This window comes from Streptomyces sp. HNM0574 (genome assembly GCF_012726235.1).
Lineage (GTDB): Bacteria > Actinomycetota > Actinomycetes > Streptomycetales > Streptomycetaceae > Streptomyces.
This window is the reverse complement of the sequence record NZ_JAASAH010000011.1, coordinates 1-57,044: the sequence shown is the minus strand read 5'-3', so window position 1 is coordinate 57,044 and position 57,044 is coordinate 1. Positions and strand designations below refer to the sequence as shown.

The window sequence follows — 57,044 nt, the reverse complement described above, 5'->3', positions numbered from 1 at the left end:
CGGCGGAGCCGCGGGACGGCGGCTACGTGCTGGACAACGGGCTGCTGCGAGTCACCGTCGACGCGCGCGGACTGGTCGTCTCCGCGTACGACCTGCGGGCCGGACGTGAGACCGTACCGGCCGGAGCCGCGGCCAACCTGCTCCAACTCCACCCGGACTTCCCCAACATGTGGGATGCCTGGGACGTCGACGCCTTCTACCGCAACACCGTCACCGACCTCACCCAGGCCGAGGAACTCACCCTCGACACCGGCACCCCCGGCACCGCCACCGTCCGCGTCGTCCGCGGCTTCGGCGACTCCCACGCCGTGGAGCGGCTGAGCCTGACCGCCGGTTCCGCGCGGCTCGACATCGACACCGAGATCGACTGGCACGAGACGGAGAAGTTCCTCAAGGCGGCCTTCCCCCTGGACCTGCACACCGACCGGTACGCGGCGGAGACCCAGTTCGGGCACTTCCACCGGCCCACCCACACCAACACCAGCTGGGACGCGGCCAAGTTCGAGGCGTGCAACCACCGCTTCGTGCACCTGGCGGAGCCCGGCTGGGGCGTCGCCCTCGTCACCGACTCCACCTACGGGCACGACGTCACCCGCGCGCCCGCAGGGCAGGGCACGACCACCACCGTCCGGCTGTCCCTGCTCCGGGCGCCGCGCTTCCCCGACCCGCACACCGACCAGGGCACCCACTGCTTCCGCTACGCCCTCGTCCCCGGTGCCGGCATCGGCGACGCCGTACGCGAGGGCCACCGGATCAGCCACCCCGAGCGCAGGACCACCGGCGCCGGTGCGGTGGCCCCGCTCGTCACCTTCGACCACGAGGCCGTGACCGTCACCGCGCTGAAGCTCGCCGACGACGGCAGCGGCGACGTGATCGTCCGCTGCCACGAGGCGCACGGCGGACGCGCGGCGGCCACCCTCGCGCCTGGCTTCCCCGTCGGCCGGGTGACCGCCTGCGACCTGCTGGAACGCCCCGACCCCGAGGGGCCGGACCTCACGCCCGGGGAGGACGGCACGGTACGGCTCGCCCTCCGCCCGTTCCAGCTCGTCACGCTGCGGCTGAGCCGGGCCTGACGACCCGGGACCCGGCCGCCCGTCAGACCGTGCTGGCGTCGTACCGCTGGTGCGGCACGCGGGAGGCAGGACGCGGTGCGGCCGGGTCCTCCAGGCACTGCCACCACCAGGCGACGGCGGGCAGCTCGGGCGGGCCCGGGCTGTCGTCCACCGGAGCCGGGGCGAACTCGTGGGGCAGCTCCGTCCAGGTGGCGGGCGGGCTGTCCGGGCCGAGCGGCCGCAGGTACCGCGCGCTGACCAGGCCCCAGTCGAGGTGCGCGCGCACCCACTGGCCGAGGCTCTCGGTGTACCGGCGCAGCTCGGGCCCCGAGCGCGGGGCCTCCTGCTCACGCAGCCGCAGGAACAGGCACATCACGCGGTCCCGCAGCGCGACCGTGCGGAGCACCGCCGCCTCCGGCGAGCAGCCCTCGGAACGGGCGATGACGTCCACGGTGTTGAGCCCGTTGCCCTGGAGCAGGGCCTCGCGGTGGTACGAGTACAGGTCGTTGTCGAGGGCGACGAGCATCCACGACATCTCGGTGAGCGCGCGGACGGCGGGGCGCTCCAGATCGGCGGTGGGCAGCTCGTACCCGTCGGCGATGTCGCTCATCGTCGTCAGGATCTCCATCCCGACGGTGCCCGCCATGCGCATCGCGACGAACTCGTTGAGCGTCGGCACGGTGCCCTGGCTGCGGTGCAGGGTCTCCCAGCCGAGGCCGAAGAAGTAGCGCCGCCAGGCCGCGACCCAGCGCGCCATCTGGGTGGGCGTCGCCTTGCGGCCCAGCCGCATCCGCAGGTCCCGCAGGCCGCGCGCCCACGGGTTGTCCTCCAGCACCGGGGCCTCGGGGACCTCGATGACGCGGGTCATCAGGGCGAGCAGCGCCGCCGCGTCCTGGGTGCTGCGGCCGAAGTGGCCCGATTCGAAGGCGACTTCGTCGAAGCCGTGGCCCAGGTACTCGAAGTCGGTGGCGATGCGGACGACCTCCGGGTCGCCGTGGGGCATCGCGAGGCCGGGCACGAGGGCGACCTCGCCCTCGGAGAGCCGTTCGACGGCGTCGCCGTCGCAGGCGCCGAGCGCCGTGAACCAGGTGGCCGATTCCCGGTCGAGCCGCTCTGCGTCGGGGCGTCGGGCGGGCGGGAAGGGGCAGTAGAAGGGAGGTATGTCAAGGGCAGCGTGAGTACGTGTGCTCACCGCGCACCGTCCTTCCCGTGGATTCGGTTCTCAGTGACGACGCCGCGTCGGGGTACGGCCGGCGTCCGTACGAACAGCCTTGGTCAACAGGGGTCCGAACAGGGCGGGAATGCGCGTCTCCCGTCCGCGCCGGTGCTCAACCGACCGTTCCTGGGGGACAGTTATCCACCAAGGCATGTGCCTGCCGCAAGAGGCGACGTGGGGGATTGTCGCGATTCCTCCGCAGTTTTGTTGCGCAGTGAACTGACGAAATCTGATCGGTTCGCGTGGAAGGTGAACGCTTCGTGATCGTAGGGCAGTTGGCGCGTGTTCGCCGTCGGAAGAGAAAGATCGACGCGGCTCAGTCGAGGGAGACGTCCCCGTCGACGTACACCCACGCGCCGTCGAGCCGGGTGAAGGTGCTCCGCTCCGTCATCGCGCCGGGCGCCCCGTCCTGCCGGAACCGCGCCCGGTAGACGACCACGCCGTCGGAGTGGAAGGCGCTGCCCCGCTCGGTGCCCAGGATCTCCAGCCCCGTCCACTCCTGGCCCGGGTCGAAACCGATCCCCGGCGGCCGGGTGTCCGGGTGCCAGGTGCGCAGCAGGTACGCCTCGTCACGCGCCACGAAGGCGCTGTAGCGCGAGCGCATCAGCGCCTCGCAGGTGGCCGCGGCCCGCTCCCCGGAGTGCAGCCGTCCGCAGCACTCCCCGTACGGACCGCCCTTGCCGCACGGGCAGGGCGCCCCGGCCTCCGGCACGGCGGTACGGGGGCTGGTGCGGTGGTTGCTGCGGGCGCGCGGACCACGCCGGGACGAGCGGGACATGTGCCCATTCTCGCCGGTCACCACGGCACCGGCCGCCCGGGGTGCCGTTCCCGCCGCTCAGGACCCGCCCGCACCCCGGGCGGCCGTGTACCGGGCCGGGAGCTCGCCGCCGCCGTGCACCGCCAGGTCCGCGCCGTTGACGTACGCCGAGAGCGGCGAGGCGAGGTACAGGCAGGCGTCGGCGACGTCCGACGGGGCGGCCATCCGGCCCATCGGCAGCACGTCCCGCACCGCCGCGCCCCCGTCCGGCCCGTACCCGGCGGCCGCCGCCTCGGTGCGGACCAGCCCCGTGGTGATGTGGTTGACCCGTACCGCCGGGGCCCACTCCAGCGCCAACGCGCGGGTCAGGCCCAGCAGTCCGGCCTTCGCCGCCGAGTAGGCCGCCGTTCCCGGCTGCGGGTCGCGCGCGGCGACGCTGCCGATGTTGACGATCGCGCCGCCGCTCTCCTGCTCCCGCATGACGAGGTTCGCCGCCTGCGAGACGTACGCCGGGGCCAGCAGGTTGAGGGCGACGATCTTCTCGGTGAACCGCGGCGAGACGGTCGCCGCGTCCGCGTCGGGGGAGCCGCCCGCGTTGTTGACCAGCACGTCGAGCCTGCCGAAGCGCTCCACGGCGGCGTCCACCAGGGCCCGCGCCGCGTCCGGCTCCCGCAGATCCGCGGAGTGGAAGACGGCCTTCCGGCCGCCGCCCTCCGGCAGCGCCTCCGGCGCGCGCCGCGCGCACACCAGGACCTCCGCGCCGTGCCGCAGGAACGCCCCGGCGAGGGCGGCGCCGATCCCCTGCGTGCCCCCGGTGACGATCACGGCACGCCCGGAGAAGTCGAACGCGCTGCCGCTGAGGCCCATGTGCCGTCTCCCGCACGGTGGTTGAGGAACCGAGGGTGTGCCGCGGGCCAGTGTGACGCACGGGGCCCGCACTGGGAACGGTCCGGACGCCCGAAACCCGTTCGCCAGGTCACCGCCGTACCGCGCACGATGGGGCGATGGCTGACTACACGACGGTCGGGGACGCCTCGGCGGCCGACTGGCTGAGCACCGCGATGCCCGGGTTCGAGGGGCGGGTCGCGGACGTCGTGCCGCCCGTCCACGAGGCGTACGCCCGCGTCATGCACCCCGCCGAACTCGCCGACGAGCCCGTGGAATGGCGCCGCATAGCCGAGGCCAACGGCCGCACCGCGCACCCCGAGATGCAGTGGAACCACATCACCGGCGCCCGGGAGCTGCGTGAACAGCCGGGTCTGTGGGACCACGAACCGGAGGAGGGCAGCCTCCCGCGCACGCTCGCCCGGCGCCTCGCCCGCGTCCTCGGCGCCCACACCACGACACCGGAGAGCTGCTGGTTCGCCGTCTGGGACGGCCACGGCATCCTGGCCGTCGACGAGGGCGACACGGCGAAGTTCACCGTCCCGCACCGCGACATGTTCCTCCTCGCGGGCCCGCTCGACGCCGTGCACAGCAGGACGCTGGAGGGCACGCCCACGGCCGCCGACGCGGCGCGCGGCAGCTTCGCCTTCTACACCACCGGGGACGACGGGGACGAGCCCTCCAGCACCCTGCCCGACCCGGCCCAACTCCTCGCCGCCCACGAGCCGTTCTGGCAGTCGCCCAACCTGTGGTGGCCCGAGGACCGCGCCTGGTCCGTCGCCACGGACATCGACTTCACCTGGACCTACGTCGGCGGCACCCGCGCCTGCGTCGACGCCGTCCTCGCCGCCGAGGGCCTGGAGGCGTACGAGGCCGAGCCAGGACACGCGGTCACCTTCGACGGCGACACCGTCAACCCGCCCCCGGCCGGCCGCCGCCGGCGCCCGCGCTGACCGGCGTCCCCTCGATCACCAGCCGGGCCGGCGGCACCGGCGCCGGGGGCGGCAGGCGCAGCCCGTCCCGGCCCGGCGTGACGGAGCCGAGCACGCGCGCGTCCCGCGCCCCGGTGCACGCCGGGACGGTGCCGGGCAGCCCGTGCACGGTGAGGAAACCGAGCACGGCGAAGGCGTACGCCTCCTTGGCGTCCGAGGGCAGCCCGTACACGTCCGAGTCCCGCACCGGCACCCCGGGCAGCTCCTCGCCGAGCATCCGCATCAGCACCGGGTTGCGGGTCCCGCCGCCGGAGGCGAGGACCTCCGTCACCCCGGCGGCGCGCAGCGCGTCCGCGACCGTCACCGCCGTCAGCCGGGTCAGCGTCGCGACGAGGTCCGCGTCCGGCAGGGGGCTGGAGGAGCCCAACGCGGCGCGCAGGTACGGCAGATGGAACAGCTCCTTGCCGGTGGTCTTCGGCGCGGGCCGCGCGTAGTACGGCTCGTCCAGCAGCCGCCGCAGCAGCGGCCCGTGCACCCGGCCCCGCGCCGCGAGTGCCCCGTCCTCGTCGAACGCGGCCCGCCCGCCGGACAGGTGGGCCACGGCCGCGTCGATCAGCGCGTTCCCCGGACCGGTGTCGAAGGCCGTCGGGCCGGAGCCGGAACCGGCGCCCTCGGGGACGGTGACGTTCGCGATGCCGCCGATGTTGAGCGCCGCCGGGCGGCCGGGACGCCCCCGCAGCCACAGCAGGTCCACGACGCTCACCAGCGGCGCCCCCTGCCCGCCCGCGGCGACGTCCCGCGTCCGCAGGTCCGAGACCACCGTGCGGCCGGTCTCCTCCGCGATCCACGCGGGGCAGCCGAGCTGGAGCGTGCCCCGCACCCGCCCGTCCTCGGCCCAGTGGTGCACCGTCTGCCCGTGCGAGACCACCAACCCGGCCCGCCCGCCGCACAGTTCACGGTCGGCGCGGGCGGCGGCCCGGGCGAAGGCCCGGCCCACCCCGGTGTCGATCCGGCACACCGTCTCCATCGTCGTCGCCGCGGGCGGCAGCGCCCCCGCGACGGCCGCGCGCAGCTCCTCCGGGTACGCCTCGGACACCAGCCCGAGCGGCGCCAGCCGCAGCACGTCCCCGTCGAGCACGAGATCGACCGCCGCCGCGTCGATCCCGTCGTACGACGTCCCGGACATCAGCCCGATCACCCGCATCCCGTCGCCTCCCTGTCCGTCCGTGGTGCCCGGCTCACTCGCGCAGCGGGTGCCGGTGGTCGTCGCGGCGCAGCGTCAGCAGCGCCGGCACGCTGACGGCGCAGGCCGCGGCCGCGTAGTACGCGGGGACGTCGGCGCTGCCCGTCCGGTTGATCAGCTCGGTGACGACGAGCCCGGCGCAGCCCGAGAAGACCGCGTTGGCCAGCGAGTACGCCAGCCCCAGCCCCGTGCACCGCACCCGCGTGGGGAACATCTCCGCCAGCATCGCGGGCCCGGGCCCCGCCATCAGCCCCACGACGGCACCCGCCACCGCCAGCGCCGCACCCCGCGCGGCCGTCGAGGCGCCCGGGTCCTGCACGAGCCGCAGCAGCGGGAACGCGGTCACGACCACGAGCCCGGCCCCCGCCAGCATCACCGCGCGGCGCCCGAACCGGTCGCTGAGCAGACCGGCGGGCAGGATCGCCGCCGCGAACCCGGCGTTCGCGAACACCGTGGCCAGCAGGGCCTGCTGGAAACTCGCGTCCAGCGTGCTCTGCAGATACGACGGCAGCACCACCAGGAAGGTGTAGCCCGCCGCCGACCACCCCATGAGCCGCCCGGCCCCCAGCACGATCGCCGCCGCCAGCACCCGGCCCCCGGGCTTCGGCCCCGCCTCCGGCACCTCCTGCCGCCGGGTGTACGACGGGGTCTCCTCCAGCCGCAGCCGCAGCCACAGGGCCGCGAGACCGAGCGGCAGCGTCAGCAGGAACGGCAGCCGCCACGCCCACGACTCCAGCGCCGCCTCGGACACCACAGCGGCCAGCACCGCCGCCACCCCCGCGCCCCCGAGCAGCCCCAGCGCCACCGTCAGCGACTGCCAGGCCCCGTACAGGCCGCGCCGGCCCGGCGGCGCGAACTCCGTCATCAGCGACACCGCGCCGCCGAACTCCCCGCCCGCGGACAGCCCTTGGACCACCCGCAGCAGCGTCAGCAGCCAGGGCGCCGCCGCGCCCGCGGTCGCGTACGTCGGCAGCAGCCCGATCAGCGTCGTCGCGGCCGTCATCAGGCCGACGACGAGGATCAGCGTCGGCCGCCGCCCGTACCGGTCACCGAAGCGGCCGAACAGGGCCGCGCCCACCGGCCGGAAGAAGAACGCCAGCGCGAACGCGGCGTACGTCTTCACCAGCCCCTCGACGCCGCTGCCGCCCTCGGGCGTGAAGAACTGTGCGGCGATGACCGTCGCGAAGTACCCGTAGACCCCGAACTCGTACCACTCGATGAAGTTCCCGACCGAGCCGGCGAGCAGGGCACGGCGGTGCTGCGGGAGCACCGCACCCTTCCCGGCCCCGTCTTCGGTTCCGGTCTGTTCGGGAGCGGCCACGGGCGCCTCCTCGGTCCTCGGGCGGCCGGCCCGTACGCGGCCGGGAAAGGAGCTTCGGCCAGGACGGGCCCGGGAGCAAGGCCCGCGACGCGGACGTCACCCCGGGATGCCGGCCCACACGTCGACCGGTACCACGCCCGTGGCCCGGCCGCCCGGGCCGACCAGGTGGCCCATCAGCTTCGTCTGCCGCAGCGCGATGGCCCGGTCGACCAGCGTCAGGAACGGCAGCCGCTCCGCGAGCTGCGCCTCCAGCCGCTGCACATCGGCGACCGACCGCAGCCAGACCGTGAACAGCAGGTTGTTCGGCCCCGTCACACAGGCGCACAGCCGCACCTCGGCCAGCGACAGCAGCCCGCGCGCCGCCGTCTCCAGCTGCGCCGGCGGCACCTGGGCCCACAGCGTCGCCGACACCGGCCACTCGGTCAGCTCCCGCGCCACCTCGCAGCGGAGCATCAGATCGTGCCCCTCGGTCAGCCGGGTCAGCCTGCGCCGCACGGTCGTCGCGCTGAGCCCCGTCACCTCGGCCAGCCGCGCCACGCTGCGCCGGCCGTCCTCCGAGGTCGCCGGGAACAGCGCGCGCGAGGCCGGGTCCAGCGGCGGGAACGGCTCGGCCGGGCGCGCGGCGGCCCGCGCGGGACGGGCCGGCGCGGCCGTCTCCCCGAGCCGCCGCTGCTGCGCCTCGCTCAGGGAACGCAGCCGCCAGCGGCTGCCGTCGCCGAAGACCCGCGTCGTCAGCTGGGCCCGGGTCGCCACCACGCCCGGCAGCCGCGAGATCCGCTCCAGGATCAGCCGGGAGAGCGAGCCGAGGTCGGCGGTGAAGATGGTGATCAGCAGGTCCCGGCCGCCCGCCATGTGCTCCACGGTGACCACCTGCGGCACGGCCGCGAGCGAATCCGCCACCGACTCCACCTCGCCCGAGCGGCAGTCGATCTCGACCAGGGCCACCTCGATGCTCTGCTGGAGCCGCCGCCCCGGGTACGCCGTGATCCAGGCCCGGCCGGACGCGCGCAGCCGCTCCCACCGGCGCGCCACCGTCACCGGGTCCACCCCGAGCACCTCGCCGATCAGCGCCCACGGGGCACGGGGCGCGAGCTGCAACGCGTGGATCAGCGCCTCGTCGGCCGGGGTGAGCGGCGCCGGGGGACCACTTGAGGAAGTGGCCGGATCGATGGGTGACTCCGGACGGGACGGGTCGTGATCCTGCATAGAGTCCCTGCTCGATGGTGGAAACCTGCGTATCGGGCGGGGAATCTTCTCAGCCACCGCCCGCCGCGGCCACTGTAGGCCCTCGTTCCGGCCACCCGGAGTTCACCGCCCCGCCGCACGCCCCGCGACCGGCCACCGGCACCCCGCACGGCACCGCCCGCTCCGCGCCGCGAACCCGCACACCACCACCCCCCGCGCGAACCCCGATGAGTACAGACGAGAAGAGGTGCGTATGGCCACGCCCCGCACGGCACACGAGGCCGGGACCCCGGAACCCGGCCCCGGACCGGCCGCAGGCCCCGACGGCCCCGCGGCCGCGCCCGCCTCCAACGGCCGCCGCGAACTGCTCGCCGGCACGGTCGGCGGCGTCGTCGAGTCCTTCGACTGGACGATCTACGCCGTGCTCGCGCCCTACTTCGCCGCCCAGATGTTCCCCGGCGACGACCCCGTCACCAAGGTCCTCGGCGCCTACCTCGGCTTCGCCGTCGGCTTCGTCGTCCGCCCCTTCGGCTCGTACGTGATGGGCCGGATCAGCGACAGCAGGGGCCGCCGCTTCGGGCTGATGCTGTCCATGGGCCTGATATCCGGCGCCTCCTTCCTCATCGCGGCGCTGCCCACGGCGCAGAGCATCGGCATGCTGGCGCCCGCGCTGCTCGTCGTGCTCCGGCTCGTCCAGGGACTGTCGATGGGCGGCGAGAACCCCAGCGTCGCCGCGTACATCACCGAGACCGCGCCCAAGCGGCTCCGCTTCCTCTACAGCGGCATCTCGTACGGCGGGATCATCCTCGGCAACATCCTCTGCTTCGGCGTCCTGACGCTGCTGCTCACCGTGCTCGGCGAGGACGGCGTCGCGGACGGCGGCTGGCGCGCCGGATTCGTCGTCGCCGGACTGCTCGGACTCGCCTCGCTGTGGGTGCGCCGCGCCGCCGACGAGTCGGAGGAGTTCACCCGCAGCAGCGAGCGTGCGGAGACCGAGACGCCCGCCGCCGCCCGCGCCGAACGCCGCCGGCTGTACGCCGGTTCGGCACGCAACATGACGGCCGTCTTCCTGATGACCCTCGGCGTCACCGTCAGCTACTACCTCGGCACCACCTACCTCCCGCAGTACGCCGAGAACCTCGGCCTCACCTCGGGCGCCGCCGGCACCGGCGGCATGATCGCGCCGCTGCTGCTGCTCATCGCGGCCATGGCCGGCGCCGGGATCGTCGCGGACCGGACGGGCCCCGCGGGCGCCTTCCGCGCGGGCACGGCACTGCTGGCCCTCCTCACGGTGCCGGTCTTCTCGCTCATGGGCAGCGGAGTCCTGCCCGTCTGGGCCGCCACCGTGCTCCAGCTGCTCTGCCTCGCCGCGCCGCTCGCGCTGGCCAACGTCCTCTTCGCGCGGCTCTTCCCGGTCCGCATCCGGGTCGTCGCCATGGGCCTGCCGTTCACGCTCGCCACCGGGCTCTTCGGCGGCACCTTCCCGCTGCTCGCCGAGGCGCTGACCGCGAACGGCCGGATCGGGCTCGTGCCCTGGTGCGCCGCGCTCGCCGCCGCCGTCTCCTTCGGCGCCTCCTTCCTCGCCCGCGAACCGGTACGGGAGACTGCCGCATCCTGACCGGCCACCACCCGACGACCGCCCGCACCCCACACCACCAGGAGCATCACGCATGAACCTGCTCGAGGACGCCCGCGCTCTCCAAGGCGACCTGGTCCAGCTGCGCCGCACCCTGCACCGCGCGCCCGAGACCGGCCTCGACCTGCCCCGCACCCAGGAGACCGTGCTCTCCGCGATCGACGGCCTGGGCCTGGAGGTCACCACGGGCCGCGGACTCAGCTCCGTCACCGGAGTCCTGCGCGGCGCCCGGCCCGGGCCGACGGTGCTGCTGCGCGGCGACATGGACGCGCTGCCCGTCGCCGAACGCACCGGCCTCGACTACGCCTCCGACAACGGCCGGATGCACGCCTGCGGCCACGACCTGCACACCGCCATGCTCGCCGGCTCCGCACGGCTCCTCGCCCAGCACCGGGACCGGCTCGCGGGCGACGTGGTCTTCATGTTCCAGCCCGGCGAGGAGGGCTTCGACGGGGCCCGCCACATGGTCGGGGAGGGCGTGCTCGACGCCTCCGGCTCCCGGGCCGAGGCGGCCTACGCGCTGCACGTCATGTCCGCCGGCACCGGCCGCGGCCGGTTCACCACCCGCGGCGGGCCCGCCATGGCCGCGTCCAACGTCCTGACGGTGACCGTGCGCGGCGCCGGCGGCCACGGGTCGATGCCGCACCGCGCCAAGGACCCGGTCCAGCCCGCCTGCGAGATGGTCACCGCGCTCCAGGCGTGGATCACCCGCACCTTCGACGTCTTCGACCCCGTCGTCCTCAGCGTCGGCACCTTCCACGCGGGCACGCAGCAGAACGTCATCCCGGAGACGGCCACCTTCGAGGCGACCGTCCGCTCCTTCTCGCCCCGGGCCCAGGCTCTGGTCAAGGACGGCACGGTGCGGGTCTGCGAGGGCATCGCCGCCGCGTACGGCGTCCGCGCCGAGGCCCGCTTCGACGAGCTGTACCCCGTCACCGTCAACGACGAGGCCGAGGCCGCCTACGTCGCCCGCACCGTCGCCGAACTGCACGGCGAGGAGCGGTTCGAGCCGATGGCCCAGCCGCTGTCCGGCTCCGAGGACTTCTCCCGCGTCCTCGACGGCGTCCCGGGCGCCATGGTCGTCCTCGGCGCGGCCCCCGAGGGCGCCGACCCGGACACCAGCCCCAACAACCACTCCCCGTACGCCGCCTTCGACGACGGCGTGCTCGCCGACGGCGCCGCCCTCTACGCCCGCCTCGCCGCCGACCGCCTCACCGCGGCCTGACCCGGGCAGGCCCCGCGCGGGGACGGGCGCGCCCGCCCGTCCCCGCCGCCGCTCAGCCCGCCGTCTCCGGCTTGCGCACCAGCGTCAGGTAGTAGTCGACGTGGTCCCGGCAGAAGGTGCGGAACGGGTCCATCAGCGGGTCCGTGTGCGCCGTCGCCTCCGCGCCGAAGCGCTCCTCGATCTCCGCCCGCCGGTCCTTGTAGAGCGTGCACATCAACTCGGCGGTCAGCGCCGCGTTCGAGCTCATGTTCCGGATCTCCGTCACCTCGAAGCCCGCGGGCCCGACCTCCGACAGCAGCGTCGCGAAGCTCGTCGGCGCCGGGCTGCACCACAGCTGCGTGTACGCGTCCACCTGCTCCTCGGAGGGCGAGCCGCGCAGCGCGAAGTCGGTGAACAGGAAGTACCCGCCCGGCCGCAGCACCCGGTACGCCTCCCGCAGCGCGGCGGCCCGGTCCGCCAGGTGCGGGAAGCAGTCGATGGCCCAGGCGGCGTCGAACGAGCCGTCCCCGTAGGCGAGTTCCATCGCGTTGCCGTACGCGAACGTCACCCGGTCCGCGAGCCCCGCCGTACGCGCCGCCTCCACGCACCGGTCCAGATGGCGCTTGCTGACGGTCACCCCGGTGACCCGCCCGCCGCTCCGCCGGGCCAGCCGCACGGCCGGGTCGCCGGTGCCGCAGCCGATGTCGAGCAGATGCCCGTCGGGCGCCAGGCCGATGGTGTCGATGAGATGGTCGGTCTGCCGGTCCTGCGCGTGGTCGGCGAGGGCGACGAGATCGGCCACCCGCTGGTGCTTGCCGTGCGGCACGAACATGCCGATGTGCACGGCGCTGTCGCCGAGCAGCATCGCCAGCATGTCGCCGAACCGGTCGTACATGGCGCCGACTTCCTCCGGAGTCGGCGCCGGCTGCCTGCGGGACGAGTGGTGCGTCGCTGCCATGGAGTACCCCCCAAGTCGACTGCGGCAGTGGGCTCCTGCCGCCCCGGACGCTAACCCCGCCACGCACCGGCCGACAGGGCGCCGATCAGCCAACCCCGGGGGAGAGGGGAGGCACGGGGGAACACGAAAAAGACGGAGGGCCCGGCAGATGATGCCGGGCCCTCCGTCGATCAGTAGCGGGGACAGGATTTGAACCTGCGACCTCTGGGTTATGAGCCCAGCGAGCTACCGAGCTGCTCCACCCCGCGGCGATGAGCACAACTGTACGACATCGCTCCCGGCGCACGGAAATCGGCCGTCCGGCCCCGTACGCGGCCCCGGCCGCCGTGCCCCGTACGGCTCCGCGCCGGGCCCGTGGCGCCCGCCGCCGCGCGGACCGCGCCCACGGCCGGAGCAATCTGGCTTGCACCCCGGCGTGCGCTGATCTCATCACCTTGTACAGCAAGCACTCTTCTCAGGGAGTACCCATGCGTATGCGCACCGCGATCGCCGCCGGAGCCTTTGCCACCGCAGCCGTGCTCGGCAGCGCCGGGTCGGCCGTCGCCGACTCCGGGGCCCAGGGCGGCGCCTCGAAGTCGCCGGGCGTCCTCTCCGGCAACGTCGTCCAGCTGCCGATCCACGTTCCGGTCAACGCCTGCGGCAACACCGTCAACGTGATCGGCCTGCTCAACCCCGCCTTCGGCAACACCTGCACCAACTCGTGACACCCACCGCGCCCCCGGGGCCCCGTCCCCGGGGGCGCGGCCGGTCACCGGTCCCACCCCTCACCGCGCGCGGCAGGCGCGCACCCGTCAGGAGAGACATGCGTACCAGAACCGTCATGGCGTCCGTCACCCTCGCCGCTTCCGCCCTGCTGATGACCACCGGCACCACGGCCGCCTTCGCCGACGGCACCGGAAGCGTCACCGGCAACGGCTCCACCAGCTCCCACGGCAACTCCGCCACCAACGGCAAGATGAGCCCGCAGCTCGGCCTCGTCCAGGGCTCGCTGAACAAGCCCTGCGTCGGTGTGGCGGGCAAGGTCAACGTCGGGTCGCTGGTCGGGCTCATCCCGATCACCGTCCAGGACGTCAACGTCCTCTCCAACCCGCAGAACCAGCAGTGCACCGAGAACTCGACGCAGGCCAAGGGCGACGAGTCCCTGTCGCACCTGCTCGACGACACCTCCGTGCTCTCCAAGAACGGCAACGGCAACGGCTGACCCGTTCCCCGCGTCACCCGGCGACGCCCCCGCGGACGGCCCCTGCGGCCGCTCCACGGGGGCGTCGCCCGTGTCGGGGACCGGGAGCGGGAGACGCGGGGCCTTGAAGTGCCGCCGCCCGCGCGGTAGATGTCTGCCCCCTGCACCATTCGCCGCCGACCGGCGGGCGCTCCGCGCGGGCGCCGTCCGACGGCCGTGGAGAAGAGGTGAGCAGATTGCAGATCGGCAGACGCGGACTGCTGCGGACGGCGGGTGCGGCGGCCGGACTCGCCGCCGTCCCGGCGGGAGCAGCCTCCGCCCTCCCGCGCACCCGGGCCGCGGGCCCCGTACCCCAGGACCCGCCGCCGGACCGGGGGCCGGGCGAGGGGAAGGGGCCGTTCGGGACCCTCGTGATCCGCGGCGTGAACATCGTCGTCGGCCGGGACGGGAAGGTGCGCGGGCCCGTCGACATCGTCGTCCGGCGGGACCGGATCACCGACATCCTGCCCGCCGGGCAGCCGGGCCGTGCGCTGCGCCCCGGCAGGCCGCCGCACGGGGCCGACCACGAGATCGACGCCACCGGCATGTGGGCGCTCCCCGGATTCGTCGACGAGCACGCCCACACCGGCGAGGGCGGCACGCCCCGCACGTACGCGTACAAGCTCTGGCTCGCGCACGGGGTGACGACGGTGCGCGGGGTCTCGCTCGGGGAGAACGCCGACGTCGTCGAGGACCGGCGGCGGGCCGAGCGGCACGAGATCGTCGCGCCGCGCCTCGTCAACTACCAGACGCCGGGCAGCGGTTGGTCCCACGGGGAGGTCGACTCGCCGGAGCGGGCCCGGGCGTGGACCCGGTGGGCGGCCCGCAACGGGGTCGACGGCATCAAGTTCTTCGGCGAGGGGCCCTACGGCCGGCCCGAGATCGCCGCCGCCATCGAGGAGGCCGGGCGGCACGGCCTGGGCACGACCATGCACCACTCGCCGCCGATCTACCCGCAGCTGAACGCGCGGGAGACCGGCCGGCTCGGGCTCGGCACCGTCACCCACTTCTACGGGCACTTCGAGGCGCTGCTCAAGCGGGGCCGCGAGCACCCGAAGCCGCCGGACTACGACTACCGGGACGAGGCCGCGCGCTGGCGCGAGGTGGCCAAGGTCGTCCGGTACACCCACGCACCCGGCTCCCGTCAGTGGTGGGACTACCTGAAGGAACAGCGGGACAACGGCGTCACGTTCGGACCGACCATGACCGTCTACCTCGCGGGCCGCGACCTGAAGCGGGCCCGCGGCCTGGAGTGGCACCCGCGCTTCGTGATGCCCTCGCTGTGGAAGTTCTGGGAGCCCAGCCCGAAGGCGCACGGCTCCTTCTACTACGACTGGAACACCGCGGACGAGGTCAGCTGGAAGCGCTTCTACCAGCAGTACCTGCGGCTGGTGCACGACTACGCCTCCCTCGGCGGCCGGATCGCCGGCGGCACCGACCCGGGCTTCATCTACAACCTGTACGGATTCGCCAACGTCCAGGAGCTGGAGATGCTCCAGGAGGCGGGACTGCGTCCCGTCGAGGCGATCGAGGCGATGACGTGGAACACCGCGCGGACCCTCGCGGAACCCGGCGGGGAGCGTGCCGAGTACGGGCTGCTGGAGGAGGGCATGGGCGCCGACATCGCCGTCGTCCCGGAGAACCCGCTGGAGGACCTCGGCACCCTCTACGGCACCGGAGTCGCCAGGCTGGACAAGGAGAGCGGCGACATCCGGCGGATCGGCGGCGTGCGGTGGACCGTCCGGGGCGGGGTCGTCTACGACGCCAAGAAGCTGCTCGCCGACGTGGCGGACATGGTCGCCGCGCAGAAGGAGGCGGGCGGCTGCGAGGGCACCGATGCCGACTGGAGCACCGCGGGTCCCTGCGGCGGCAGTCCCGGCGCGGACATCCCGCGCCCGGCCCGGCCCTCGGACACGGCGGCGCCGCTGCCCTCCGGGACGGGGTGAGGTCCCGGCGCGGTGCGCCGGGTGTCACCGAAGCTGGTTAGGATGTGCCGCGTGAGTGTCGACGGGCAGTGCCACAGGGAGCGGCGGCCCAGGCCGCGCGGCCTGGCGCTGCTCGTCCTCGCGCTCCTGACCGGGCTGCTCGGCATGCACGGGCTCGTCCCCGGCGGCCTGCCCGAGCCCACCCCCGCGCACGCGGCACCGGCCCACGCGGGGCAGGCGGCGGAAGGCGAGCACCCCGCACCCGTACGGGACTCCTCCGCCGAGCACGCCGCGAACGGACCGGCCGGGCAGTGCCATTCCGGCCCCGACGACCCGGACAACCCGCGGCACGGCCAGCACGCGGACGACATGTGCGCCTCCGGCGGGATCGCCGGCGCACCCGTCCTGCCCGCGCTCGCCGCCTCCGTGGGCTCGCCCCGCGCGGACGGGACGGCGGTGCCCGGGCCCGTGACGCACGCGTCCAGCGGGTCGCGCGCGCCGCCCACCCTGGAAGAACTCCAACTCCTGCGGATCTAGAGGCACCTCACGGCGCCGCGCCCTCCCTGCGTACGCCCGACCGGTGGCCGTACGTACCGCCGCGCCGTGTGCGGACATGCCTCGAACATTCACGATCAGCAGGAGAAACCTCACCATGAATCAGCAGCACACCGGCCGGAAGCAGCTCCGTCGCGCGGCCGTCGCGGTCTCCACCGTCGCCGCCGCGCTCGTCCTCGCCGCCTGCGGCGGCTCCGGGGAGTCCGGCTCGGACGCGGGGGAGAAGAGCAAGAGCGAGCAGAGCGCGGGCCAGAGCAAGGGCGCCGAGGCCAACGCCGCGGACAAGGCCTTCGCGAGCGGCATGATCCCGCACCACAAGCAGGCGGTCGAGATGTCCGAACTCGCCCACAGCCGCTCGGACTCGGAGCAGGTGAAGAAGCTCGCCACCGAGATCGAGGACGCCCAGGGCCCGGAGATCGAGAAGCTGTCCGGCTGGCTGAAGGCGTGGGGCGAGAAGGTCCCGGGCGAGGGTCACGAGGGCATGGACCACGGCAGCATGGACCATGGCGACGGGATGTCGGGGATGATGACCGACAAGCAGATGGAGGAGCTGAAGAAGTCCTCCGGCGCGGACTTCGACAAGCAGTTCCTCGCCATGATGGTCGAGCACCACGAGGGCGCCGTCGAGATGGCCAAGAAGGAGAAGGCCGACGGTGCCTACGGTCCGGCCAAGAAGCTCGCCGACGAGATCATCTCGGCGCAGAAGTCCGAGATCGATCAGATGAACACGATCCTCGGCAAGGACTGACCCGGCGCGGGACGACGGCCGGAGCCCCGGGGCGCGTCCCCGGGGCTCCGGCCGTGTCTGGTCCAATGGCCGCCATGGCTGACACCCACGGCCCCGGTGCCGCATCCCAACGCCCCTACGACATCGTCCTGTTCGGGGCGACCGGCTTCGTCGGAGAGCTGACCGCCCGCTACCTCGCCGCGCACGCGCCCGAAGGACTCCGCTGGGCGCTGGCCGGCCGGAACTCCGGGAAGCTGGCGGAGCTGCGCGGCCGCCTCGCCAAGGCGTACCCGGAACGCCCCGGACTCGCCGAACTGCCGCTGCTGCACGCCGATTCCGGCGACCCGGAGTCGCTGCGCCGGATGGCCGCCGGGGCGCGGGCCGTCGCGACCACGGTCGGCCCGTACATCCGGTACGGGACGCCGCTCGTCGCCGCCTGCGCCGAGGCCGGTACGGACTACCTGGACCTGTGCGGCGAGCCCGAGTTCGTCGACCTGATGTACCTGCGCCACCACGAGCGGGCCCGGGAGAGCGGCGCCCGGCTGGTGCACGCCTGCGGTTTCGACTCGGTGCCGCACGACCTCGGGGCGCGCTTCACCGTCGAGCGGCTGCCCGAGGGCGTGCCGCTGCGGGTCGACGGCTACCTGCGCACCGACGCGCGCTTCTCCGGCGGCACCTTCGCCAGCGCGCTGACCGCCTTCTCCCGCTTCGACCGGATGGCGCGCACGGCGCGGGAGCGGCGCGCGGCGGAGCCCGCGCCCGCCGGGCGCAGGGTGCGCACCCCCGTCGGCACGGTGCGCCGCGAGCGGGAACTGGGCGGCTGGGCCGTGCCGTTGCCGACCATCGACCCGCAGGTGGTGGGCCGTTCCGCCGCCGCGCTGGAGCGGTACGGGCCCGAGTTCACCTACCGGCACCACGCGCTGGTGCGCCGGCTGCCCGTCGCCGTCGGTGGTCTCGCGGGTGCCGGTGCGGCCTTCGCGCTGGCCCAGCACCCGGCGACGCGGCGCATGCTCTCCGCCCGGCTCGCGCCCGGCGAGGGCCCGGACGAGGAGCGCCGGGCGCGCAGCTGGTTCACCGTCCGGTTCGTCGGCGAGGGCGGCGGACGGCGGGTGGTGACCGAGGTGTCCGGCGGCGACCCGGGGTACGGCGAGACCGCGAAGATCCTCGCCGAGGCCGCCCTCAGCCTCACCTGCGACGAGCTGCCCGCCACCGCGGGCCAGGTCACCCCGGCGGTGGCGATGGGCGAGGCGCTCACCGGGCGGCTGGTCCGGGCCGGCATCGGCTTCCGCGTACTGGAGGAGTGAGCCGCTCCGCGCTCCGGCGCTGATTTGCGGGCCCGCCCGTGGTCTGACTGATAGGGGATGTCTGCACATCGCCCGAGGGGAACCAGGGCCGCCCGGCCTCGCTCCGGGCGCCCGGTTCCGGGTCAGCGAAGGAGCGCGCCATGCAGAAGATCAGGACCAACATGTGGTTCGACGACCAGGCGGAGGAGGCGATCGCCTTCTACCTCTCGGTCTTCGGGGACGGCCGGGTGCACCACGTCCTGCGCAACACCGAGTCGAGCCCGGGCGGGACGGGGACGGTCGTCGCCGTCGAGTTCGAGCTGGCGGGACAGCAGTTCGTCGCCATCAACGGCGGCCCGTACACCACGTTCAACGACGCGATGTCGCTGGAGGTCCCGTGCGACACGCAGGACGAGGTGGACCACTACTGGAACCGGCTCACCGAGGGCGGCGAGGAGGTCCAGTGCGGCTGGCTGCACGACAGGTACGGGGTCTCCTGGCAGATCGTGCCGCGCCGGCTGCACGAGCTCCTGCGCGACCCGGACCGGGAGGCCGCCGACCGGGTCATGAAGGCGATGCTCGGCATGAAGAAGCTCGACATCCGGGCCCTGGAGGACGCCTACGGGAAGTGACCGTCACCCGGCGGCCCCGCCTCGGCCGGGCGGGTGATCGCGTACGGCGAAGTCCCGGACCCCGCGTGGAGCCGCTGCGGCTGCCGGTGCCGGGTGCTGGATGCTGGCCCGCAGCGCTCGCGGGGCGAGCGCGCCGGGACGGCCGCGAACCCACCGGCGGCCTCCGGATCCGGACCTCCCGCACAAGGAAGTGAGCTTTCTGATGGCCGAATGCGAAGTCTGCGGCAACGACTACTCGATGTCCTTCGAGGTGCGCGCCGCGGGCGTGACGCACACCTTCGACAGCTTCGAGTGCGCCGCCCAGAAGATGGCCCCCGTCTGCGACAACTGCCAGTGCCGCATCCTCGGCCACGGGCTGGAGTCCGACGGCCAGTTCTTCTGCTGCGCGCACTGCGCCCGCGTCGTCCAGGGGCAGACGACCCGGCTGCTCGACCACGCCTGACCGGGCCCTCCGGCCCAACTCCCCGCCCCTGCCCGTCCGTTCCGCTTTCCGTTCCCGCCGTGCGGTCCCGGCGTGCCCCTCGGCCGCGCCGGGCGGCGGGAGCCGTGCCACGATCCCTGTCATGGCAACACTGAGTGAACTCCTGCCCGTCGAGGCCATCCGGCTCGACGCCGAGGCGGACGACTGGACGGAAGCGGTACGGGCGGCGGGCGACCTGATGGCCGCCACCGGCACCAGTACCGGTGACTACACCGCCGAGATGATCGCGAACGTCGAGGAGAACGGGCCGTACATCGTCATCGCGCCCGGCCTCGCCTTCGCGCACGCGCGGCCGTCGCCCGCCGTGCACAGGACCGGGATGTCCTGGGTACGGCTGGCACGGCCGGTCGCGTTCGGGCACGAGGCGAACGATCCGGTGGAGCTCGTCGTCGGCCTCGCCGCACGGGAGTCCGCCGAGCACCAGGCCGCGATGGCGGCCCTCGCCCGCCTGCTGGCCGACCCGGCCACCGCCGACGCGCTGCGCGCCGCGCCCACCCCGGACGCGGTGCACGCGATCCTCTCGGGGGAAGGGGAGCGGGGCGCCTCGGCCGCCGGGCCCGCGCGCGGCGGGGGCCACGGGATGCACAAGATCCTGACCGTCTGCGGGAACGGGGTCGGTACCAGCCTCTTCCTCAAGAACACCCTGGAGCAGGTGCTCGACCGCTGGGGCTGGGGACCGTTCGTGACCGTCGAGGCCACGGACACCATCTCCGCCAAGGGCAAGGCCGGTGAGGCGGCCGCGATCCTCACCTCGCGGGAGATCGCCCGGACGCTCGGCGAGCTCGGCGTTCCGGTGCGCGTCGTCGAGGACTTCACCAGCGCCGCCGAGGTCGACCGCGTCCTCCGTACCACCTACGACGTCTGAGCAGGAGGAACCGCACACCATGGGCTGGCTCGTCTCCCTCGCCGAGTTCCTCGTCAACGAGATCCTCAGCGAACCCGCTTACCTCATCGGCATCATCACCGCCGTCGGTCTCATCGCGCTGCGGAAGACCACGGGACAGATCGTCGGCGGGGCCATCAAGGCCACACTCGGCTTCCTGCTCATCAACGCGGGCGCCGGTCTCGTCGTCGGGGCGCTCGCGCCGCTCGGCGAGATGATCCAGGGCTCGACCGGCGCGCACGGCGTCATCCCCACCAACGAGGCCATCGTCGGCATCGCGCAGGAGCAGTTCGGCGCCCGCGTCGCCTGGCTGATGATCACCGGCTTCGTGCTGAGCCTGCTGCTGGCCCGCTTCACGCCCCTGCGGTACGTCTTCCTGACGGGGCACCACATGCTGTTCATGGCCACGCTGCTGACGATGGTGCTGGCCATCGCCGGGCAGTCCTCGGTCGTGGTGGTGCTCGTGGGCGGTGCGCTGCTGGCTGTCATGCTCGTGTCGATGCCCGCATTCACGCACCCCTGGACGAAGCGGGTGACCGGCAACAACACCGTCGCCATCGGGCACTTCGGCGCCGCCGGGTACATCACCGCCGGCGCGGCCGGGCAGTTGGTGGGACGCCGCAGCCGCAGCACCGAGGACATGAAGCTGCCCGAGGGGCTGCGCTTCCTGCGTGACTCGATGGTGGCCACCGCGCTGTCGATGGTGCTCATCTACCTCGTGATGGCGGTGCTGTTCCTGGTCAAGGAGGGCCGGGCGGCGGCCTTCGAGGCGTTCGCCGTCGAGGGCGGCACGGCGGCCACCGGCGTGGGCAACTACCTGATGAGTTCCCTGATGCAGGGCCTCCAGTTCGGCATCGCGGTCGCCGTGATCCTGTTCGGGGTGCGGACGATCCTCGGTGAACTGGTGCCCGCGTTCCAGGGCATCGCCGCGAAGATCGTCCCCGGTGCCGTGCCCTCGCTGGACGCGCCGATCGTCTTCCCGTACGCGCAGAACGCGGTGCTCATCGGCTTCATCGCCAGCTTCACCGGCGGGCTGCTCAGCCTCGCGCTGCTCTCCACCGTGCTCGGCCCCGCCTTCGGCCTCGCCCTCGTCCTGCCGGGCCTGGTGCCGCACTTCTTCACCGGCGGCGCGGCGGGCGTGTACGGCAACGCGACGGGGGGCCGGCGCGGCGCGGCCGTCGGCGCGTTCCTCAACGGGGTGCTGATCACGATCCTGCCCGCGCTGCTGCTGAAGGTGCTGGGCGCGTTCGGGGAGGAGAACACCACCTTCGGCGACGCCGACTTCGGCTGGTTCGGCACCGTCATCGGGTACGCGGCGAAGGCGGGGGAGACCGGCGGCGTGGTGCTGATGCTCGCCGTCGGCGCGGTGATCCTGTGCGGCGCGATCGTGATGCAGAAGCGCGTCGTGGACACCGGCTGGGACCCGGGCGCCCGCCGGGACGCGCTGCTCGGGCCGGAGGAGACCGAGGGCCCCGCGCCCGAGGCGGACGGTCCCGGCGGCGCCCCGTCCGCGCGGATCGCGCCCCCGCGCGGCGCCCCCGCACCGCCGCCGCCTCCCGGCCCCGGCGGCGCCGGGTGAACCCGCGCCGCCCTCCCGGCTGTCCCCCGGGAGGGCGGCGCGTCAGCGCATCTGACGGCGGACGAGCTCGTGCAGCTGGCCGCCGGTGTCCGCGAGGAGTTCGGCGGGGGAGCCCTGCTGCACGATCCGGCCCTCGTCCATCACCAGCACCCGGTCCGCGTCCATCACCGTGGACAGCCGGTGCGCGATCACCAGGCGGGTGGCCCGCAGTTCGCGGGTGCTGGCCATGACCACGCGCTGGGTCTCGTTGTCCAGCGCGCTGGTCGCCTCGTCGAAGAAGAGGATGCGCGGGCGGCGGATCAGCGCTTGGGCGATCATCAGCCGCTGCCGCTGGCCGCCGGAGATGGTGGCGCCGCTGTCCGAGAGCATGGTGTGCATGCCCATCGGCATCCGCTGGATGTCCTCGGCGAGCCCGGCCATCCGGGCCGCCTCCCACGCCTCCTCCTGCGAGTACATCTCGGCCCCGCAGATCGCGTCCAGGATCGAGCCGGTGAACGGCTGCGCGTTCTGCAGCACCACGCCGCACTGCCGGCGCACGGCCGCCTGGTCCAGGGCCGACAGGTCCTGCCCGTCGTAGAGCACGCCGCCCGTCGCCGGGGGGTCGAAGCCGATCAGCAGCCGCAGCAGCGTCGACTTGCCGCAGCCGCTCGCGCCGACCACGGCCACGAATTCGCCGGGCCGCACCTCGAAGGACACCTCGTCCAGCACCAGCGGGCCGTCGTCCGCGTACCGGAAGGACAGCTGCCTGGCCTCGATGCGGCCGGAGAGGGTGCCCGGCTGGGTGCTGCCGCCGCGCACCTCGGTCGGCTCCTCCAGCACCGGCTTGACCTGCTCGAACATCGGCAGCGCCGCGGCGGCCGAGATCAGCGAGCCGGTGAGCTGGGTGACGGAGGTGAGCATCATCGTGACGGCGGTGTTGAAGGTCAGGAACGCGCTCGCCGAGAGCACGCCCCGCGCCGGGCCGGCCACCAGCATGAACATCAGGAGCGAACAGAGCGGCAGATAGACGGCGTTGACCACCGTCGTCAGGTTCTTGATCCGGCCCACCCGCTGCTGGAGCTCCCGGCTGCGCGCGAACTCCCGCGCCCACGCCGCGTACGCGAAGCTCTCCGCGCTCGCGACGCGCAGCTTGGGCAGCCCGCGCAGGGTCTGGAAGGCGCGGTTGTTCAGCGTGTGCGTCAGCTTGATCAGCCGCCGCTGCCAGCGCAGTTGCCACATCCCCATGGCCAGGAACACCGAGGCGATCACCGCCAGCATCCCCAGCGCGGCCAGCGCCAGCGGCACGCTGTGCATCAGCAGCAGCGCCAGGTTCATCGTGCCCACGGTGCCCGCCTGCACGGCGACCGGACCGACCCCGGACAGCAGCCGCCGCATCTGGCTCACGCCCATGGCGGCGCTGGCCAGTTCACCGGTGGAGCGCTCGCCGAAGAACCGGGTCGGCAGCCGCAGCAGCCGGTCCCAGACGGCCGGTTGCAGATTGCTCTCCATCCGGCCCTCCAGGCGCAGGATGGACAGGTTCTGCATCAGCATGAACGAGGCCGAGACGATGCTCGCGACGACCACCGCGAGGGACATCTGCGTGATCAGGCTCGTCTCCGCGTTCGGCACGAACACGCCGAGCACCTGCCCCGTCGCCACCGGCACCAGCGCCCCCAGCGCCACCGCGACCAGCCCGCCGAGGACGAGCCGGCGCGCGTCGGCGCCCGTCCCGTGCAGGCTGAAGCGGAGCAGCCGCAGCGGGCTCATCGGCCGTTCCGGCAGCGGACGGTAGAACATCACCGCGCGCGGCTCGATCCGCGCGGCCTCCGCCTCGTCGACCCGGACCCGCCGTACGCCGTCCGCGGGGACGGCCTCGTACCGGCCGCGCCGCCACAGCAGCGCCACCGGCTCGCCCGTCTCCGTCCGACTGCCCACCAGCGGGCCGCTGTTGTCCCGCCACCACCGGCCCTGGAGCTTGACCACGCGGGTGCGGACGCGGGAGCTGAGCGCGATGCGCTCCACCGGGTTCATCCGCTCGCCCCGGGTGCTGCTGTCCGTCGGCGCGGAGAGGGTGATCCCGGCGGCGCCGGCGACGAGGCGGCACACCGAGAGCGTCGCGTCGTCGCTCGCCAGGCCGCCCGCGCCGGCGGCACCCCGGCCGGAGGTGCCGATGGACGCCAGCAGCGCCTGGTCCGCCTGCGCCCGTACCGCCTCGCCCGCCTCGATACCGGCGGCGGCGCGGTCCTCGTGGGCGCGCTCCAGCCGGTCGATCCAGCGGTCGAGCGCGGACAGCAGCCGGTACTGCTGGTCCACCAGGCGCTGCCAGGTCGCGCCGTCGATCAGGAGATCGGCCGCCGCCTCGGCGCTGTGGTGGGCGCCGTACTGGACGGTGCCCGGCGAGACGTGCATCCACAGGATGCCGTCGTCCGCCGGGTCCTCCTCCTCGGCCGCGCCGCCGTCCTCCGGCACGGGCTGCCCGTCCAGCGGAGCCTGGAACAGCAGCCGCAGACTGCGTCCGACGCCGAGCGCGAACGCGTCCTCCAGGGCGCTCAGTTGGGTGCCGTACGCCTCCTCGCCGTAGCCGTACGCGTTCCCGTAGGCGTCGTACGCGGGGGCCGGGCGGTAGAGCTCGCGGAGCTGGACGCGGCGCAGGGCGCACTCCTGGAGCGGCCTGCCGACGAGGGTGTGCCGGGTGCCCTCGACGGGGCCGAGCAGCAGTGTGCCCGGCTCCAGGCGGCCGAGGAAGTGCCAGTGGCCCTGCTGCTGCGCCTCCACGGCGAACAGGTCCATGGCACCGCCCGTCACCAGCCACAGCACCTGCGGCCCCTCCAGCGGCAGATGGCGCACCCCGGCGCAGTCCACCGGGCCGCCGAGGGAGCCGAGCGCGTCCAGCACCGGCTCCTGCTGCGGGTACTCGTACGCGGGGCCCGTCGTCTCGGGACTCGTCACCTCAGGACTCCTTGACCAGCTCGGCGTAGGCGCCGCCCGCCGCGACGAGCTCCTCGTGACCGCCCCGCTCGACGACGGTGCCGTGATCGAGCACCACGATCTCGTCGCTGTCCCGCACCGTGCTCAGCCGGTGCGCGATGACGACGCAGGCGCAGCCGCGGCGGCGCAGGTTGTCGATGATGACCTGCTCGGTCTCGGCGTCGAGGGCGCTGGTCACCTCGTCCAGGACGAGGATGCTCGGCCTGCGCACCAGGGCGCGGGCGATCTCCAGCCGCTGCCGCTGCCCGCCGGAGAAGTTCCGGCCGTCCTGCTCGACCCGGCTGTGGATGCCGCCGGGCCGCTTGCTGAGCGTGTCCAGGATGCAGGCGTCCCGCAGCGCGGTGACGACGGCCTCGTCCGGGATGGACGGGTCCCACAGCGCGACGTTGTCCCGGACGGTGCCCTCGAAGAGGAACACGTCCTGGTCGACGAAGGAGACCGAGGCGGCCAGCGCGCCCCGGGGGATGTCCTCCAGGCGCTGCCCGTCGATCCGGATGGTGCCCTCCCACGGGCTGTACAGGCCCGAAATCAGGCGCGAGACCGTCGACTTGCCGCTGCCCGAGCCGCCGACCAGCGCGACCTGCTGTCCCGGCCCGACCGTCAGCGAGAAGCCGGTCAGCAGCGGCTTGTCGAGCGGGCTGTAGCCGAACGTGATGTTCTCCAGCGCCACATGGCCGGTCAGCCTGCGGGTGCTGCTCTCCGGCTCGTCGCGGGTGTAGAGCGAGTCGACGGGGAAGTTCTCGACGTCCTTGAGCCGGGCCACGTCGGCCGCGAAGTCCTGGATCCGGCCCGCGACGCTGTTCAGCCGTGTGATCGGCGTCGTGAAGCTGGTGACCAGCGCCTGGAAGGCGACCAGCAGGCCGACGGAGATGTGCCCCTCCACCGCCCGCATGCCGCCGATCAGCAGGATCATCGCGCTGTTCAGCGCCGCCAGCGTGGGCGCGACGACGGCGAGCGCCGCGCTCGGCACGCCCAGCTTCTGCTGGCCCTCCAGGGTGGTGGCGTGCTGCCCGGCCCAGCGGCGGAAGTAGCCGTTCTCGCCGCCGGTGGCCTTCATCGTCTCGATCAGCTGGAGCCCGCTGTAGGAGGTGTTCGTCAGCCGCGCGGTGTCGGCCCGCAGCTTCTGCGTGCCCGTCGCCCGCAGCCGCATCACGATCCGCATGGCGACCACGTTCAGCAGCGCGATCAGCACGCCCACGACGGTCAGTTGGGGATCGTAGGTCCACAGCAGGAACGCGTAGAGCACCACGACGACCGCGTCCACGCAGGCCGCGGCCAGGTCCCTGGCCAGGATCTCGGCGACCGTGTCGTTGGACTGGAGCCGCTGCACCAGATCGGCGGGGGAGCGCTGGGCGAAGAAGGTCACCGGCAGTCTCAGCAGGTGCCGGAAGAACTTCGCGCTGCTCAGCGTCGACGAGATGATCCGGCCGCGCAGCAGGTTGGCCTGCTGGAGCCCGGTCAGCGCCGCCGTCAGCACCACCATCGCCGCCATCGAGGCGAACAGCACGCCCAGCAGCGAGGTCTGGTCGCCGATCAGGAACATGTCGATGTACGTGCGGCTCAGCGCGGGCACCGCCGCGCCGACGGCGACCAGCAGCAGGCTGGCGAGCAGCGCGGTCAGCAGGGTGCCCGTGGTGCCGCGCAGCCGGGTCGGCATGGCGCCGAGGACGCCGGGCTTGCGGCCGCCCCTGCGGAAGCCGTCCTCGGGCTCGAAGGTGAGCACCACGCCGGTGAAGCTGGTGTCGAAGTCCTCCATCGGCACGAAACGGCGGCCCTTGTCGGGGTCGTTGACGTGCACCCCGCGGCGGCCGAAGCGGTGCCCCATGCCGTCGTAGACGACGTAGTGGTTGAACTCCCAGAACAGGATGGCCGGGGCCCGCACCTCGGCCAGCGCGGCGGGCTCCATCTGCATGCCCTTGGCCCGCAGCCCGTAACTCCGCGCCGCCTTCAGCAGGTTGCTCGCGCGCGAGCCGTCGCGGGAGACGCCGCAGGCGATCCGCAGCTCCTCCAGCGGCACGTGCTTGCCGTAGTGCCCGAGCACCATCGCCAGCGAGGCGGCGCCGCACTCGACGGCCTCCATCTGGAGCACGGTGGGGCTGCGCACCGTCTTCCGGCGCCCGCCGCCCTGCCGCGGCTGCGGCGTCCGGCGCGAGGAGCCCCCGCGCCGCCGCCCGCCCCGCGCCGGTTCGGGCCGGTGCCGCCCGCGGCCCACGGGGGGCGGGACGGGCGGGGCCTGCTGCGCGTCGGGCGCCTGCTGCTGCGCGGGGAGGGGCTGAGCCGGTGCCGGGTCGTGCCGCGCCGGGTCGTGCTGCGCCGTCACGGGAGGAGCCAATCGATCGGACGCTGCGGGTCGAGGTGGACCGCGGCGTCGGCCTGCGTCATGGAGCCGATCCGGTACGGCGGCCCGTCCGCCGAGGACCAGGCGTAGCCGGACCTGGTGCCGGAGGAGCGCTTGAGCTCCACGAGGACCGCGACGGGCTTGCCCCGCCGCGAGAACTGCTCGCCGAGCTGGCGGTCGCCCAGGAAGCTGGTGATCTGCTCCCGGGTCTGCGGTGCCGCGCCCACCGCCTTCACCGTGCCGCGCAGCACGCCGTAGCTCTGCGCGGGCACCGACTGCAGGGTCAGGTCGACGGACGACCCGGCCCGCACCGAGGACGCCTGGGCGCCCGGCACGTACACCATGGCGACCAGCGGTTCGCCGCGGCGCTCCACACGTTCGACGGTCGCCACGTCGGTGCCGGTGGTGACCACCGTGCCGATCTTCGCGACCAGGGTGGTGACGCGTCCCGGGGCGACGGCGCGTACGGCGCGGTCGCCGCGCGGGGTCTCGACCCGCAGCAGCGGCTGGCCCTCGCGCACGCTCTGGCCCTCGCGCGCGAGCACCTCGGTCACCTGCCCGGCGACGGGGCTCTGCAACAGGTAACTCCCCTGCGGGTGGGTGAGGACGGCGGGCGCGGTGAGCTTGGACGTCACCGTTCCCGTCACGGCCCACACGCAGGCGGCGACCATGGCCAGGAGCGTCACGCACAGGACCAGACGGCCCTGCGGGCGCGCGTAGCGCACCGGAAGGTCGAGCTCCTCGGGCGACTGCAGCTTGGCGAGCGCCTTCTGACGGAACTGCACGGACTGATCCCTCGGACTGCGTTCGTCTCACGTACCCGCGGGGGCACGGAAGCGCTCGGACGGTACGGGGCGCTGCGGTACAGCGCCCGAGAGCCCCGGAGCCAGGACGGCTCCGGGGCTCAGGGTGGTGCTCCTGGCTACGCGGCCAGGCGGCACTGGTCGGCTCAGAGGCCGGCGAGGCCGGTGACGGCGGAGGTGTCGACGCCGGTCGTCTGCGAGACGGTGCCGGTGACGGAGTCGACGGTGCCGGTGACGGTGCCGAGGGTCTCGCCCACGACGCCACCGACGAGGCCGCCGGACACGGCGTCCAGGTCGGCGTCGGCGATCTCGGCGGTCTCAACCTGCGGAGTGAAGTCCATGATGGGCTCCCCTTCTGTTCAGAGGTTCTGTTCAAAAAACGGCCGGGTCGACAGTAAAGGCGATCCGGTCGTCGAGCGGCAGTCAGGCACCGGAAAACCGGGAACCGTTCTTACAACTCCCGCATCGCGCAAGAGCAAAGCATGAGCACGGGCCGCATGACCAATCGGCCAACTGCCTTACGGGGAAGTATTCCTACACCCGACTCCGGTGATGTGCAGCAGCTCCACGAATTCGTGCCGACGCCTTCACAGCGTCTTCAGCGGTACGCGGCACGAAGCGTTCCGCGAGGGCCGTCCATTGCGGACACTCCCGCCGGAAAAGACCCGCGTACGCACACCTGCGCGAGCGTGCGGAACGCGGTGTGCCGCGCCTGCGCATGCTGTGTGGAGATTCCCTGAACGCGCTGACAGGCCCCGTGACGTGCTGTGCGTACGGGCCCGTCGCCCGTCCGGGGGCCCGGCCCGGCGGCGACGGGAGGCGGAGGCGGAACCCGGGCCGCGCCACCTGGGGAGACGTGCCGCCGGCGAAAGAGGTTGCTCCGGGCACGCTTTCCGGTCCGGGAAAGTGAACAGGGTTCAAATTCCCGTCCGGAATGCCGTGCGGCGCGACAGTGAATGTGTCAAAGGGGGGCTCCGCGGCCCTTCACGGAGAAATCCATCGCGGAGTGCTGCGGGGTGGATACTGCGGGTAATGCGGACCGTGGAAAATCGCGCCAGAATCCGTCCCGGGTCGCGGATGTCCCGTTTTTCATGACCTGGCGCACCAGGAAACCGCGCGGAAACACCGGAAGCCGCCCGCCCCCGGAAGACCTCCGCGAACGATGAATGCGCGGCCCCGGAGCCGGGGGAGCGGGTACGCGAACGGCCCGCCGGACCGGAGTCCGACGGGCCGTTCGACGGGCCGGGTCAGGGGGCCGCGCCCCCGCCCGTCACCGCTCGCGTCCGGGCACCACACCCTGCTCGGCGGCCATCTCCTTGGCCAGGCGCGGCGCCGTCCACAGCGTCGGCAGCATGATGAAGCCGACCGGCACCGCCGTCACGACGATGAACGACTGCAAGGCGGAGATCCCGCCGTCCCCGACCAGGATCAGCACGGCAGCCGCCGCGCCCATCAGCAGCCCCCAGAAGGCGCGCACCAGCGGCGTCGGCTCCCCGGAGCGCGTACCGGCCGCCGAGATGCTGTACGACATCGAGTCGGTGGTCGTCACCACGAAGGTCAGGGTGAGGAACAGCAGCGCCACCGTGATCACCGCGCCGAACGGCAGCCGTTCCGCCACCGAGATCACCGCCGCGTCCATGCCGACCGACTTCAGCGGCCCGGAGATCGACCCCGGGTTCTGCTGCTCCAGGTAGATGCCCGTCCCGCCGAACACGGTGAACCAGAACATGGTGGCCAGCGGCGGGATGACGGCCGTGGAGACCACCAGGTCCCGCAGCGTGCGGCCGCGCGAGATCCGGGCCACGAAGATCGCCATCAGCGGTCCGTAGCCGAGGAACCAGCCGAAGAAGAACACCGTCCAGGAGCCGAGCCACTCGTGGTCGCCCCGGTTGAGCGCGAGCGGCACGAAGTCCCGGACGTACTGGCCGAGTCCGCCGAGGAAGGAGTCCATCACGAAGCCGACGGAGCCCAGCACCAGGAAGACGGCCATCAGCACGACGGCCAGCCAGACGTTGAGCTTGCTGAAGAACTGGATGCCCTTGCCGATGCCGCTGACCACCGACAGCACGGCCACCACCGTGAGCAGCACGATGACGGACAGCTGCACCGGGTAGCCGTTCGGGATGCCGAACACCTGCGACAGCCCGTAGCTGACCTGGAGGCCGAGGAAACCGATCGGGCCGACCGTGCCCGCCACGACGGCGATGATGCAGACGACGTCCACCGCCGAGCCCAGCTTCGAGTCCCGCACGCGCTCGCCCAGCAGCGGGTACAGCAGGGTGCGCGGGCGCAGCGGCATGCCGCGCTCCTCGCCCCGGATCATCACGACGGAGGCGAGCGTGCCCAGCACGGCCCAGGCGAGGAAGCCCCAGTGCGCGAAGCTCTGCGAGAGCGCCGACTCGGCCGCCGCCTGCGAACCGGCCTCCACGCCCTCGTAGAACGGCGGCGTCTGGACGTAGTGCTGCACCGGCTCACCGGCGGCGAAGAAGACGCCGCCGCCCGCGAGCAGGGTGCACATGATCATGGCGATCCACTGGAACCGCCCGTACTCGGGACGCGCACCCGCGCCGCCCAGCCGCACCCGCCCGTACCGGGAGAAGCCCAGCCACAGGGCGACCGCGAAGGTGCCGAGCAGCAGCACCTGCCACAGCGGGCCGAACCAGCGGGCCGCGAAGGAGAAGACGGTGCTCACGACGCTGCCCGTGCCGGACGGGTTGATCAGCGAGGCGACGACGAACGCGACGAGCAGCCCGCCGCTGATGGCGAGCACGGGCAGATCGGTGCGTCTCCCGTCCCGTCGGGACGGGGCTGAGCCGGACGGTCCGTCGGGGTCGGGGGCCCCGCCGTCCGGGTCCTCCCGGTCGTCCTGGCGCCCTTCGCCGTCGGCGGGGGCCGCGGCGCGCGTGGCGTCGTCGGCGGTCCGGGCATGGGGGGTCGGCATGTTGGTCCTTGCTGTGGGATGCATCCGCACTCGGAGGACACACGGGCAAGGACGCGCGCGGTTCCGTACCGGACGCGGCCGGGACGCGGAGGCTGTCTCCTGCGCTCCCTGGGCGGGACGGTGCGCGCGTCCGTCGGGTGTCATGTGCGCTTGTCGCACGGGAGCCTGCTATTCGCCGGAGGCCAGGGTCAAATTTCGCCTCGCTGACCGAAAATGTCCCCCGCGCACGTGGTGTACCCTCCCCGCCCCCACCACGCCCCACGCCCCCCTCCGCCCCGGCACGGCGCCCCGGCAGGCCCGCACCACCCGCCCTAGGCCCCCGCTCCGGGCGCCCCGCACCCCGCCCACGCCACCCCACCGGCGTGACGATCCCCACGCCGCCGGGCCCGCGCACGGGCCGTCGGCACCCGGGCCCGCACGGCCCGTCACCAACTCCCGCCGCCCCGCCCCCTCCAGGCGCACCCCGGCCGGCTGCGAGACTGGCCGCATGCCCGCGCAGCCCCACCCCGTGCCCGACACCCTCGGCTACCTCGCCGGCCGCTGGAGCGTGCGGCGGCGGCTGCGCGACGACGCCTCGGGCGGCGCGGGGCACTTCACCGGGACCGCCGTCTTCCGGCAGCCGGCCGACGGGCGTTGGCTGCACGAGGAGGACGGCGTCCTGGAGTGGAACGGGGTACGCAACGACGCGCGGCGCACCCTCCGCCTCGACGCGCTCCCCGACGGCACCGCCGAGGTCAGCTTCGCCGACGGCCGCCCCTTCCACCGGCTCGACCTGCGCACCGGCACCTGGCACGCCCACCACCCCTGCGGACGCGACCACTACGAGGGCACGTTCACCGTCGTCTCGCCCGCCGAGTGGCACCTGCGCTGGCGGGTGCGCGGCCCCGCGAAGGACCAACTCCTCAGCACCGTCTACCGCCGCGTCCCCACCGGGACCTGAACACCCGCCGCCCGCCGGGCAGTCGGGCCGCGGCGCGCACCGGGCGCGGGCGTGTGCGCCGGTGAGCGCCGGAGCCTGCCGGTGAGATACCTGACAGTGCGCCACCTGCCCGGCCGTTTCCGGTTCCCCCCGGCGCCGTACGTCGTACGCTGCGAAGCGAACGGACCCGACCCGACAGTGAGACGGTGCGCAACGGCATGGACTCCATCGAGTACGAGCGTAAGATCGCCGCCCGGTTCGCCTCCTTCGACCAGGACGGCAACGGCTACATATCCCGCGAGGACTTCACGACGGCGGCCGCCGCCGTCCGCACCGAGTTCGGGGTCACGGCCCGCTCGGAGCAGGGCCAGGCCCTGCTCCTCGGCGCCGAGGCGTTCTGGCAGGGCATGGCCGGAATCGCGGACCACGACGGCGACCAGCGCATCACCAGGGAAGAGTTCGTGGGCAGCGCGGTGAAGCGGCTGCGCGACAACGCGGGACGCTTCGCCGAGATCGCCCGCCCCTTCCTGCACGCCGTGCTGGCCCTCGCGGACAGTGACGGCGACGGCCGCGTCGCCCCCGAGGAGGCGGCCCGCGCCCTCCGCGCGCTGGGCGTACCGGAGGAGGTCGCCGGCGAGGCGGCCCGCGCCCTCGGCACCGACGCCGACGGCCTGATCAGCGAGAGCGGCATCGTCACCGCCTTCGCCGCGTACTTCACCACCCCGGAACCGGACGCCTGATCCCGCCCGGGGCACGGCCCCCGCGGCCCGTCCGCGGGGGCGCCTCCCGGGCCCCGGCTCCCCCGTACGGGGGGCCTGCGATGGCTGGTGTGCCCGCCGGGGCGTGAGGCTGGCTGTCGGACCGCGCGCCGCTCGACGGCCGCACAGCACCCGGGAGGCAACGGTGGATCGCGACGGAGCACGAGGCGACGACGTCTACCAGCCGGACGGGTCGGAGGTGCAGGACGACGAGGGCCTGCTCGAACCCGAGGACACCCTGATCCGCGGCGCGGACCCGTACGACGAGGGGTACTCGCCGCCCGAGCGGCCCTCCCCGGCCGTCCGGTACGGCGTCACGGCGGCCGAGCGGCAGCGCGGCGAGAGCCTCGACGAGCTGCTCGCCGAGGAGGAGCCGGACATCACCGTGCCCGAGGGCGACGGCGTCGGCGACACCTCGGACACCGACGGCGAACCCCTGGACGCGGAGGTCGGCGCCGCCCGAGCCGGCCGCCTCGTCTCGCCCGACGAGGGCACCCACGAGGACGCCGAGGCCACCCTCGTCGCCAGCGACATCGGCGTCGACGGCGCCGCGGCCTCGGCGGAGGAGGCGGCGGTGCACATCGTCGACGAGGACACCTACGAGCCGGCCCCGGACCCTGGCACCGGGGAAACCTGAGCGTTCCTGTGGCGTCCCCCGCCGCACCGGCCTGACAGTGGGGGAGGACCTGCGACGGACAGGAGGCTGCCCATGAGCGGCGACCGCAGCGCGGGCGAGGACGGCAACGCCGAGTACGGCCGGAAGAAGTTCCGGCGCTCCCCGAGCCACTTCGCCGACCGGATCACCGCCGACGGCCGCGACGGCTGGCCCGTCGAGCCGGGCCGCTACCGGCTGGTCGTCAGCCGGGCCTGCCCCTGGGCCAGCCGGGCGCTGGTCTCGCGGCGGCTGCTCGGCCTGGAGGAGGCGCTGCCCGTCGCCGTCGCCGACCCGATCCAGGACAGCCGCAGCTGGCGCTTCACGCTCGACCCCGGCGGGCGCGACCCGGTCCTCGGCATCGGCTTCCTGAGCGAGGCGTACGACGCGCGCGAGACCGGCTATCCCGGCGGGGTGAGCGTCCCGGCCGTCGTCGACGTCCCCAGCGGCCGGCTGGTCACCAACGACTACCGGCAGCTGACCCTGGACCTGGCCACCGAGTGGACGGCCCTGCACCGCCCCGGCGCCCCCGAGCTGTACCCACAGGACCTGCGGGACGAGATGGACGAGGTGATGGACGGCGTCCACCGGGACCTCAACAACGGGGTGTACCGGGCCGGTTTCGCCACCACCCAGGACGAGTACGCGGCCGCCTGCCGGGACGTCTTCCGCCGCCTCGACGCCCTCACCGAGCGGCTGTCCGGGCAGCGCTACCTGATGGGGGAGACGCTCACCGAGGCCGACATCCGGCTGTTCACCACGCTGGTGCGGTTCGACGCCGTCTACCACGGCCACTTCAAGTGCAACCGCGAGAAGCTCGCCGAGAACCCGGTGCTGTGGGCGTACGTCCGGGACCTGTACCAGACCCCCGGCTTCGGGGACACGGTCGACTTCGACCACATCAAGCGGCACTACTACCAGGTGCACACCGGCATCAACCCCACCGCGATCGTCCCCCTGGGCCCGGACCTGTCGTCCTGGCTGACGCCGCACCACCGCGAGCGGCTCGGCGGCAGGCCGTTCGGCGAGGGCACCGCGCCGGGCCCCGTCCCCGAGGCGGAACGCGTCCCGGAGGGCCACCGGCCGTGAGCCGGGGTGCCGGTAAACCCCTTGGGCGCGGCGGCCGCGCGGAACCAGAATGGCCGCATGGAACTCCACGGTGATCAGGTCATCCTGCGTCCGGCGACGGAGGACGACGCCGAAGCCCTCTTCCGGATCGTGCGCGAGCCGTCCGTCGACGCGTGGTGGAGCGTCCCCGAAGACTTCGAGGACACCTTCGTGATCCTCGTCGACGGGCAGCTCGCCGGAGCGGTGCAGTACGCGGAGGAGAACGAGCCCGAGTACCGGCACGCGGGCATCGACATCTTCCTCACCACCGGCCTCCAGGGCCGCGGCATCGGCACCGACGCGGTACGCACCCTCGCCCGCTGGCTGATCGACGAACGCGGCCATCACCGGCTCACCATCGACCCGGCCGCCGACAACGCACCCGCCGTCCGCAGCTACACCAAGGTCGGCTTCCGGCCCGTCGGCGTCCTGCGCCGGTACTGGCGCGACCACCACACGGGGGAGTGGCGCGACGGCCTGCTCATGGACCTCCTCGCCGAGGAGCTGACCTGACCCGCCCCGTACGCCCCTTTTGCCCCGCGCTCCGGAGGTTGCTTCACTGAGTCGTGCGGGGCCCTGCCGGGCGCGCGCCGCCCGGCCCCCGAGGGCGAGGCACCCGCGGACAGGGAAGGAGGACGGGCCGTGTTCACCAACCTCAGCGAGGCCGTCCAACAGCTGCTGCCACGCGCCATGTCGGACCTGGAGCGGCTGATCGCGCTGCGCTCCCTCTCCGACCCCGGGCGCTTCCCCACCGCCTCGTACCGCACCACGGTCGGTCACCTGATGGCGGCGTTCTCCGGGGAGCGGGCCTGGGAGATGCGGACGCTGCGCACCCCGTCCGCCGGCGAGGCGGTGCTGGGCCAGAGCCTCGGCGACAGCGACGTTCCCACGGTGCTGCTGTACGGGCACTACGGCACCGAGTCCGAGAGCCCGGCCTCGGGCGCCTCCGGCGCCGGGCTGCCGGTGATGCTGCACATCGCCGTGCTGCGCGCCCCGGGCGGCGACTTCTCCGCGAAGCTCACCTTCCTCCCCGGGCAGGGCCACGTCGGCACGGCGCGCAGCGCCATCGGACACCCGAGCGAGCACATGAGCGAACTGCACCGGCACGGGTACGCGGCCGAGCCGGACCCGCTCTCGCACCCGCACAAGGCCGAGTTCTTCTCGGAGCACGCGGTGCTGCTCAGCGACACCGGCACCTTCGCGCTGGACTCCCCGCTCTCGTCCCCGCCCGCCGTCCGCCCGCCGCACGAGCTGGACGTCACGGGCACCCCGTACCGCGCCCCGACCCCGCACGGCGCCTGACGGGAAGCGCCGCGCACGGACGGGCGGGGCGCCGGAACCCGGCACCCCGCCCGCCACTCACCCCACACGCGCTGACGCGCGTTCCCCCGCTGATTCCCCCGCGCTTCCGGCTACTTGATGGAGTTGATCAGCTCGCCGTTGTTGGTGTCGCCGCTCAGCTCCCAGAAGAAGGAGCCGCCCAGGCCCTGCTGCGAGCCCCAGCCGGTCTTCGCGGCGATGGTGGCGGGAGTGTCGTAACTCCACCACTGGTCACCGCACTTGGCGTACGCCGTACCGGCCACCTCGCCGTTGCTCGGGCAGCGGGTCTTGAGCACCTTGTAGTCCTCGATGCCCGCCTCGTAGGTGCCGGGCGCGGCACCCGTCGCGGTCCCGCCGGGCTTGGCGTCCTTGACGCCGTTCCAGCCGCGTCCGTAGAAGCCGAGCCCGAGCAGCATCTTGTTCGCCGGTACGCCCATGGCCTTCAGCTTCTTCACCGTGGCGTCGGTGTTGTACCCCTCCTTCGGGATGCCCGGGTAGGAGGTGAGCGGGGAGTGCGGGGCCGTCGGGCCCTTCGCGTCCCAGGCGCCGAAGTAGTCGTACGTCATCGGCAGGTACCAGTCGACGTGCGCCGCCGCCGAGCCGTAGTCCGTGGCGTCCAGCTTGCCGCCCTTGGAGGCGTCGGCCGGGATGGCCGCGGTGACGAGCTGCTTGCCGAACTTGGCGCGCATCGCCTTCATCACGTTGCCGAAGGCCTGCGGCCCGCTCTTGTCGCAGGTCAGACCACAGGCGTTGGGGTACTCCCAGTCGATGTCGATCCCGTCGAACAGGCCCGCCCAGCGCTTGTCGTTGACCAGGTCGTAGCAGGACTGCGCGAACGCCTCCGGGTTCTGGGCCGCCTGGCCGAAGCCGCCGGACCAGGTCCAGCCGCCGAAGGACCACAGCACCTTCAGGTGCGGGTACTTCTTCTTCAGCTTCAGCAGCTGGTTGAAGTTGCCGCGCAGCGGCTGGTCCCAGGTGTCGGCCTTGCCGTCGACGCTCTGGCCGGCGGTGTACGCCTTCTCGTAGTCGGCGTAACCGTCACCGATGGTGCACTTGCCGCCCTGGACGTTGCCGAAGGCGTAGTTGATGTGCGTCAGCTTCTTCGCCGAGCCGGAGGTGTCGATGTTCTTGACGTGGTAATTCCGCTGGTAGACACCCCAGTTGGTGAAGTACCCGACCACCTTGCCCGCGGCCGCCGAGCTGCGCTGGGTCTGCGGCTTCTTCTCGCCCCCGGCGCTGGCCACCGGGGCCAGGATCGCGGCGGCCATGATCGCGGCGCAGGCCGAGGCGATCAGGGCGAAGACGGTGCGCCTGCGGTGTCGCGGTCGTCTGCCGTTCGGTCCGAGCATGGTTCTCCTCGCAGAAGTGGGGAGGCGGGGGCGTCCTTGCCCGCGCTGGGTCCGTGCTGGCCGTGCTCCGTCCGCGGCGGGCCCAACGAGCCCCGGCACGCGGCGTGTTCAGCCTGGGAACCTAGGAGGACTAGACCAATACGTCAATGGTCCGGACCAATTTCGGGTCCGTGCCCCGTGCACCGGCCACCCGCCGTCCGGGGCCGCCGGACGCGAGGACGGCACGGGACCGGAACGCCCCGGCCGCGAGCCCGTCATTCCTGGCCACACCCCCTGCGGGGCAGTGACGTGAGGCCGGTGATCGGGCATACTCCTGTTCGCCACACCGCAGGTCAGCCCCGGTCGCGAACCGACGCGCGGCACCCGCGGACACGGCAGCGACACCCTGCCCCGCGAGCCCACGCGCGGGGACGACCACGGCGGCGCCCACCCCCGCGCCGTCGCCGCACCCACAGGAGGAGAGCGCCGCCATGCCCGAGCACGGACCCCAGCCGGTGGACCGCCAACTGCCCACCCGGGAAGCCCGGGACCTCATCGGCCTGGTACGCGAACTCGCCGGGCGCGAGATCCGGCCCGCGGCGGACGAGGGCGAGCACGAGGGCCGCTTCCCCCGCGAGACCTTCCGCCTGCTCTCCCGCTCCGGCCTGCTCGGCCTCCCGTACGAGGAGGAGTACGGCGGCGGCGACCAGCCCTACGAGGTCACCCTCCAGGTCTTCGAGGAACTGGCCGCGGCCCGGCTCACCGTCGGCCTCGGCACCAGCGTCCACTCCCTCGCCTGCCACGCCCTGGCCACCTTCGGCACCAAGGAGCAGCGTGCCGAACACCTGCCCGCCATGCTCGGTGGCGGCCTCCTCGGCGCGTACTGCCTCTCCGAGGCGTCCTCGGGCTCCGACGCCGCCTCGCTGCGCACCCGCGCCGTGCGGGACGGCGACGACTGGGTCCTGGACGGCACCAAGTCCTGGATCACGCACGGCGGGATCGCCGACTTCTACACCGTCCTCGCCCGCACTGGCGGCGAGGGCCCGCGCGGCATCACCGCCTTCCTCGTACCCGGCGACGCCGAGGGGCTCAGCGCCGCCGCGCCCGAGCACAAGATGGGCATGAACGGATCGCCCACGGCGCAGGTCCACTTCGACGGCGTACGCGTCCCGGACGCGCGCCGCCTCGGCGACGAGGGGCAGGGCTTCACCGTCGCCCTCGCCGCGCTCGACGCGGGCCGCCTCGGCATCGCCGCCTGCGCCACCGGGCTCGCCCAGGCGGCGCTCGACGAGGCGCACGCGTACGTGCTCGGGCGCGAGCAGTTCGGCCGTCCGATCGCCGACTTCCAGGGCCTGCGCTTCATGCTGGCCGACATGGCCACCCGGATCGCGGCCGGCCGCGCGCTGTACCTCGACGCGGCCAGGCGGCGGGACGCGGGCAAGCCCTTCTCCCAACAGGCCGCCATGGCCAAGCTGTTCTGCAGCGACACGGCCATGCAGGTCACCACCGACGCCGTCCAGCTCCTCGGCGGATACGGCTACACCGCCGACTTCCCCGCCGAGCGCTACATGCGCGAGGCGAAGGTGCTGCAGATCGTCGAGGGCACCAACCAGATCCAGCGCGTGGTCATCGCCCGCCACCTCGCGGGCCCCGAGAGCGGGGCCTGACCGACCGGTTCAGCGTCCCTCGCCGGCGGCGTCCAGCACGTCGTCGGCGACGGACGCGTCGAGCGCGGCCCGCACCAGCGCCGCCGCCAGCCGCGCCACCTCCGCCGGGTCCTCGCGCACCAGCCGCGCCAGCGCCCCGGCGGACTCCGGCAGGCCCAGGCGGCGCGCGCCCTGCAGCGCCTTGCCGTCGATCCGGGGTTCCAACTCCGGCCACACGGCCTGCACTTCGCGGAGGAAGATGCCCGTGCCCGTCGGCCCGATGCCCGGCAGCTCCCGCAGCCGGGTCTCGGGGGAGCCGTCCGCGCGGAGGCGGCGCAAGTCGCCGCGGTACTCCTCCAGCAGCAGCCCGGCGGCCTCGCCGAGCTGGGTGGCGGTCTTCTCGTCGTAGCGCCGGTACCCGCCGCGCCCCAGTGCGTCGACCCGCTCCTGCCAGCTCGCGTCGGCCATCCGGCGCGGGGTGCGCATTCCGGCGCGCGAGAGCTCCCGGGCCGAGCCCACCGCGATGTCGGCCCGGATGCGGGCGCTGAGCAGGTGCGAGAGCACCAGCAGCCGGTACAGCGGCGACGGGGTGTCCCGCAGCGTGATGCCCGCCTGCCCGGCGTAGGTCCGCCCGTGCCGGTCGAGCAGGGTCCGTACGAGCCGCTCGGGGCTCCTGGAGGTTTCCGCCATGACGGCATGCTGCCCGCGCCGCGCGCCCGCGCCGGGGAGGGACACGGGTGAGACCGGTTCTCGTCGGCGGGGACGGACGGAGGGTCCGGTGAACTCCGCGCGAGTCAGGGCCTGTTCAGGGCAGGCGCCGGTCCGGGCCGTCGGGGCCCGGGCGCGGGTGGGATGAGGTGGCGGCGTCGCGGGACGCCGCCGGGGGACGGCCGCTCAGGCGGCCCGCTGCGCGGGGACGCGGCCGGCGTGGGAGAACGGCTGCATCCGCCAGTCCAGCCCCTCCGGGAGGGTCAGCAGGACGGCCACGTCCTGGTCCTGCGGGTCCGGACCGTCGTCGTAGGGCAGCGCCTCGGACGCGGGGGTTCCGGTGCCCTGGCAGACGGTCAGCCCGAACGGGTCCCACGGGGACGCGCAGAGCGCGTGCACGGGGAGCTCGTCCTCGTCCGCCAGCAGACCGATCGGCCGGCGGCAGTCCGGGCAGGCGACCCGGACGATGTCGTAGGTGTCTCCGTCCAGCGGGTCGAGCCCGTCGGTACTGTCGTCGATGTCGTCGATCTCGCGGGCCCCGTCGGCCTGTTCGGCCGTCTCGGCGGTACGGGCCGGCTTCGTGGTGCTCATCAATCCCCCTCGGGTGGACCGGCCGGGCATCGGGCCTCCGGCCACAGCAAGCACTTCCCTGCGTGCCAGTCGCATAATCGCCGCGCTCGCCGGGACGCGGATGCACAAGTGTGTCCTTCCTCACATGCCCACGCGTCGCCGCGCGCCCCGAACTCCCCCACAGCGGCCCCGAGTTGACCGGAAGCCGCCTCCCGCCCCTCCCGTCACGCGCCGGGCGTGCGGACGGCGGGCGAGGGGGTGCGGGGGCGCGGGACGGGAGCGAGGGGCGCGCGGCCCCCGGGCGCGCGAGTGCGGAAAGGCGGGGGAATGCGGAGGTATTGGCCGTTCCCCGCCCGTCCGCCGGTCGTTGACCCCGGATGACAGGGGCGGGACCCGGACGCGCGCCCGCGCCGCACGCGCGCCCGCGCTCCGGCCGCCCCTGCCCCGCAGCCCTAGAGACCCAGGGGAGTCCCATGTCGTACGAACACCCGAACCCCTCAGGAGCGCCGCAGGACGACGGCACACCGCCCGGCACGTCACCCGGAGCGGACCCCGGCCGGCGCCCGCGGCTGAGCACCCCGCTCCGGGCCACCGTCATGGCCGCCGCCACCGTCGCCGTCGTCGGCGTGAGCACCGCCGTGACGGCCAACCCGACGGCGGAGAGCGGCAGTTCGGAGTCCCGGCAGGGCAGCGCCGCCGAGGCCCCCGCGCCCGGCGGCGACCGCCGCGTCGACCCGGACCGGGCCAACGTCAAGGGCGAGAAGGTCTACCGGGGGCTCAGCCGCGAGCACACCGAGGGTCGCGTCGACTACTCCGGCGGCCCCACGCCCCCGGCCGGCGGCCGGCACCACCCCACCTGGCAGAACGCCGACGGCGACGTCTACACCGAGCCCGTGCGCAACGAGCACGCCGTGCACACCCTGGAGCACGGCGCCGTCTGGGTCACCTACTCCGACCGGGCCGACGCCGCGGACGTCAAGGCGCTCAAGGCCAAGGTCGAGGGCGTCCCGTACCGCTTCATGAGCCCCGTGCCCGGACAGGACAGCCCCGTCAAACTCACCGCGTGGGGCCACCAGTTGTCGCTGCGCTCCGCCGACGACCGCCGCGTCGACCAGTTCTTCGACGCCTACGTCCAGGGGCCGCAGACGCCCGAGCAGGGCGCCCCCGTAACCGGAGGCAGGGCCACGCCGTGACGCCCATGACCCGCGCCGCCCCCTCGGCCGCCCCCACGGTCGCGCCCGCCGCCACCCCGGCCCCGCCCCCGGTCCCCGCCGCGCCCGCCACCCCCGCGCCCCCGCACCCGGACGGCGCCGGGGACGGGGGAGCGGCCGCCGAGCCCGCGCGCTCGGTCCGGCCGGTGCTGACCGTCGCGGGCGGGCTCGCCCTCGTCGCGGCGCTGCTGACCGGCGCCGCGCTCTCGCCGGGCTCCGAGGCCCGCACGACCGGCCAGGCGCCCGGCACCGGGCAGTCCGCCGGACAGGGCCGGACGCTGACGGTCCCGGCCGAGGACTCCGTCGCCGTCGGCTTCTCCCGCGACATGGCCGTGCACCACCAGCAGGCCGTCGAGATGTCCTTCCGCGTCCTGCGCAACGGCGCCGACGAGCGGGTACGCACCCTCGCCTACGACATCGCGCAGACCCAGGCGGCACAGCGCGGCATGATGCTCGGCTGGCTCGACCTGTGGGGCCGCACCCCCACCTCCAGCCGCCCCGCGATGGCCTGGATGCACATGCCGCCGCCGGGACCGGCCGAGCGGCGGCAGGGCGTCCTCATGCCGGGCATGGCCACCCGCGACGAGATGACCGCCCTCGACCGGACCTCCGGCACCGCCGCCGACCGGCTGTTCCTGAAGCTGATGACGGAACACCACCGCGGCGGCGTGCACATGGCCGAGGGCGTACGCGAGGGCTCCGCTCCGGAGCCCGTCGTCCGCCTCGCCCGCGGCATGGCCGAGGGCCAGCGCTCCGAGATCCGCCTGATGCGCTCGCTGGCCGCCCGGCTCGGCTGACCGGCGCCGCACCGCCGACGCTCCGGCCCTGTGCACCCCTCGCGGGGGCCGTGGCCGGAGCTCGGCTGTGTCCCCGGGGGAGGTGCACGGTAGGTTTCTGTGCCGTGGAGGAACTCGACCGGCACATCGTGGAACTGCTCGTCAAGGACGGGCGGATGAGCTACACCGACCTGGGCAAGGCCACCGGCCTGTCCACCTCGGCCGTGCACCAGCGGGTGCGCAGGCTGGAGCAGCGCGGTGTCATCCGCGGCTACGCGGCTCTCGTCGACCCCGAGTCGGTGGGGCTGCCGCTGACGGCCTTCATCTCGGTCAAACCCTTCGACCCGAGCGCGCCCGACGACATCGCCGACCGGCTCGCCGAGGTGCCCGAGATCGAGGCGTGCCACAGCGTGGCCGGGGACGAGAACTACATCCTCAAGGTCCGCGTCGCCACGCCCATCGAGCTGGAGCACCTGCTGGCCCGCATCCGCTCCCTCTCCGGCGTCTCGACCCGCACCACCGTCGTCCTGTCCACCCCGTACGAGGCCCGCCCGCCCCGCATCTGACCCGCGGGCGGAGCGCGGCGGCCGACCCCGGGCGCCGGGACGTCGCGGGCGAGCGGGAAACTGTTCCCCATGAGCGAGCGCACCGACCCCGGCCCCACCGCACCCCGTACCGTCCTGCTGCGCGGAGGCGAGGTGCACAGCCCCGCCGATCCCTTCGCCACCGCCATGGTCGTCGAGGGGGACCGCGTCGCCTGGGTCGGCTCCGAGGGAGCGGCGGACTCGTTCGCCGACGGGGTCGACGAGACGGTCCACCTCGACGGCGCCCTCGTCACCCCCGCGTTCACGGACGCACACGTGCACACGACGGCGACGGGCCTCGCGCTCACCGGGCTCGACCTCACCGGAACCCGCACCCTGGCCGACGCGCTCGCCCGCGTCCGCGCGCACGCCGAGGCGCGCCCCGGCGACCGCGTCCTGCTCGGCCACGGCTGGGACGCCACCGCCTGGCCGGAGCGCCGCCACCCCTCGCACGCCGAGCTCGACGAGGCCACCGGCGGCCGCCCCCTGTACCTGAGCCGCGCCGACGTGCACTCCGCGCTCGCCACCACCGCGCTCCTCGACCTCGTCCCCGGCGTCACCGAGGCCGAGGGGTACGCGCCGGACCAGCCGCTCACCGGCGACGCGCACCACGCCGTACGGGACGCCGCGCACGCCACCCTCACCGCGGCCCAGCGCACCGAGGCCCAGCGCACCGCGCTGCACCGCGCGGCCTCGCTCGGCATCGGTTCCGTTCACGAATGCGCAGGCCCCGGAATCTCCAGCGAGGAGGACTTCACCGCCCTCCTCGCCCTCGCCGCCGAGACCCCCGGCCCCCGCGTCCACGGCTACTGGGCCGAGCCCGTGACCTCGCCCGCCGACGCCGCCCGCGTCCGCGCGCTCGGCGCCGTCGGCGCCGCCGGCGACCTGTTCGTCGACGGCTCCCTCGGCTCCCACACCGCCCACCTGTGCGAGCCGTACGCGGACGCCCCGCACCACGGCACCGCCCACCTCGACGCCGAGGCCGTCGCCGCGCACGTCGCCGCCTGCACCGAGGCCGGGCTCCAGGCGGGCTTCCACGCCATCGGGGACGCGGCCAACCTCGCCGTCACCGAGGGCGTCCGCGCCGCCGCCGAACGCGTCGGCCTCGCCCGCGTCCGCGCCGCCAGGCACCGCGTCGAACACGCCGAGATGCTCGACGAGCACACCGTGGCCGCCTTCGCCGAACTTGCCCTCACCGCCTCCGTCCAGCCCGCCTTCGACGCGGCCTGGGGCGGCGAGGACGGCATGTACGCCACCCGCCTCGGCGCCGACCGCGCCCGCACCCTCAACCCGTACGCGGCGCTCCAACGCGCGGGCGTGCCACTGGCGATGGGCTCCGACAGCCCCGTCACCCCGCTCGACCCCTGGGGCACCATCCGCGCCGCAGCCTTCCACCGCACCCCCGAGCACCGCATCTCCGTACGCGGCGCCTTCACCGCGCACACCAGGGGCGGTTGGCGTGCCGTGGGCCGGGACGACGCGGGCGTCCTGGTGCCCGGCGCACCCGCCGACTACGCGGTCTGGCAGACCGGAGCGCTCGTCGTGCAGACGCCCGACACCCGCGTCGCGAACTGGTCGACCGACCCGCGCTCCGGAACCCCGGGCCTGCCCGAACTCACGCCGGGTGCCCAACTCCCGCTCTGTCTGCGGACGGTGGTCGCGGGACGGACCGTCTTCGAGCGGCCGAACGAGTGAACGCGGCGCGGAGCGTAGGCCGAACGATGTCCCCTGCGCCTGTCGGTCCGCCGTCGCCGGTTCCGCACTGACCTGCTGATTTGGTGAAACTCCGCAGGTCAAAGGAGTGTTGACAGGCGGCGCCCGTCGCCGGGTAGGTTCGGCCGAGTCCACCACAGGTCGTCCGGCCGGCGGACTTCCGCGCAGTAGTCGAACGTCGCTGGGCCACGGGGTGGTGTGCCGCACCGGCGCACCACCGCTGGGAGCCAGGTCCAGTGCCCGCGGCACGGGGGCGGAAGGGTTTTAGCCGGCCGGCGGGTGTGACCCGGATGGGGCCCGGATGCTCAGTAGACAACGGCTTTCGGTCGACTCGCAGCCAGCGAGCCCCAGGTCGGCCCGAAGGGTGCCGGGCCCCCATCCGTAGCCTCGCGGCCGCCACGGCGGCCCGCGCCTCCTCTCCTCGCCGCTCCAAGCGGCCCCGGCCCCGCGCACCCGCGCCCCGCGCACGCCCCTCCCCGTTGTACGGTCACCACACCACCGCACGACCTGCAGGAAGGCCGCGACCGTGCCATCGGGCCCCGACGCCACCGCCGCATCCCGCCCCGGCGGTCCCGCCGACGGCGGACCGCACACCGGGCGGAACTCCCCGCTCACCCGCCGTGAACGGGACGACCGGCGCGGCCGCGCCGCCGAGGAGCCCCCGGCCGCCGACGAGCCCGCGCCGGACGGCGAGCCCGCAGCGCCGGAAGCCGCGGACACCACCGCCCGCCCCGGACGGCTCGGCCGCACCGCCCGGCTGATCCGGCGCGAACTGCCGCGCACGCTCGGCGCGGTGCTCGCGGGCGTCGCCCTCGCGCTGGCCTTCCCGCCGTACGGGCTGTGGCCGCTGTCGCTGCTCGCCGTCGCCGCGCTCGCGCTGCTCACCCGGGGCAGGCGGGCACGCCAAGGGGCCTGGACGGGGCTGGCGTTCGGCTGGCCGTTCTTCACCGTCCTGCTGAAGTGGCTCCATGTCGTGGGCTGGGACGCGGTGTTGGGACTGGCGTTCCTCGAATCCCTCTTCCTCGCCGCCCTCGGCGCGGCCCTCGCCGTGACGTCCCGGCTGCCGCTGTGGCCGCTGTGGGGCGCCTGCCTGTGGGTCGCCGAGGAGTGGGCGCGGGACCGCACGCCGTTCGGCGGATTCCCCTGGGGCAGGCTCGCGTTCGCCAACACCGGCTCGCCGTACACCCCGTTGGCCGCGCTCGGCGGCGCCCCGCTCGTCACCTTCGCCGTGGCCCTCACCGCCTCGCTCCTCGCCGCCTTCGCGCTCCCCGGCGTACGGGCCGCCGTCACCCGGTGGCGGAACCGGCGCACGGGCGGGGAGCGGGCCGGGACGGAGGCCGCCGGCACGCCCCGGGGGCTGCGCCGCCACGCGCCCGCCGCCGGCTCGCTGCTGCTGGCCGGCGTGGTGACCGTCGCCGGGTACGCGGTGCCGGTGCCGACGGACGCCGCGGACACCGCGCGGATCGCCGTGGTGCAGGGCAACGTCGAACAGCCCGGCATGGACTTCCTCGGCCGCCCGATGAAGATCCTCGACAACCACGTCGACGCGACGCTCGACCTCGCCGAGAAGGTGAAGCAGGGCAAGGAGGAGCAGCCCGAACTCGTCATCTGGCCGGAGAACGCCTCGGACCTCGACCCGTACCAGTGGCCCGAGGCCCGCGCCCGGATCGACCAGGCGGCCCGCGCCGTCGGCGTCCCCATCCTCGTCGGCGCGCTCGTCGACCACCCGACGAAGGAGGGGTACGTCGAGAACCAGGGCATCGTCTGGGACCCGAAGAAGGGCCCCGGCGACTCCTACACCAAGCAACACCCCGTTCCCTTCGGCGAGTACGTCCCCTTCCGCGACCAGCTGAGCAAGGTGATCACGCGGCTGGACCGGGTGCCCCGCGACTTCTGGCCCGGCGACGAGACCGGCGTCCTCCAGACCGGCCCGGCCCGCCTCGGCGACGTCATCTGCTTCGAGGTCGCCTACGACGAGATCCCCCGCGAGACCGTCAACGCCGGTGCCCGCGCCCTCGTCGTGCAGACCAACAACGCCACCTACGGCGAAACCGGCCAGCCCGAGCAGCAGTTGGTGATGTCCAAGCTGCGCGCGATCGAGCACGGCCGCGCCGTCGTCACCGCGGCGCCCAGCGGGATCAGCGCCGTCGTCAGCCCCGACGGGAAGGTGCTCCAGCGCACCGAGGAGTTCACCCGCGACGTCCTCACCGCCGAACTCCCCCTGCGGGACGAGAAGACACTCGCCGACCGCGTCGGGGCCGCACCGGAGTGGGTCCTCGCTATGGTGGGCGTCCTGTCCTGCGCGGGCGCCTGGATCGTCGGCCGGAAGCGGCGGTCCGAGGCCGCAGCGCGGGCGGGGCGGACGGCTGCGCCGGCAGCCGACGGCACACCGGGACGGCCCGCGGGGCAGGAGGGGCGGCAGAAATGACGGACGGTGGAGAACCGGGCGAGCGTGGCCCGCTCGGTACGACGCTGGTGATCATCCCGACGTACAACGAGGCGGACAACCTCAAGAACGTGGTGTCCAGGCTCCGTTCGGCCGTGCCGGACGCGCACGTCCTCGTCGCGGACGACAACAGCCCCGACGGCACGGGCAAGCTCGCGGACGAGCTCGCGGCCCGCGACGACAGCGTCCACGTCCTCCACCGCACCGCCAAGGAGGGCCTCGGCGCCGCCTACCTCGCGGGCTTCCGCTGGGGCATCGCGCGCGACTACGGCGTCCTCGTCGAGATGGACGCCGACGGCTCGCACCAGCCGGAGGAACTGCACCGGCTGCTGACCGCGCTCAAGGGCGCCGACCTCGTCCTCGGCTCCCGCTGGATCGCCGGCGGCCGGGTCGTCAACTGGCCCCGCACCCGCGAACTCCTCTCCCGCGGCGGCAGCACGTACTCCCGGCTGCTGCTGGACGTGCCGCTGCGGGACGTGACGGGCGGCTTCCGCGCCTTCCGCCGCGAGACGCTGGAGGGGCTCGGGATGGAGGACGTCGCCTCCCAGGGCTACTGCTTCCAGGTCGACCTGGCGCACCGCGCGGTACGCGCCGGGTACCGGGTCGTCGAGGTGCCCATCACCTTCGTCGAGCGGGAGCGCGGCAACTCCAAGATGAGCCGCGACATCGTCGCCGAGGCGCTGTGGCGGGTCACCGCCTGGGGAGTCGAGGGCCGGGTGAAGAAAATCCTGGGCCGCAGGCACACTTGAAGCATGAACTCGCGTGCACCGTACCCGCAGGAGCAGCCGCGTGAGCGGCCGGGACAGGACGGCGGGCCCGGCGGCCCGGGCAGTACGCCGGAAGGGCCCGGCGGCCGCCGTCGCCTGAGCGCCCGCGGTCTGATCCCGCTGGGGGTCGCGGCCTGGGCCCTGCTGGAGATCTGGCTGTTCACGCTGGTCGCGGAGGCGGCCGGCGGACTGACCGTGCTGCTGCTGATCGTCGCGGGCTTCGTCCTCGGCGCCGTGGCCATCAAGCGCGCCGGACGCCGGGCCTGGAGCAACCTGACCGACGCCGTGCAGAAGGCCCAGGCCCAGTCCCAGGGGAAGCCGGACGAGAGCGCGGGCGGCGAGCAGTCCCGCACGCGGGGCGGGAACGCGCTGGCCATGCTCGGCGGCCTGCTGATCATGGTGCCCGGGCTGGTCTCGGACGTCGCCGGGCTGCTGTGCCTCTTCCCGCCGACCGCCGCGCTGATGCGCCGCCTCACCCGCGGCTGGTTCGAGCGGCGCGGCGCCTTCGCGCCCGGCTCACTGGGCGACGCCTACCAGCAGGCGCGCACCGCCGAGGAACAGATGCGCATCCACCGGCCCGACGGCAAGGTCGTCGAGGGCGAGGTCATCGAGGGCTCGGTCGTACGCGAGGACGAACCGCCCCGCGGCTGAGGGGTGCCGACACGAAGACGGCGAGAGGGCCGGGGTCACTGATCGTGACCTTCGGCCCTCTCGCCGTGTCGCGCTCGGCGGAGTCCGCTCAGGCGGACTTCTTCTTGCTGTTGCCGTTGCCTTCGCGAGGGTGCACCGCGAGGTTCATGGTGCCGGAGCGGAGTACGGCCAGCCGCTCGGCCAGCACCTCCTCGAGCTCCTCTCGGGTGCGCCGCTCCATGAGCATGTCCCAGTGCGTACGCGCGGGCTTGCCCTTCTTCTCCTCCGGTCCCTCACCGTCGACGAGAAGTGCCTGTGCTCCGCACACCTTGCACTCCCACTCGGTGGGGATCTCGGCCTCTACCGAGAACGGCATCTCAAACTGATGTCCGTTCTGGCATGCGTACTCCACGGCCTGGCGGGGTGCCAGGTCGATTCCGCGGTCGGTCTCGTAGCTGGTCACCACGAGTCGCGTGCCGCGCAGAGCTCGCTCACTCATGAATTCGTGCCTCCCGGGCTGGTCGCCCACAGGACAGATGTCGCTGTCGTCGTCATCCGGTCAACGTCCGGTCGGCGGTGATGATTCCCGTGCTGGGACATGCGTCGCCCGTCGTGCCGCCGCTTCCTCGAATATGCGATACCCACCGGTGTCCGGATTGTCACATCTGACAGGGGATGTCACCCGGGGTTCACAAGCCCTGAGCGTGCAGTAACGGTCCATCCGGTGAGCCAAGGGCGTACACTACCGGGCTCGCCTGCCACCGTCTAAATCCGGCCCGGATCCGTGTTGCCCACCGCGGCCGCGGCCTTACGCACCGGCACCAGCCACAGCAGCAGGAACCCCAGCGCGAAGAACAGCACCAGGGAGAGGATCGCCACCCGGTAGCTGCCGGTCAGCTGGTACGCGAGGCCGAACAGCAGCGGGCCGAGCCAGCTGGTGCCCCGGTCGCTGATCTCGTACAGCGCGAAGTACTCGGCCTCCCGGCCGGCCGGGACGAGCTGGGAGAACAGCGAGCGGGACAGCGCCTGACTCCCGCCGAGCACCAGCCCGATCCCGCAGGCCAGCCCGAAGAACCAGGCCGGGACCCCGGCGGGCAGCGCGTACCCGGCGGCCACGGTGAGCGTCCAGGCGACGAGCGAGCCGAGGATCGTCCGCTTCGCCCCGTACCGTGCGGCCAGCCTGCCCATGAGCAGGGCGCCCGCGACGGCCAGGATCTGGACGAGCAGGACCGCCGCGATCAGCGTGGTCTGCCCGAGGCCCAGCTCCTCGGAGCCGAAGACGGACGCCTGGGTGATGACGGTCTGGATGCCGTCGTTGTAGAGCAGGTACGCGACCAGGAACAGCAGCGTCAGCGGGTAGCGCCGCAGGTCGCGCAAGGTCCCGGCGAGCTGGCGCCAGCCGCCGCGGGAACCGCCGGGGACGTGTGCCGCGGCCGGGCGGTCCCGGAGGCGGAGCAGCGGGACAAGTGCGAACACCGCCCACCACACGCCCGCCGAGGCGAGACAGATCCGGACCGCGGCCGACTCCGTCACGCCGAGCGTCTCGTGCCCGAGGAACAGCGCCAGGTTCACCAGCAGCACCAGCGCACCGGCCGCGTAGCCGTACGCCCAGCCGCGGGCCGAGACGGCGTCCCGTTCCCCGGGCTCGGCTATCTGCGGCAGGAAGGCGTTGTAGAGCACCATCGACACGGCGAGGGCGACGTTCGCGACGATCAGCAGCGCGCCGCCCAGCAGATAGCGGTCCCCGCCGAGGAAGAACATCCCGCAGGTCGCGGCAGCGCCCACGTACGCCGAGGCGCCCAGCAGCGGTTTCTTCCGGCCCGTGCGGTCGGCGACGGCCGCGGCCAGCGGCATCACCAGCACCGAGAGCAGCACCGAGGCCGACACCGCGTACGCGAAGAAGGAGCCGGCGCGGACCGGGAGGCCCAGCGGGTGGACGAAGCCGTCGGCGTCGGCGGCCGCCTTCGCGACCTCCGTCAGGTACGGGCCGAGGAACACCGTGAGGACGCTGGTCGAGAAGACCGAGACCGCCCAGTCGTAGAAGTACCAGCCGCGCTGTTCCCTGCGCCGCTCCTGTGTGCCGTCCCCCGCCTCGGTCGCGACCGCCGTCACCCCTGCCCCCTCGCTCCGCCGCCTGTCACGCACACCCTCGCGGCAGCGGTCAGCCGGGCCAGGCCCCCCGCTCGGTCAGCACCGCACGCAGTGTTCTTGTGTGATCGGTCATGATGCCATCCACCCCGAGGTCCAGAAGCGCCCGCATCCGCTCGCGGTCGTTGACCGTCCACACGTGCACCTGGAGCCCGCGGGCGTGCGCGGTCCGTACGAACGCGCGGTCCACCACCCGCACCCCCGCATGCCGTTCGGGGACCTGGACGCAGACCGCGTCGGCCCGTACCGCCGTCGGCAGCCGCCAGGAGCGCAGCCGCAGGCCCAGCACGCCGCGGGTGCCGAACGAGGTCGCCAGGCGCGGGCCCGCCAGCCGCTGGGCCCGGACGACGCGGCGCTCGTCGAAGGAGCCCACGCACACCCGGTGCCAGGCGTCCTGCTCCGCCAGCAGCTCCAGCAGCGGCGCGAGCGCGGCCTCGGTCTTGACGTCGATGTTCCAGCGGGCCCCGGGGAACTCGGCCAGCAACTCCCGCATCAGCGGCACCGGTTCACGGCCCGCGACCCGCGCCTGCCGCACCTCGGACCACGGCAGCGCGGCGATCCGCCCGGTGCCGTCGGTGACCCGGTCCAGCGTCGTGTCGTGGAACGCGACGAGCCGGCCGTCGGCCGTGACGTGCACGTCCGTCTCCAGGTACCGGTAGCCCAGGGCGACCGCCGAGGCGAAGGCCGCGCGGGTGTTCTCCAGTCCGCCGGCCGTGCCGCCCCGGTGGGCGAAGGCCAGCGGGGCCGGCCCCGCCAGGTACGGATGCCGGGAGCCTTCGGGTACGCCGGGCGCCGCCGGCCGGGTCACTCGTCTCACCGCCGCAGTATCGCCCGCGCCCGGCACCCGGCCGACGCCCGGGGGAGGCCCGGCCGTTTCTGGCGCCAATCGCACGGCCCGTGACACGCTGGACCCGAAGCAGCCAGGCCGATTCGCGCCGCGCCCCGTCGCGTCGACGGCCAATCCCGAAAGGTGGACCGCATGACGACGCCCGCCACGACGCGGTGGACCTCGGCGGTCGGCGCGCCGCAGCTCGCCCGGCTCCTCGCCTCCCAGCGCACCGCGCAGGACGAGCCCGGACGCCGCGTCCCCGCCTACCGCTCGCTCGCGGACGGCGTCCGGCTGCTCATCCACGAGGGCCGCGTCCCCGTCGCCACCCGCCTCCCCGCCGAACGCGAGCTCGCCGCCGCGCTCGGCGTCAGCCGCACCACCGTCGCCGCCGCCTTCGAGGCGCTCCGCGCCGACGGCTTCCTGGAGTCCCGGCGCGGCTCCGGCAGCTGGACGGCCGTCCCGGCCGGAGCCCCGGTGCCCACCCGCGGGCTCGAACCGCTGCCGCCCGAGGCCGCCGGGTCGATGATCGACCTCGGCTGCGCCGCGCTGCCCGCGCCCGAACCGCACCTCAGCGCCGCCTTCCGGGCCGCGCTCGGCGAACTCGCGCCGTACGCGCACACCCACGGCGACTACCCGGCGGGCATCCCCTCGCTGCGCGAGGCGCTCGCCGAGCGCTACACGGCGCGCGGGGTGCCGACGATGCCCGAGCAGATCATGGTCACCACCGGCGCGATGGGCGGCGTCGCCGCGCTGTCCCGGCTCATCGCCCCCCGCGGCGAACGCGTCGCCGTCGACCACCCCAGCTACGCCAACGTCCTCCAGCTGCTGCGGGATTCGGGCGCCCGCCTCGTCCCCGTCCCGCTCGCCGACGAGCTCGCGGGCTGGGACCTGCCGGTGTGGCGCCGGGTGCTGCGGGACAGCGCCCCGCGCATGGCCTACGTCGTCCCCGACTTCCACAACCCCACCGGCTCGCTCGCCACGGACGAGCAGCGCCGCGATCTGGTCGCCGCGGCCCGCGCGGCCGGCACCGTCCTCGTCGCCGACGAGTCGATGGCCGACCTCGCCTTCGACGAGGGGCCCGGCGGCCGGCTCCCGTGCCCACTGGCCACCTTCGACCCGGGCGGGTCCAGCGTCATCACCGTCGGCACCGTCAGCAAGTCGGTCTGGGCCGGGCTGCGGATCGGCTGGGTGCGGGCCGCGCCGGACATCGTCCGCAGCCTCGTCGCCGCCCGCGCGTACGCCGACCTCGGCAGCCCCGTCCTCGAACAGCTCGCCGTCGCGCACCTGATGACGGGGGACGGCTGGGAGCCCGCCGTCGGCCAGCTCCGCGACCGGGCGCGCGGCAACCGGGACGCGCTCGTCGCCGCCGTCCGCGAGCTGCTGCCCGACTGGGAGTTCACCGTGCCCCGCGGCGGGCTCACCCTCTGGGCCCGCACCGGCGGGCTCTCCGGCTCGCGCATCGCGGAGGCGGGGGAGCGGCTCGGGGTGCGGGTGCCGTCCGGCCCGCGCTTCGGCATCGACGGCGCCTTCGAGGGGTACGTCCGGCTGCCCTTCACCATCGGCGAACCGCTCGCCCGCGAGGCCGCCGCCCGCCTGGCCGCCGCCGCCGACCTCGTCCGCACCGGCGCGGTCTCCGGCGCCGACGTCCCGCGCTCCTACGTCGCCTGACGCGCCGCTACGTCACCCGGGCCTGCGCCGAGATCCGGTGCCCGGCCCGCGCCGCCTCCTCGTACGCCCCGGACTCCGGCTCCTCCTCCTGGTACGCGTCCGGCTCCTCGCGGGGGCCGGGACGGTCGTGCGCGTGCTCCTCGTACGGGTCCTGCTCCGTGGCCAAGTCCTCGGCGGACGCGGGGACTTCGGGGGAGGAGCGGTCCGGGAGCAGGTCCAGGACCGCCTCCCGGGCGGCCTCGCCGGCGGTCTCGTCGTACGGGTCCGGGGTCGCCGGGACCTGGAGGCGGAGCACCTCGCCGGGGCCGAGCCGGGCGAAGCCGCGGCCGGGAGGCGCGTCGGCCGGGAGCGCCGAACCGGGAGCCTCGCCGAGCACGGCCCGGGCCTCCTCCCGCGGGACCCGGCCGAGCACCACCCGCGCCCGGGTGTACGCGCGGACGGCCTGGCCCAGCCCGTCCAGCCCGTCGGACTGTTCGGCCACCGCCACCGTCACGTTCGCCGCGCGCCCGTGCCGCATCGGGACCTGGAGCAGGCTCTGCGGGTCCCGCCGCCCCTCCGCCTCCGCGAGGTGGCTGAGCACGGACGGCCGGTCGATCACCAGCCACAGCGGGCGCCGCGCGTCGTCCGGCACCGGCCTGCCGTCCTGCCGGGCCCGGCTCGCCGTCAGCAGCCGCCGCTCGGTCTCGTGCACCGCCCACTCCAGCGCCGACACCGCGCCCGCCAGCGAGGACTCCACCGACAAAACCCCGCCGCGCCCGGCCAGGCAGGCGAACTCACCGGCGCCGCCGCCGTCCACGATCACCACGTCCCCGTGCCGCAGCGCCTGCAGCACCACCGAGCGGAGCAGGGAACTCGTCCCCGCGCCCGGGGCGCCCACGGCCAGCAGGTGCGGTTCCGTCGAGCGGGTGCCGGTGCGCCAGACCACCGGCGGCACGTCACGGGTGCCGTCCTCGTCCAGCACGGGCAGGGTGCGGCGGACGGCGTCCGCGTCGGTGAAGCCCAGCACGATCTCGCCGGGACCGGTCACGAAGCGCTGCGCGGCCAGACCGGCGGGGAGCGGCTCGGGGACGGCCATCTCCAGCCGGTTCCGCTCCTCGTCCCAGCGGAAGCGGTACTCGCGCTCCCGGCCGCACTTCGCGCGGAGCAGCCGCTCCACGCGCTGCCGTTCGTCGGCCTCGCCGTCGCGGAAGTGCGCCGGGTAGCGCAGCAGCAGCCGCTCCACCCGGCCCGTGTCCGTGAACGCGAACTCCTCGACCGCCCGCTCCCAGTCGCCGCCCGGCGCGTACAGCGGGTGCGGATGCGGGTCCTCGGGCACGGCGAAGTACGGCACCAGCGCCTCGTACACGCCCTGGAGCCGGGCCAGTTCGTCCTCGCCGGGGCCCTCGTCCTCCGGCCGCTCGCGGGTGCCGCGCCCGTGCCAGGCGGCGGCCGCGACCACGCCGAGCACCGCCATCGTCGGCCCGTACGGCATCAGGCACACCACGATCACGGCCGTCGCGGCGAGGAACAGCACGGGACCGCGCCGCTCCTGCGGGGTACGTGACCACCAGCGCCTCGCCGCCAACAGCAAGCGCCCCAGGCCGCGGCCCAGGGCGATCAGCGGGTGCAGGACGTCCAGCGCGCCGTCGGCACCGGTCCGTACGGCGTCCCGTCCGCGGGCGAGCGCGTGCGAAGCGCCGTTGCGCGGGCGGGGCAGCGCCCAACGTGTCACCAGGTCCTCCTCGGAAAGCGGAACCGCTGTGCGGGGGTCAGAACTTGAGGCCGCCGAGCAGGCTGGCGAGGCTCTCCCCGCCCGCCTTGATGCTGGGCGCGATGGCGGTGCCCGCGAGGTAGAAGCCGAACAGCGCGCAGATGATCGCGTGCGAGGGCTTGAGCCCGTCCTTGCGGAAGAAGAGGAAGACGATCACGCCGAGCAGGACGACGCCGGAGACGGAGAGGATCACGGGGTACTCCTGATGTAGGGGACGGTCACCATGAGCTCTCTCAGCTTCACAGAAAGTACGTATGGCGGGAAACTGCCACATGGGTGCAGTACGCCGGACGTGGCACCGGCCGCCGCGGGGGTGCGGCAGCCGGTGCCGGAGGGCGGACCGGGGTCCTGGCTACGCCAGCGAGCGGCCGCTCTGCTTGGCGCCGCTCTCCTCTTCCTCCTCGTCGTCCGAGCCCTCCAGGTAGACGTCGGTGACCTGGATGTTGACCTCGACGACCTCCAGGCCGGTGGTCCGCTCCACGGTGCGGATGATGTTGTCCCGCACGCTCTGGGCGACCTTGTGGATGGCCTCGCCGTAGTCGACCTTGATGCTCAGATCGACCGCGGCCTGGGTCTGGCCCACCTCGACGGAGACGCCCTGGGTCACGTCCGTGCCGCCGCCGACCCGTCGGCGGACCGCGCCCATCATCTGGGAGGCCGTGCCGCCCAGCGCGTGCACGCCCTTCACCTCGCGGGCCGCGATACCGGCGGTCTTGGCGACCACGGTGTCGGAGATGGTCGTCGTACCGCGCTCGCCCGCGGTCGTGTTGCTGTCGGCCATGGTGCTCTACCTCCGGAGGGAGCTGACGTTCTCGCAGCGGCTTTCGGCAGCGGTTCTCGGCTGACGTCCGGCTGACGCACCTCCCATCGTGTGCCCGCACCCGGCCGGTCGCTTCCCGGAGCCAGGACCCCGCCCCGCCCGCGCGGCGACGGGCCCGGGGGGCGGGTACGGCATCCGGGTGAACGGGGACGGGGCGCGGGCCGGGCCGCCGGGCCGCAATGTGCCCGTAACCCCGGGGCCGTCGACGGGACAAACGGGGCGTCTAGCGTCGGCCGTACGCAGACGCCGCCGGCCGGTGCCGCCCGTCGGCCCGCCACCGCGCCGCCCGGAGGAGGCCCGTGCCCCGCACGTCAGCCCGCACCGCACCCGACCCGACGTCCCGCCCCGCCCCCGCCTGGCTCCTGCATCCGCTGCGCTGGCAGCGGGCGCCCGTGCCCTGGGCCGCCGTCGGGCGCGGGGCGCTCGGCGCGGGCCCGCTGCTCGCCCTCGCGCTCGCCACCGGGCACCCGGCCGCCGGCGTGCTCGCCGGACTCGGCGCGATGCTCGCCGGGGTCAACGACCGTCCCGGGACGCGGCGGCGCGGGCTCGTGCACATCGGGCTGCCCGCGCTCGCGGGCACCGCCGGTATCTGCGCCGGTTCGCTGCTGAACGCGCCCGGGCTCCCGTCCTGGTGGGCCGTGCCCGTGCTGTTCGCGCTCGGGCTGTTCTCCGGCGCGGTCAGCGCCACCACGCCGGTCTCCTCGGCGGCGGCCATGCAACTGCTGGTCACCACGACCGTCGGGGCCGGGATGCCGCTGCCCGGGGCCGCCTGGTTCAAGGCGCTGTGCTTCCTCGGCGGCGCCTGCTGGCTGCTCGCGCTGCGCCTCGTCCTCCGGCCGCCCCGGCCCTCCGGCGGGGCGCTGCCCGGTGAACGGGCCGCGCTGGCCGAGGTGTTCACCGCGCTCGCCGACGCGCTCGACGCCGTCGGCCGCCCCGGGGCCGAGGCGGCGCGCCGCCGCCTGACCGGCGCGCTCGACCGCGCCGACGAGGCGCTGCGGCTGACCCGGCTGCTGCGCCCCGTCCGCCGGGCCGGGCCCGCCGAGCTGCTGTTCGCCGAGCGGCTCGCGGCGGCGACGGCGCTGTGCGAGGCCTCCGTCGCGCTGCTGCGGGAGGGCCGGGTGCTCCCGTCCCGGGTCGCCGACGGGCCGCGCCGGCTGGCCCGCGCCGTACGCGAGGGGCGGCGTCCGGGGCCGCTGCCCGCGCCGGTCGCCGGGACGGCGGCCAGCCGCCACTTCGACCGCACGCTGCTGGAGGCCGCCGTCGTCTTCGGCCGGAGCCGCCCGGCCGGGGACGGCGCCGACCCGCACGCGGTGCCCTCCCCGCGGCACCCGGCGCTGCGTCACCGCAGGACCGCGCTCGGCCCGGCCGGTCTGGAGTACGGGCTGCGGGTGGCCGTCTGCGTCTCGGCCAGCGCGGCCGTCGCGCTGACGCTGGGCTCGGAGCACTGGTTCTGGCTGCCCGTCACGGCGGCCTTCCTGGTGAAACCGGACCTGGGCCCGCTGTTCTCCCGGGTGGTCAACCGCTTCGCGGGGACGGCCGCCGGAGTGCTCGTCTTCGCCGGGCTGGGCACGGTCGCGGACGGGGTCCTGCCTTCCGGCGTGGGCTGGCCGGTGCCGGTGGTCGCCGTCGCGGGGGCGCTGATCCCGGTGGCGACGCGGCACTTCGCGTTCCAGACCGGCGTCGTCACCGTCCTGGTGCTGGCGCTGCTGCACACCGTCGGCGACACCGGTGCGGCCGGGCCGCGGCTCACGCACACCGCCGTCGCCTGCGCCCTCGTGCTGCTGGCCGGGCACCTGCCGTTCCTGGTGGCCCCGCACGCCCGGCCCCGCCAGCGGCTGGCCGCGGCCCTGCACCGCACCCGCGCCTATGTCGCGCACGTGCTGGCGGACCCGGCCGGTGAACCCGGCGAGGCCGAGCGGCGGGCGCTGCGGCGGGCCGCGTACCGGGCGCTCGGGGAGGCGCGGGCCGCGGC

51 protein-coding genes and 1 tRNA gene (1 of these 52 running past the window's edge) are annotated in these 57,044 nt (G+C 74.2%); 30 read left to right on the top strand and 22 right to left on the bottom strand.

All coding sequences use genetic code 11. The features are described from left to right. Positions 1-1,073, top strand: the 3' portion of a protein-coding gene (locus tag HCC30_RS19110; RefSeq protein ID WP_169443818.1) for a glycoside hydrolase family 38 C-terminal domain-containing protein. It extends 1,954 nt beyond the left edge of the window; 1,073 of the gene's 3,027 nt are visible here — the last part of the coding sequence; its start codon lies beyond the left edge, outside the window; the stop codon is at positions 1,071-1,073. 22 nt (positions 1,074-1,095) lie between these two features. On the opposite strand, the gene HCC30_RS19105 is transcribed toward HCC30_RS19110, so the two are convergent. The 3 genes from HCC30_RS19105 to HCC30_RS19095 all read right to left on the bottom strand — a co-directional run bounded on the left by HCC30_RS19105 (position 1,096) and on the right by HCC30_RS19095 (position 3,892). Continuing rightward, positions 1,096-2,244 carry a hypothetical protein gene (locus HCC30_RS19105; protein WP_169443817.1) on the bottom strand — a complete coding sequence of 383 codons (1,149 nt, stop codon included), beginning with the start codon at positions 2,242-2,244 and terminating at the stop codon, positions 1,096-1,098. 340 nt (positions 2,245-2,584) lie between these two features. Next, positions 2,585-3,046, bottom strand: a complete 462-nt coding sequence (locus HCC30_RS19100) for a YchJ family metal-binding protein (RefSeq protein WP_169443816.1) — start codon at positions 3,044-3,046, stop codon at positions 2,585-2,587. Between the two features lie 57 nt (positions 3,047-3,103). Beyond that, positions 3,104-3,892, bottom strand: coding sequence for an SDR family oxidoreductase (locus HCC30_RS19095; RefSeq protein WP_169443815.1), 789 nt, complete (start codon positions 3,890-3,892; stop codon positions 3,104-3,106). A gap of 137 nt (positions 3,893-4,029) precedes the next feature. Here HCC30_RS19095 and HCC30_RS19090 point away from each other — a divergent pair, with 137 nt between their 5' ends. Then, positions 4,030-4,863 (top strand): hypothetical protein, encoded by an 834-nt coding sequence (locus HCC30_RS19090; RefSeq protein WP_169443814.1) that lies wholly within the window; start codon positions 4,030-4,032, stop codon positions 4,861-4,863. Here the strand turns inward: HCC30_RS19090 and HCC30_RS19085 are convergent. From HCC30_RS19085 to HCC30_RS19075, 3 genes are all read right to left on the bottom strand, one after another. Next, positions 4,823-6,046, bottom strand: a complete 1,224-nt coding sequence (locus HCC30_RS19085) for an anhydro-N-acetylmuramic acid kinase (protein ID WP_169443813.1) — start codon at positions 6,044-6,046, stop codon at positions 4,823-4,825. The two genes, HCC30_RS19090 and HCC30_RS19085, sit on opposite strands and share 41 nt — an antisense overlap. 34 nt (positions 6,047-6,080) lie before the next feature. Further along, positions 6,081-7,355, bottom strand: coding sequence for an MFS transporter (locus tag HCC30_RS19080; protein ID WP_169443939.1), 1,275 nt, complete (start codon positions 7,353-7,355; stop codon positions 6,081-6,083). 147 nt (positions 7,356-7,502) lie between these two features. Further along, positions 7,503-8,612 carry an Lrp/AsnC family transcriptional regulator gene (locus tag HCC30_RS19075; protein WP_169443812.1) on the bottom strand — a complete coding sequence of 370 codons (1,110 nt, stop codon included), beginning with the start codon at positions 8,610-8,612 and terminating at the stop codon, positions 7,503-7,505. Positions 8,613-8,844: 232 nt separating this feature from the next. Between HCC30_RS19075 and HCC30_RS19070 the strand changes: the two genes are divergently transcribed. Next, the gene (locus HCC30_RS19070) at positions 8,845-10,209 is read left to right on the top strand and encodes an MFS transporter (RefSeq protein WP_169443811.1); all 1,365 of its coding nucleotides are present in this window, start codon (positions 8,845-8,847) and stop codon (positions 10,207-10,209) included. 52 nt (positions 10,210-10,261) lie between these two features. Next, positions 10,262-11,452 (top strand): M20 family metallopeptidase, encoded by a 1,191-nt coding sequence (locus HCC30_RS19065; RefSeq protein WP_169443810.1) that lies wholly within the window; start codon positions 10,262-10,264, stop codon positions 11,450-11,452. A gap of 52 nt (positions 11,453-11,504) precedes the next feature. Here HCC30_RS19065 and HCC30_RS19060 read toward each other — a convergent pair whose 3' ends face one another. Together HCC30_RS19060 and HCC30_RS19055 are read right to left on the bottom strand one after the other, a co-directional pair. Then, on the bottom strand, positions 11,505-12,389 hold the full coding sequence (locus tag HCC30_RS19060; protein ID WP_240979719.1) for a class I SAM-dependent methyltransferase: 885 nt from the start codon (positions 12,387-12,389) through the stop codon (positions 11,505-11,507). Positions 12,390-12,563: 174 nt separating this feature from the next. Beyond that, a tRNA-Met gene (locus HCC30_RS19055) sits at positions 12,564-12,637 on the bottom strand. A 219-nt stretch (positions 12,638-12,856) separates the two neighbouring features. Between HCC30_RS19055 and HCC30_RS19050 the strand changes: the two genes are divergently transcribed. From HCC30_RS19050 to HCC30_RS19005, 10 genes are all read left to right on the top strand, one after another. Further along, positions 12,857-13,093, top strand: coding sequence for a chaplin (locus HCC30_RS19050; protein ID WP_169443809.1), 237 nt, complete (start codon positions 12,857-12,859; stop codon positions 13,091-13,093). A 98-nt stretch (positions 13,094-13,191) separates the two neighbouring features. Then, the gene (locus HCC30_RS19045; protein ID WP_169443808.1) at positions 13,192-13,590 is read left to right on the top strand and encodes a rodlin; all 399 of its coding nucleotides are present in this window, start codon (positions 13,192-13,194) and stop codon (positions 13,588-13,590) included. A 206-nt stretch (positions 13,591-13,796) separates the two neighbouring features. Further along, positions 13,797-15,554 (top strand): amidohydrolase, encoded by a 1,758-nt coding sequence (locus tag HCC30_RS19040; RefSeq protein ID WP_169443807.1) that lies wholly within the window; start codon positions 13,797-13,799, stop codon positions 15,552-15,554. 51 nt (positions 15,555-15,605) lie between these two features. After that, positions 15,606-16,070: a DUF6153 family protein gene (locus HCC30_RS19035; protein WP_346776694.1), complete on the top strand. Its 465-nt coding sequence runs from the start codon at positions 15,606-15,608 to the stop codon at positions 16,068-16,070. 115 nt (positions 16,071-16,185) lie between these two features. Next, entirely contained in the window at positions 16,186-16,836 is a 651-nt protein-coding gene (locus tag HCC30_RS19030; protein ID WP_169443806.1) for a DUF305 domain-containing protein, read from the top strand. 74 nt (positions 16,837-16,910) lie between these two features. After that, positions 16,911-18,119 (top strand): saccharopine dehydrogenase NADP-binding domain-containing protein, encoded by a 1,209-nt coding sequence (locus HCC30_RS19025; RefSeq protein ID WP_169443805.1) that lies wholly within the window; start codon positions 16,911-16,913, stop codon positions 18,117-18,119. Positions 18,120-18,259: 140 nt separating this feature from the next. Further along, positions 18,260-18,730: a VOC family protein gene (locus HCC30_RS19020; RefSeq protein WP_169443804.1), complete on the top strand. Its 471-nt coding sequence runs from the start codon at positions 18,260-18,262 to the stop codon at positions 18,728-18,730. A 202-nt stretch (positions 18,731-18,932) separates the two neighbouring features. Beyond that, entirely contained in the window at positions 18,933-19,172 is a 240-nt protein-coding gene (locus HCC30_RS19015) for a hypothetical protein (RefSeq protein ID WP_169443803.1), read from the top strand. Between the two features lie 121 nt (positions 19,173-19,293). After that, positions 19,294-20,076, top strand: a complete 783-nt coding sequence (locus tag HCC30_RS19010; RefSeq protein ID WP_169443802.1) for a PTS sugar transporter subunit IIA — start codon at positions 19,294-19,296, stop codon at positions 20,074-20,076. Between the two features lie 19 nt (positions 20,077-20,095). After that, a complete protein-coding gene (locus HCC30_RS19005) occupies positions 20,096-21,673 on the top strand; it encodes a PTS ascorbate transporter subunit IIC (RefSeq protein ID WP_169443801.1) in 1,578 nt (525 codons plus the stop codon). Positions 21,674-21,715: 42 nt separating this feature from the next. Here HCC30_RS19005 and HCC30_RS19000 read toward each other — a convergent pair whose 3' ends face one another. From HCC30_RS19000 to HCC30_RS18980, 5 genes are all read right to left on the bottom strand, one after another. Further along, positions 21,716-24,601 carry an NHLP bacteriocin export ABC transporter permease/ATPase subunit gene (locus HCC30_RS19000; protein ID WP_169443800.1) on the bottom strand — a complete coding sequence of 962 codons (2,886 nt, stop codon included), beginning with the start codon at positions 24,599-24,601 and terminating at the stop codon, positions 21,716-21,718. A gap of 1 nt (position 24,602) precedes the next feature. Beyond that, complete coding sequence (locus tag HCC30_RS18995) at positions 24,603-26,729, bottom strand: NHLP family bacteriocin export ABC transporter peptidase/permease/ATPase subunit (RefSeq protein WP_346776707.1); 2,127 nt, start codon at positions 26,727-26,729, stop codon at positions 24,603-24,605. A 227-nt stretch (positions 26,730-26,956) separates the two neighbouring features. Continuing rightward, on the bottom strand, positions 26,957-27,763 hold the full coding sequence (locus HCC30_RS18990; protein ID WP_169443798.1) for an HlyD family efflux transporter periplasmic adaptor subunit: 807 nt from the start codon (positions 27,761-27,763) through the stop codon (positions 26,957-26,959). A 164-nt stretch (positions 27,764-27,927) separates the two neighbouring features. Then, positions 27,928-28,122: a type A2 lantipeptide gene (locus HCC30_RS18985; RefSeq protein WP_169443797.1), complete on the bottom strand. Its 195-nt coding sequence runs from the start codon at positions 28,120-28,122 to the stop codon at positions 27,928-27,930. Positions 28,123-29,051: 929 nt separating this feature from the next. Beyond that, entirely contained in the window at positions 29,052-30,722 is a 1,671-nt protein-coding gene (locus HCC30_RS18980) for a BCCT family transporter (protein ID WP_206324034.1), read from the bottom strand. Between the two features lie 487 nt (positions 30,723-31,209). Here HCC30_RS18980 and HCC30_RS18975 point away from each other — a divergent pair, with 487 nt between their 5' ends. The 6 genes from HCC30_RS18975 (at position 31,210) to HCC30_RS18950 (ending at position 35,460) form a co-directional block, all read left to right on the top strand. After that, positions 31,210-31,662: a DUF6314 family protein gene (locus HCC30_RS18975; protein WP_169443796.1), complete on the top strand. Its 453-nt coding sequence runs from the start codon at positions 31,210-31,212 to the stop codon at positions 31,660-31,662. Positions 31,663-31,859: 197 nt separating this feature from the next. Beyond that, the gene (locus tag HCC30_RS18970; RefSeq protein WP_169443795.1) at positions 31,860-32,381 is read left to right on the top strand and encodes an EF-hand domain-containing protein; all 522 of its coding nucleotides are present in this window, start codon (positions 31,860-31,862) and stop codon (positions 32,379-32,381) included. 163 nt (positions 32,382-32,544) lie between these two features. Then, the gene (locus HCC30_RS18965) at positions 32,545-33,036 is read left to right on the top strand and encodes a DUF5709 domain-containing protein (protein WP_169443794.1); all 492 of its coding nucleotides are present in this window, start codon (positions 32,545-32,547) and stop codon (positions 33,034-33,036) included. A gap of 72 nt (positions 33,037-33,108) precedes the next feature. Continuing rightward, on the top strand, positions 33,109-34,140 hold the full coding sequence (locus HCC30_RS18960; RefSeq protein WP_169443793.1) for a glutathione S-transferase C-terminal domain-containing protein: 1,032 nt from the start codon (positions 33,109-33,111) through the stop codon (positions 34,138-34,140). A 57-nt stretch (positions 34,141-34,197) separates the two neighbouring features. After that, a complete protein-coding gene (aac(6'), locus tag HCC30_RS18955; RefSeq protein ID WP_169443792.1) occupies positions 34,198-34,671 on the top strand; it encodes an aminoglycoside 6'-N-acetyltransferase in 474 nt (157 codons plus the stop codon). Between the two features lie 129 nt (positions 34,672-34,800). Then, positions 34,801-35,460, top strand: a complete 660-nt coding sequence (locus tag HCC30_RS18950; protein ID WP_169443791.1) for a hypothetical protein — start codon at positions 34,801-34,803, stop codon at positions 35,458-35,460. A 110-nt stretch (positions 35,461-35,570) separates the two neighbouring features. Here the strand turns inward: HCC30_RS18950 and HCC30_RS18945 are convergent, their stop codons facing one another. Further along, positions 35,571-36,827, bottom strand: a complete 1,257-nt coding sequence (locus HCC30_RS18945; protein WP_169443790.1) for a glycoside hydrolase family 18 protein — start codon at positions 36,825-36,827, stop codon at positions 35,571-35,573. Positions 36,828-37,297: 470 nt separating this feature from the next. On the opposite strand from HCC30_RS18945, the gene HCC30_RS18940 reads away from it, so the two are divergent. Further along, on the top strand, positions 37,298-38,473 hold the full coding sequence (locus HCC30_RS18940; protein WP_169443789.1) for an acyl-CoA dehydrogenase family protein: 1,176 nt from the start codon (positions 37,298-37,300) through the stop codon (positions 38,471-38,473). A gap of 9 nt (positions 38,474-38,482) precedes the next feature. On the opposite strand, the gene HCC30_RS18935 is transcribed toward HCC30_RS18940, so the two are convergent. Both HCC30_RS18935 and HCC30_RS18930 read right to left on the bottom strand, forming a co-directional pair. After that, on the bottom strand, positions 38,483-39,142 hold the full coding sequence (locus HCC30_RS18935; protein WP_169443788.1) for an endonuclease: 660 nt from the start codon (positions 39,140-39,142) through the stop codon (positions 38,483-38,485). A 204-nt stretch (positions 39,143-39,346) separates the two neighbouring features. Continuing rightward, complete coding sequence (locus HCC30_RS18930) at positions 39,347-39,751, bottom strand: hypothetical protein (RefSeq protein ID WP_240979718.1); 405 nt, start codon at positions 39,749-39,751, stop codon at positions 39,347-39,349. Between the two features lie 452 nt (positions 39,752-40,203). On the opposite strand from HCC30_RS18930, the gene HCC30_RS18925 reads away from it, so the two are divergent. The 7 genes from HCC30_RS18925 (at position 40,204) to fxsA (ending at position 47,878) form a co-directional block, all read left to right on the top strand. Further along, a complete protein-coding gene (locus HCC30_RS18925) occupies positions 40,204-40,923 on the top strand; it encodes a DUF3105 domain-containing protein (RefSeq protein WP_240979717.1) in 720 nt (239 codons plus the stop codon). Between the two features lie 5 nt (positions 40,924-40,928). Then, positions 40,929-41,738, top strand: coding sequence for a DUF305 domain-containing protein (locus HCC30_RS18920; protein ID WP_169443935.1), 810 nt, complete (start codon positions 40,929-40,931; stop codon positions 41,736-41,738). 104 nt (positions 41,739-41,842) lie between these two features. Beyond that, positions 41,843-42,283, top strand: a complete 441-nt coding sequence (locus HCC30_RS18915; RefSeq protein WP_169443786.1) for an Lrp/AsnC family transcriptional regulator — start codon at positions 41,843-41,845, stop codon at positions 42,281-42,283. Between the two features lie 69 nt (positions 42,284-42,352). Further along, the gene (locus HCC30_RS18910; protein ID WP_169443785.1) at positions 42,353-43,996 is read left to right on the top strand and encodes an amidohydrolase; all 1,644 of its coding nucleotides are present in this window, start codon (positions 42,353-42,355) and stop codon (positions 43,994-43,996) included. A gap of 544 nt (positions 43,997-44,540) precedes the next feature. Continuing rightward, the gene (gene lnt, locus HCC30_RS18905) at positions 44,541-46,442 is read left to right on the top strand and encodes an apolipoprotein N-acyltransferase (protein ID WP_169443784.1); all 1,902 of its coding nucleotides are present in this window, start codon (positions 44,541-44,543) and stop codon (positions 46,440-46,442) included. Further along, a complete protein-coding gene (locus tag HCC30_RS18900; protein WP_169443783.1) occupies positions 46,439-47,209 on the top strand; it encodes a polyprenol monophosphomannose synthase in 771 nt (256 codons plus the stop codon). Before lnt ends, HCC30_RS18900 begins: the two co-directional genes overlap by 4 nt. A gap of 3 nt (positions 47,210-47,212) precedes the next feature. Continuing rightward, the gene (fxsA, locus tag HCC30_RS18895; RefSeq protein WP_169443782.1) at positions 47,213-47,878 is read left to right on the top strand and encodes an FxsA family membrane protein; all 666 of its coding nucleotides are present in this window, start codon (positions 47,213-47,215) and stop codon (positions 47,876-47,878) included. A gap of 88 nt (positions 47,879-47,966) precedes the next feature. Here the strand turns inward: fxsA and HCC30_RS18890 are convergent, their stop codons facing one another. From HCC30_RS18890 to HCC30_RS18880, 3 genes are all read right to left on the bottom strand, one after another. Next, complete coding sequence (locus HCC30_RS18890; RefSeq protein WP_169443781.1) at positions 47,967-48,356, bottom strand: RNA polymerase-binding protein RbpA; 390 nt, start codon at positions 48,354-48,356, stop codon at positions 47,967-47,969. A gap of 266 nt (positions 48,357-48,622) precedes the next feature. Next, on the bottom strand, positions 48,623-49,969 hold the full coding sequence (locus HCC30_RS18885) for an MFS transporter (RefSeq protein WP_169443780.1): 1,347 nt from the start codon (positions 49,967-49,969) through the stop codon (positions 48,623-48,625). A 49-nt stretch (positions 49,970-50,018) separates the two neighbouring features. Then, positions 50,019-50,822 (bottom strand): glycerophosphodiester phosphodiesterase, encoded by an 804-nt coding sequence (locus HCC30_RS18880; protein WP_346776693.1) that lies wholly within the window; start codon positions 50,820-50,822, stop codon positions 50,019-50,021. Between the two features lie 162 nt (positions 50,823-50,984). On the opposite strand from HCC30_RS18880, the gene HCC30_RS18875 reads away from it, so the two are divergent. Further along, on the top strand, positions 50,985-52,502 hold the full coding sequence (locus HCC30_RS18875) for a PLP-dependent aminotransferase family protein (protein WP_169443779.1): 1,518 nt from the start codon (positions 50,985-50,987) through the stop codon (positions 52,500-52,502). Between the two features lie 7 nt (positions 52,503-52,509). Here HCC30_RS18875 and HCC30_RS18870 read toward each other — a convergent pair whose 3' ends face one another. From HCC30_RS18870 to HCC30_RS18860, 3 genes are all read right to left on the bottom strand, one after another. Continuing rightward, the gene (locus HCC30_RS18870; protein WP_346776692.1) at positions 52,510-54,213 is read right to left on the bottom strand and encodes a hypothetical protein; all 1,704 of its coding nucleotides are present in this window, start codon (positions 54,211-54,213) and stop codon (positions 52,510-52,512) included. 37 nt (positions 54,214-54,250) lie between these two features. Next, positions 54,251-54,445: a hypothetical protein gene (locus tag HCC30_RS18865; RefSeq protein WP_169443778.1), complete on the bottom strand. Its 195-nt coding sequence runs from the start codon at positions 54,443-54,445 to the stop codon at positions 54,251-54,253. A gap of 159 nt (positions 54,446-54,604) precedes the next feature. After that, positions 54,605-55,033: an Asp23/Gls24 family envelope stress response protein gene (locus HCC30_RS18860; protein ID WP_169443777.1), complete on the bottom strand. Its 429-nt coding sequence runs from the start codon at positions 55,031-55,033 to the stop codon at positions 54,605-54,607. Positions 55,034-55,371: 338 nt separating this feature from the next. Here HCC30_RS18860 and HCC30_RS18855 point away from each other — a divergent pair. Beyond that, on the top strand, positions 55,372-57,044 hold a 1,673-nt coding region (locus HCC30_RS18855; RefSeq protein WP_169443776.1), incomplete at its 3' end, for an FUSC family protein.

What these genes read in the sequence shown, in the direction of transcription:
- HCC30_RS19100 (WP_169443816.1), bottom strand. Translation starts at nt 3,046, where the DNA reads ATGTCCCGCTCGTCCCGGCGTGGTCCGCGCGCCCGCAGCAACCACCGC.
- HCC30_RS19095 (WP_169443815.1), bottom strand. Translation starts at nt 3,892, where the DNA reads ATGGGCCTCAGCGGCAGCGCGTTCGACTTCTCCGGGCGTGCCGTGATC.
- HCC30_RS19090 (WP_169443814.1), top strand. Translation starts at nt 4,030, where the DNA reads ATGGCTGACTACACGACGGTCGGGGACGCCTCGGCGGCCGACTGGCTG.
- HCC30_RS19085 (WP_169443813.1), bottom strand. Translation starts at nt 6,046, where the DNA reads ATGCGGGTGATCGGGCTGATGTCCGGGACGTCGTACGACGGGATCGAC.
- HCC30_RS19075 (WP_169443812.1), bottom strand. Translation starts at nt 8,612, where the DNA reads ATGCAGGATCACGACCCGTCCCGTCCGGAGTCACCCATCGATCCGGCC.
- HCC30_RS19070 (WP_169443811.1), top strand. Translation starts at nt 8,845, where the DNA reads ATGGCCACGCCCCGCACGGCACACGAGGCCGGGACCCCGGAACCCGGC.
- HCC30_RS19065 (WP_169443810.1), top strand. Translation starts at nt 10,262, where the DNA reads ATGAACCTGCTCGAGGACGCCCGCGCTCTCCAAGGCGACCTGGTCCAG.
- HCC30_RS19060 (WP_240979719.1), bottom strand. Translation starts at nt 12,389, where the DNA reads ATGGCAGCGACGCACCACTCGTCCCGCAGGCAGCCGGCGCCGACTCCG.
- HCC30_RS19050 (WP_169443809.1), top strand. Translation starts at nt 12,857, where the DNA reads ATGCGTATGCGCACCGCGATCGCCGCCGGAGCCTTTGCCACCGCAGCC.
- HCC30_RS19045 (WP_169443808.1), top strand. Translation starts at nt 13,192, where the DNA reads ATGCGTACCAGAACCGTCATGGCGTCCGTCACCCTCGCCGCTTCCGCC.
- HCC30_RS19030 (WP_169443806.1), top strand. Translation starts at nt 16,186, where the DNA reads ATGAATCAGCAGCACACCGGCCGGAAGCAGCTCCGTCGCGCGGCCGTC.
- HCC30_RS19025 (WP_169443805.1), top strand. Translation starts at nt 16,911, where the DNA reads ATGGCTGACACCCACGGCCCCGGTGCCGCATCCCAACGCCCCTACGAC.
- HCC30_RS19020 (WP_169443804.1), top strand. Translation starts at nt 18,260, where the DNA reads ATGCAGAAGATCAGGACCAACATGTGGTTCGACGACCAGGCGGAGGAG.
- HCC30_RS19015 (WP_169443803.1), top strand. Translation starts at nt 18,933, where the DNA reads ATGGCCGAATGCGAAGTCTGCGGCAACGACTACTCGATGTCCTTCGAG.
- HCC30_RS19010 (WP_169443802.1), top strand. Translation starts at nt 19,294, where the DNA reads ATGGCAACACTGAGTGAACTCCTGCCCGTCGAGGCCATCCGGCTCGAC.
- HCC30_RS19005 (WP_169443801.1), top strand. Translation starts at nt 20,096, where the DNA reads ATGGGCTGGCTCGTCTCCCTCGCCGAGTTCCTCGTCAACGAGATCCTC.
- HCC30_RS18985 (WP_169443797.1), bottom strand. Translation starts at nt 28,122, where the DNA reads ATGGACTTCACTCCGCAGGTTGAGACCGCCGAGATCGCCGACGCCGAC.
- HCC30_RS18980 (WP_206324034.1), bottom strand. Translation starts at nt 30,722, where the DNA reads ATGCCGACCCCCCATGCCCGGACCGCCGACGACGCCACGCGCGCCGCG.
- HCC30_RS18975 (WP_169443796.1), top strand. Translation starts at nt 31,210, where the DNA reads ATGCCCGCGCAGCCCCACCCCGTGCCCGACACCCTCGGCTACCTCGCC.
- HCC30_RS18970 (WP_169443795.1), top strand. Translation starts at nt 31,860, where the DNA reads ATGGACTCCATCGAGTACGAGCGTAAGATCGCCGCCCGGTTCGCCTCC.
- HCC30_RS18960 (WP_169443793.1), top strand. Translation starts at nt 33,109, where the DNA reads ATGAGCGGCGACCGCAGCGCGGGCGAGGACGGCAACGCCGAGTACGGC.
- HCC30_RS18945 (WP_169443790.1), bottom strand. Translation starts at nt 36,827, where the DNA reads ATGCTCGGACCGAACGGCAGACGACCGCGACACCGCAGGCGCACCGTC.
- HCC30_RS18940 (WP_169443789.1), top strand. Translation starts at nt 37,298, where the DNA reads ATGCCCGAGCACGGACCCCAGCCGGTGGACCGCCAACTGCCCACCCGG.
- HCC30_RS18935 (WP_169443788.1), bottom strand. Translation starts at nt 39,142, where the DNA reads ATGGCGGAAACCTCCAGGAGCCCCGAGCGGCTCGTACGGACCCTGCTC.
- HCC30_RS18930 (WP_240979718.1), bottom strand. Translation starts at nt 39,751, where the DNA reads ATGAGCACCACGAAGCCGGCCCGTACCGCCGAGACGGCCGAACAGGCC.
- HCC30_RS18925 (WP_240979717.1), top strand. Translation starts at nt 40,204, where the DNA reads ATGTCGTACGAACACCCGAACCCCTCAGGAGCGCCGCAGGACGACGGC.
- HCC30_RS18920 (WP_169443935.1), top strand. Translation starts at nt 40,929, where the DNA reads ATGACCCGCGCCGCCCCCTCGGCCGCCCCCACGGTCGCGCCCGCCGCC.
- HCC30_RS18910 (WP_169443785.1), top strand. Translation starts at nt 42,353, where the DNA reads ATGAGCGAGCGCACCGACCCCGGCCCCACCGCACCCCGTACCGTCCTG.
- HCC30_RS18900 (WP_169443783.1), top strand. Translation starts at nt 46,439, where the DNA reads ATGACGGACGGTGGAGAACCGGGCGAGCGTGGCCCGCTCGGTACGACG.
- fxsA (WP_169443782.1), top strand. Translation starts at nt 47,213, where the DNA reads ATGAACTCGCGTGCACCGTACCCGCAGGAGCAGCCGCGTGAGCGGCCG.
- HCC30_RS18890 (WP_169443781.1), bottom strand. Translation starts at nt 48,356, where the DNA reads ATGAGTGAGCGAGCTCTGCGCGGCACGCGACTCGTGGTGACCAGCTAC.
- HCC30_RS18875 (WP_169443779.1), top strand. Translation starts at nt 50,985, where the DNA reads ATGACGACGCCCGCCACGACGCGGTGGACCTCGGCGGTCGGCGCGCCG.
- HCC30_RS18860 (WP_169443777.1), bottom strand. Translation starts at nt 55,033, where the DNA reads ATGGCCGACAGCAACACGACCGCGGGCGAGCGCGGTACGACGACCATC.